Origin of the sequence: Herbaspirillum sp. YR522, from assembly GCF_000282575.1 — a bacterium.
GTDB lineage: Bacteria > Pseudomonadota > Gammaproteobacteria > Burkholderiales > Burkholderiaceae_D > Herbaspirillum.
Map to the genome: position 1 here is coordinate 1 of NZ_AKJA01000104.1, position 56,176 is coordinate 56,176.

56 protein-coding genes and 1 tRNA gene (1 of these 57 cut by a window edge) are annotated in these 56,176 nt (G+C 63.1%); 29 read left to right on the forward strand and 28 right to left on the reverse strand.

Annotated features, from left to right (window positions below):
• Positions 1 to 605 precede the first annotated feature (605 nt).
• The 8 genes from PMI40_RS13510 to PMI40_RS13545 all read right to left on the reverse strand — a co-directional run bounded on the left by PMI40_RS13510 (position 606) and on the right by PMI40_RS13545 (position 9,688).
• Positions 606 to 1,745 (reverse strand): ribonucleotide-diphosphate reductase subunit beta, encoded by a 1,140-nt coding sequence (locus PMI40_RS13510; RefSeq protein ID WP_008116302.1) that lies wholly within the window; start codon positions 1,743 to 1,745, stop codon positions 606 to 608.
• Between the two features lie 154 nt (positions 1,746 to 1,899).
• Positions 1,900 to 4,890 carry a ribonucleoside-diphosphate reductase subunit alpha gene (locus PMI40_RS13515; protein WP_008116304.1) on the reverse strand — a complete coding sequence of 997 codons (2,991 nt, stop codon included), beginning with the start codon at positions 4,888 to 4,890 and terminating at the stop codon, positions 1,900 to 1,902.
• A 369-nt stretch (positions 4,891 to 5,259) separates the two neighbouring features.
• Positions 5,260 to 5,886, reverse strand: coding sequence for a 1,6-anhydro-N-acetylmuramyl-L-alanine amidase AmpD (gene ampD / locus PMI40_RS13520; RefSeq protein ID WP_008116306.1), 627 nt, complete (start codon positions 5,884 to 5,886; stop codon positions 5,260 to 5,262).
• 2 nt (positions 5,887 to 5,888) lie between these two features.
• Positions 5,889 to 6,185 (reverse strand): PP0621 family protein, encoded by a 297-nt coding sequence (locus tag PMI40_RS13525; RefSeq protein WP_008116308.1) that lies wholly within the window; start codon positions 6,183 to 6,185, stop codon positions 5,889 to 5,891.
• Positions 6,182 to 6,994 (reverse strand): inner membrane protein YpjD, encoded by an 813-nt coding sequence (locus PMI40_RS13530; protein WP_008116310.1) that lies wholly within the window; start codon positions 6,992 to 6,994, stop codon positions 6,182 to 6,184. Before PMI40_RS13530 ends, PMI40_RS13525 begins: the two co-directional genes overlap by 4 nt.
• A gap of 91 nt (positions 6,995 to 7,085) precedes the next feature.
• Positions 7,086 to 7,895 (reverse strand): ABC transporter ATP-binding protein, encoded by an 810-nt coding sequence (locus PMI40_RS13535; protein WP_008116312.1) that lies wholly within the window; start codon positions 7,893 to 7,895, stop codon positions 7,086 to 7,088.
• Between the two features lies 1 nt (position 7,896).
• Entirely contained in the window at positions 7,897 to 8,718 is an 822-nt protein-coding gene (locus PMI40_RS13540; RefSeq protein WP_008116314.1) for an ABC transporter permease, read from the reverse strand.
• A 10-nt stretch (positions 8,719 to 8,728) separates the two neighbouring features.
• The gene (locus tag PMI40_RS13545; RefSeq protein ID WP_008116317.1) at positions 8,729 to 9,688 is read right to left on the reverse strand and encodes an ABC transporter substrate-binding protein; all 960 of its coding nucleotides are present in this window, start codon (positions 9,686 to 9,688) and stop codon (positions 8,729 to 8,731) included.
• A 273-nt stretch (positions 9,689 to 9,961) separates the two neighbouring features.
• Here PMI40_RS13545 and ffh point away from each other — a divergent pair, with 273 nt between their 5' ends.
• From ffh to PMI40_RS13565, 3 genes are all read left to right on the forward strand, one after another.
• Complete coding sequence (gene ffh, locus PMI40_RS13550) at positions 9,962 to 11,329, forward strand: signal recognition particle protein (RefSeq protein WP_008116319.1); 1,368 nt, start codon at positions 9,962 to 9,964, stop codon at positions 11,327 to 11,329.
• Between the two features lie 252 nt (positions 11,330 to 11,581).
• Positions 11,582 to 12,055 carry an SWIB/MDM2 domain-containing protein gene (locus tag PMI40_RS23280; RefSeq protein ID WP_008116321.1) on the forward strand — a complete coding sequence of 158 codons (474 nt, stop codon included), beginning with the start codon at positions 11,582 to 11,584 and terminating at the stop codon, positions 12,053 to 12,055.
• Positions 12,056 to 12,281: 226 nt separating this feature from the next.
• On the forward strand, positions 12,282 to 12,701 hold the full coding sequence (locus tag PMI40_RS13565; protein WP_008116323.1) for a hypothetical protein: 420 nt from the start codon (positions 12,282 to 12,284) through the stop codon (positions 12,699 to 12,701).
• Between the two features lie 81 nt (positions 12,702 to 12,782).
• Here PMI40_RS13565 and PMI40_RS13570 read toward each other — a convergent pair whose 3' ends face one another.
• Positions 12,783 to 14,510, reverse strand: a complete 1,728-nt coding sequence (locus tag PMI40_RS13570) for a proline--tRNA ligase (RefSeq protein WP_008116324.1) — start codon at positions 14,508 to 14,510, stop codon at positions 12,783 to 12,785.
• Between the two features lie 227 nt (positions 14,511 to 14,737).
• Here PMI40_RS13570 and PMI40_RS13575 point away from each other — a divergent pair, with 227 nt between their 5' ends.
• Positions 14,738 to 15,310: an RNA pyrophosphohydrolase gene (locus PMI40_RS13575; RefSeq protein WP_008116326.1), complete on the forward strand. Its 573-nt coding sequence runs from the start codon at positions 14,738 to 14,740 to the stop codon at positions 15,308 to 15,310.
• Positions 15,311 to 15,315: 5 nt separating this feature from the next.
• Complete coding sequence (locus tag PMI40_RS13580; protein WP_008116328.1) at positions 15,316 to 15,882, forward strand: CNP1-like family protein; 567 nt, start codon at positions 15,316 to 15,318, stop codon at positions 15,880 to 15,882.
• A gap of 11 nt (positions 15,883 to 15,893) precedes the next feature.
• Here the strand turns inward: PMI40_RS13580 and PMI40_RS13585 are convergent, their stop codons facing one another.
• The 8 genes from PMI40_RS13585 to rplU all read right to left on the reverse strand — a co-directional run bounded on the left by PMI40_RS13585 (position 15,894) and on the right by rplU (position 22,867).
• Positions 15,894 to 16,604, reverse strand: coding sequence for a glutamine amidotransferase (locus tag PMI40_RS13585; protein ID WP_008116329.1), 711 nt, complete (start codon positions 16,602 to 16,604; stop codon positions 15,894 to 15,896).
• A 29-nt stretch (positions 16,605 to 16,633) separates the two neighbouring features.
• Positions 16,634 to 17,689 (reverse strand): 2Fe-2S iron-sulfur cluster-binding protein, encoded by a 1,056-nt coding sequence (locus PMI40_RS13590; RefSeq protein ID WP_008116331.1) that lies wholly within the window; start codon positions 17,687 to 17,689, stop codon positions 16,634 to 16,636.
• Positions 17,686 to 18,648, reverse strand: coding sequence for a diiron oxygenase (locus PMI40_RS13595; RefSeq protein WP_008116334.1), 963 nt, complete (start codon positions 18,646 to 18,648; stop codon positions 17,686 to 17,688). Before PMI40_RS13595 ends, PMI40_RS13590 begins: the two co-directional genes overlap by 4 nt.
• Positions 18,649 to 18,694: 46 nt before the next feature.
• On the reverse strand, positions 18,695 to 19,492 hold the full coding sequence (locus PMI40_RS13600) for a YggS family pyridoxal phosphate-dependent enzyme (protein WP_008116335.1): 798 nt from the start codon (positions 19,490 to 19,492) through the stop codon (positions 18,695 to 18,697).
• 251 nt (positions 19,493 to 19,743) lie between these two features.
• Entirely contained in the window at positions 19,744 to 20,862 is a 1,119-nt protein-coding gene (gene proB, locus PMI40_RS13605) for a glutamate 5-kinase (RefSeq protein WP_008116337.1), read from the reverse strand.
• Between the two features lie 84 nt (positions 20,863 to 20,946).
• Entirely contained in the window at positions 20,947 to 22,056 is a 1,110-nt protein-coding gene (gene obgE, locus PMI40_RS13610) for an Obg family GTPase CgtA (RefSeq protein WP_008116339.1), read from the reverse strand.
• A 196-nt stretch (positions 22,057 to 22,252) separates the two neighbouring features.
• A complete protein-coding gene (rpmA, locus tag PMI40_RS13615) occupies positions 22,253 to 22,510 on the reverse strand; it encodes a 50S ribosomal protein L27 (protein ID WP_008116342.1) in 258 nt (85 codons plus the stop codon).
• Positions 22,511 to 22,555: 45 nt separating this feature from the next.
• Positions 22,556 to 22,867 (reverse strand): 50S ribosomal protein L21, encoded by a 312-nt coding sequence (gene rplU, locus PMI40_RS13620; protein WP_008116344.1) that lies wholly within the window; start codon positions 22,865 to 22,867, stop codon positions 22,556 to 22,558.
• A gap of 311 nt (positions 22,868 to 23,178) precedes the next feature.
• On the opposite strand from rplU, the gene ispB reads away from it, so the two are divergent.
• From ispB to PMI40_RS23970, 6 genes are all read left to right on the forward strand, one after another.
• Complete coding sequence (ispB, locus tag PMI40_RS13625) at positions 23,179 to 24,129, forward strand: octaprenyl diphosphate synthase (protein WP_008116346.1); 951 nt, start codon at positions 23,179 to 23,181, stop codon at positions 24,127 to 24,129.
• Positions 24,130 to 24,144: 15 nt separating this feature from the next.
• Positions 24,145 to 24,221, forward strand: a tRNA-Pro gene (locus tag PMI40_RS13630).
• Positions 24,222 to 24,779: 558 nt separating this feature from the next.
• Positions 24,780 to 25,082 (forward strand): hypothetical protein, encoded by a 303-nt coding sequence (locus PMI40_RS22965; protein ID WP_008116350.1) that lies wholly within the window; start codon positions 24,780 to 24,782, stop codon positions 25,080 to 25,082.
• A gap of 368 nt (positions 25,083 to 25,450) precedes the next feature.
• Positions 25,451 to 25,828, forward strand: coding sequence for a hypothetical protein (locus PMI40_RS22970; RefSeq protein ID WP_051001816.1), 378 nt, complete (start codon positions 25,451 to 25,453; stop codon positions 25,826 to 25,828).
• A gap of 201 nt (positions 25,829 to 26,029) precedes the next feature.
• A complete protein-coding gene (locus PMI40_RS23965; RefSeq protein ID WP_157221543.1) occupies positions 26,030 to 26,533 on the forward strand; it encodes a hypothetical protein in 504 nt (167 codons plus the stop codon).
• Positions 26,534 to 26,782: 249 nt separating this feature from the next.
• Positions 26,783 to 27,613, forward strand: coding sequence for a hypothetical protein (locus PMI40_RS23970; protein WP_008116351.1), 831 nt, complete (start codon positions 26,783 to 26,785; stop codon positions 27,611 to 27,613).
• A 436-nt stretch (positions 27,614 to 28,049) separates the two neighbouring features.
• On the opposite strand, the gene PMI40_RS23285 is transcribed toward PMI40_RS23970, so the two are convergent.
• On the reverse strand, positions 28,050 to 28,610 hold the full coding sequence (locus tag PMI40_RS23285) for a site-specific integrase (RefSeq protein WP_008116355.1): 561 nt from the start codon (positions 28,608 to 28,610) through the stop codon (positions 28,050 to 28,052).
• Between the two features lie 189 nt (positions 28,611 to 28,799).
• Here PMI40_RS23285 and PMI40_RS23290 point away from each other — a divergent pair, with 189 nt between their 5' ends.
• The 9 genes from PMI40_RS23290 (at position 28,800) to PMI40_RS13675 (ending at position 38,571) form a co-directional block, all read left to right on the forward strand.
• Positions 28,800 to 29,825 carry a YaaC family protein gene (locus tag PMI40_RS23290; protein ID WP_008116357.1) on the forward strand — a complete coding sequence of 342 codons (1,026 nt, stop codon included), beginning with the start codon at positions 28,800 to 28,802 and terminating at the stop codon, positions 29,823 to 29,825.
• A gap of 422 nt (positions 29,826 to 30,247) precedes the next feature.
• On the forward strand, positions 30,248 to 31,660 hold the full coding sequence (locus PMI40_RS13640) for an NEL-type E3 ubiquitin ligase domain-containing protein (RefSeq protein WP_040502052.1): 1,413 nt from the start codon (positions 30,248 to 30,250) through the stop codon (positions 31,658 to 31,660).
• A 506-nt stretch (positions 31,661 to 32,166) separates the two neighbouring features.
• Positions 32,167 to 33,375, forward strand: coding sequence for an acyl-CoA dehydrogenase family protein (locus tag PMI40_RS13645; protein WP_008116359.1), 1,209 nt, complete (start codon positions 32,167 to 32,169; stop codon positions 33,373 to 33,375).
• A gap of 142 nt (positions 33,376 to 33,517) precedes the next feature.
• A complete protein-coding gene (locus tag PMI40_RS13650; protein ID WP_040502053.1) occupies positions 33,518 to 34,474 on the forward strand; it encodes an ABC transporter substrate-binding protein in 957 nt (318 codons plus the stop codon).
• Positions 34,475 to 34,477: 3 nt separating this feature from the next.
• Complete coding sequence (locus PMI40_RS13655; RefSeq protein ID WP_008116362.1) at positions 34,478 to 35,275, forward strand: ABC transporter ATP-binding protein; 798 nt, start codon at positions 34,478 to 34,480, stop codon at positions 35,273 to 35,275.
• On the forward strand, positions 35,272 to 36,090 hold the full coding sequence (locus PMI40_RS13660; protein WP_008116363.1) for an ABC transporter permease: 819 nt from the start codon (positions 35,272 to 35,274) through the stop codon (positions 36,088 to 36,090). The genes PMI40_RS13655 and PMI40_RS13660 overlap by 4 nt, the downstream gene beginning before the upstream one ends.
• A 127-nt stretch (positions 36,091 to 36,217) precedes the next feature.
• Entirely contained in the window at positions 36,218 to 36,784 is a 567-nt protein-coding gene (locus tag PMI40_RS13665) for a nuclear transport factor 2 family protein (protein ID WP_008116364.1), read from the forward strand.
• Between the two features lie 5 nt (positions 36,785 to 36,789).
• The gene (locus PMI40_RS13670) at positions 36,790 to 37,719 is read left to right on the forward strand and encodes an NADP-dependent oxidoreductase (protein ID WP_008116365.1); all 930 of its coding nucleotides are present in this window, start codon (positions 36,790 to 36,792) and stop codon (positions 37,717 to 37,719) included.
• Between the two features lie 33 nt (positions 37,720 to 37,752).
• Positions 37,753 to 38,571 carry an alpha/beta fold hydrolase gene (locus tag PMI40_RS13675; RefSeq protein WP_008116368.1) on the forward strand — a complete coding sequence of 273 codons (819 nt, stop codon included), beginning with the start codon at positions 37,753 to 37,755 and terminating at the stop codon, positions 38,569 to 38,571.
• A 59-nt stretch (positions 38,572 to 38,630) separates the two neighbouring features.
• On the opposite strand, the gene PMI40_RS13680 is transcribed toward PMI40_RS13675, so the two are convergent.
• From PMI40_RS13680 to PMI40_RS13710, 7 genes are read right to left on the reverse strand one after another with little or no spacing between them, the layout of a single operon-like run.
• Positions 38,631 to 39,683 (reverse strand): ABC transporter substrate-binding protein, encoded by a 1,053-nt coding sequence (locus PMI40_RS13680; protein ID WP_008116370.1) that lies wholly within the window; start codon positions 39,681 to 39,683, stop codon positions 38,631 to 38,633.
• On the reverse strand, positions 39,680 to 40,849 hold the full coding sequence (locus tag PMI40_RS13685) for an FAD-binding oxidoreductase (RefSeq protein ID WP_008116372.1): 1,170 nt from the start codon (positions 40,847 to 40,849) through the stop codon (positions 39,680 to 39,682). Before PMI40_RS13685 ends, PMI40_RS13680 begins: the two co-directional genes overlap by 4 nt.
• A complete protein-coding gene (locus tag PMI40_RS13690) occupies positions 40,846 to 42,264 on the reverse strand; it encodes an NAD(P)/FAD-dependent oxidoreductase (protein ID WP_008116374.1) in 1,419 nt (472 codons plus the stop codon). The genes PMI40_RS13685 and PMI40_RS13690 overlap by 4 nt, the downstream gene beginning before the upstream one ends.
• A complete protein-coding gene (locus PMI40_RS13695) occupies positions 42,261 to 42,551 on the reverse strand; it encodes a (2Fe-2S)-binding protein (RefSeq protein ID WP_008116375.1) in 291 nt (96 codons plus the stop codon). Before PMI40_RS13695 ends, PMI40_RS13690 begins: the two co-directional genes overlap by 4 nt.
• Positions 42,548 to 43,342 carry an ABC transporter permease gene (locus PMI40_RS13700; protein ID WP_008116376.1) on the reverse strand — a complete coding sequence of 265 codons (795 nt, stop codon included), beginning with the start codon at positions 43,340 to 43,342 and terminating at the stop codon, positions 42,548 to 42,550. Before PMI40_RS13700 ends, PMI40_RS13695 begins: the two co-directional genes overlap by 4 nt.
• Before the next feature lie 4 nt (positions 43,343 to 43,346).
• On the reverse strand, positions 43,347 to 44,171 hold the full coding sequence (locus PMI40_RS13705; protein WP_008116377.1) for an ABC transporter permease: 825 nt from the start codon (positions 44,169 to 44,171) through the stop codon (positions 43,347 to 43,349).
• 32 nt (positions 44,172 to 44,203) lie between these two features.
• Entirely contained in the window at positions 44,204 to 45,292 is a 1,089-nt protein-coding gene (locus tag PMI40_RS13710; protein WP_008116378.1) for an ABC transporter ATP-binding protein, read from the reverse strand.
• 167 nt (positions 45,293 to 45,459) lie between these two features.
• Between PMI40_RS13710 and PMI40_RS13715 the strand changes: the two genes are divergently transcribed.
• The 9 genes from PMI40_RS13715 (at position 45,460) to yacG (ending at position 53,798) form a co-directional block, all read left to right on the forward strand.
• On the forward strand, positions 45,460 to 46,317 hold the full coding sequence (locus tag PMI40_RS13715; protein WP_008116379.1) for an IclR family transcriptional regulator: 858 nt from the start codon (positions 45,460 to 45,462) through the stop codon (positions 46,315 to 46,317).
• A complete protein-coding gene (locus PMI40_RS13720) occupies positions 46,314 to 47,267 on the forward strand; it encodes a glyoxylate/hydroxypyruvate reductase A (RefSeq protein WP_008116381.1) in 954 nt (317 codons plus the stop codon). Before PMI40_RS13715 ends, PMI40_RS13720 begins: the two co-directional genes overlap by 4 nt.
• A gap of 137 nt (positions 47,268 to 47,404) precedes the next feature.
• Positions 47,405 to 48,667, forward strand: coding sequence for an HlyC/CorC family transporter (locus PMI40_RS13725; protein WP_008116382.1), 1,263 nt, complete (start codon positions 47,405 to 47,407; stop codon positions 48,665 to 48,667).
• 105 nt (positions 48,668 to 48,772) lie between these two features.
• Positions 48,773 to 49,972 (forward strand): GspE/PulE family protein, encoded by a 1,200-nt coding sequence (locus PMI40_RS13730; RefSeq protein ID WP_008116383.1) that lies wholly within the window; start codon positions 48,773 to 48,775, stop codon positions 49,970 to 49,972.
• Positions 49,959 to 51,230: a type II secretion system F family protein gene (locus PMI40_RS13735; protein ID WP_008116385.1), complete on the forward strand. Its 1,272-nt coding sequence runs from the start codon at positions 49,959 to 49,961 to the stop codon at positions 51,228 to 51,230. The genes PMI40_RS13730 and PMI40_RS13735 overlap by 14 nt, the downstream gene beginning before the upstream one ends.
• Before the next feature lie 16 nt (positions 51,231 to 51,246).
• Positions 51,247 to 52,122 carry an A24 family peptidase gene (locus tag PMI40_RS13740; protein WP_008116387.1) on the forward strand — a complete coding sequence of 292 codons (876 nt, stop codon included), beginning with the start codon at positions 51,247 to 51,249 and terminating at the stop codon, positions 52,120 to 52,122.
• Positions 52,119 to 52,751, forward strand: a complete 633-nt coding sequence (gene coaE, locus PMI40_RS13745; RefSeq protein ID WP_008116389.1) for a dephospho-CoA kinase — start codon at positions 52,119 to 52,121, stop codon at positions 52,749 to 52,751. Before PMI40_RS13740 ends, coaE begins: the two co-directional genes overlap by 4 nt.
• Before the next feature lie 95 nt (positions 52,752 to 52,846).
• Positions 52,847 to 53,602, forward strand: a complete 756-nt coding sequence (gene zapD / locus PMI40_RS13750) for a cell division protein ZapD (RefSeq protein ID WP_008116391.1) — start codon at positions 52,847 to 52,849, stop codon at positions 53,600 to 53,602.
• Between the two features lie 10 nt (positions 53,603 to 53,612).
• Positions 53,613 to 53,798, forward strand: coding sequence for a DNA gyrase inhibitor YacG (yacG, locus tag PMI40_RS13755; RefSeq protein ID WP_008116392.1), 186 nt, complete (start codon positions 53,613 to 53,615; stop codon positions 53,796 to 53,798).
• Positions 53,799 to 53,881: 83 nt separating this feature from the next.
• Here the strand turns inward: yacG and mutT are convergent, their stop codons facing one another.
• The 3 genes in view from mutT to argJ are tightly spaced (at most 5 nt apart) and all read right to left on the reverse strand, a layout consistent with a single transcriptional unit that may run on beyond the window.
• A complete protein-coding gene (mutT, locus tag PMI40_RS13760; protein WP_008116394.1) occupies positions 53,882 to 54,301 on the reverse strand; it encodes an 8-oxo-dGTP diphosphatase MutT in 420 nt (139 codons plus the stop codon).
• Entirely contained in the window at positions 54,301 to 55,176 is an 876-nt protein-coding gene (locus PMI40_RS13765) for an ATP-binding protein (RefSeq protein WP_008116396.1), read from the reverse strand. The genes mutT and PMI40_RS13765 overlap by 1 nt, the downstream gene beginning before the upstream one ends.
• Positions 55,177 to 55,181: 5 nt before the next feature.
• Positions 55,182 to 56,176 carry the 3' portion of a bifunctional glutamate N-acetyltransferase/amino-acid acetyltransferase ArgJ gene (gene argJ, locus PMI40_RS13770; RefSeq protein ID WP_008116397.1) on the reverse strand. Its footprint extends 241 nt past the window's final position, so only the last 995 of its 1,236 coding nucleotides appear in the window; its start codon lies off the right edge, out of view; the stop codon is at positions 55,182 to 55,184.

Sequence of the window (56,176 nt, forward strand, 5' to 3'; positions counted from 1 at the left end):
CCGGCTTCTTGGCGGCGACCGCCTTCTTCGGAGCGGCGGCCTTGGCGGCTACCGGCTTCTTGGCAGCCGGCTTCTTGGCTGCTGGCTTCTTTGCTGCTGTTGCCATTTTGTTTCTCCTTCTTCACGTGATGGAAAAAATCAAGCTTGATATAAGAAACCCTCCCGCGCCATCGCGATGACCCAGGCGGATTATTCATCGGCACAAGCATTGCCTTTCGCTTGCGCTAATGAATTCGGCACCAGCTGAACTGCAGCATCCCCTTACCTATGCTGCGCTTCAGCTATCTGGCTTGCCATCCCCGGGCGAATCCGCATATCGGGCGGTCCGTCGACACGAAGGGAGGCGTTAGGCCAAAAAAAACGCCAGCGTTCTCAGACGCCAGCGTCGGAATAGCATTCCTGAAAAACCTTTGGGTTTTTCAAAGGAAAAGCCGCCCGACCCGACACAATGGGGGTGAGCGGCAATAACAGAGAAGAACGATTCGGTCTCTGACTGTTCATTAAATTGGCGATCGCCTTTCAGTTTCGTTAGTCGGGCATCTTGCAAGCTACCCGACTACCGTTGTGCAACGTGTCTCGCTAAAGGGCACTGAGGAGACTGCACTTCATTCCCAACTCAACGCGCCCCCGGTCTGGTATTCGATGACTCGTGTCTCGAAGAAGTTGCGCTCCTTCTTCAGATCGATCATCTCGCTCATCCACGGGAACGGATTTTCTTCTTGTGCGAACAATGGGTCCAATCCGATTTGCTGTGCGCGACGATTAGCAATGAACCGGAGATAACCCTTGAACATCGGCGCATTCAACCCGAGCACGCCTCGCGGCATTGTATCCTCTGCGTAACGATATTCCAACTCTACCGCGCTTAAAAACAACGATTTGATTTCGTCGCGGAACTCGGGTGTCCACAGATGCGGATTTTCCATCTTCACGGTGTTGATCAGATCGATGCCGAAGTTGCAGTGCATCGACTCGTCGCGCAGGATGTACTGGTACTGCTCGGCCGCGCCCATCATCTTGTTCTGGCGACCCAGCGCCAGGATCTGGGTGAAGCCCACATAGAAGAACAGGCCTTCCATGATGCAGGCGAAAACGATCAGCGACTTCAACAGCTTCTGGTCGTTCTCGGTGGTGCCGGTCGTGAAGGCAGGATCGGTCAGCGTGTTGATGAACGGGATCAGGAACTCATCCTTGTCGCGAATCGATTTGACTTCGTGATAGGCGTTGAAGATCTCGCCCTCGTCCAGGCCCAGCGACTCGACGATGTACTGGTAGGCGTGGGTGTGGATCGCTTCTTCGAAGGCCTGGCGCAGCAGGTACTGGCGGCATTCGGGCGCGGTGATGTGGCGATAGGTGCCCAGCACGATGTTGTTGGCGGCCAGCGAATCGGCGGTGACGAAGAAGCCCAGGTTACGCTTGACCAGGCGACGCTCGTCCTCGGTCAGGCCATTGGGGCTCTTCCATAACTCGATGTCGCGCTGCATGTTGATTTCCTGCGGCATCCAGTGGTTGGCGCAGCCGGCCAGGTACTTGTCCCAGGCCCACTTGTACTTGAACGGCACCAGCTGGTTGACGTCGGTATGACCGTTGATGATGCGCTTGTCGGCAGCGTTGACGCGCATGGTGGTGTCGACCGCTGCGTCGTGCGCCATCAGTGCCGGGTTCAGCGCTGCGTCGGCCAGGTTCGGTTGCGGGTGGCGCGGCGCTGCGACCTTCGCGCCTGCTTCGTCGTCCCAAGAAAGCATGTCTGTTCCTCTTTACTGTGTATTCAATGATGCCGGTCTGGCGGCCAGGCCGCGCACGGGCATCTTCAAGGTGACAACGGCGCATCCGGTGAAGTTCACCGCAATGCGCCGGCTGTGATGACTGCCCGGGGATTTTCCCCGGGCGTTATCTATATTACTGGCAGGCTTCGCACTCTTCGAAACCGTCGTCGCCGGGGCGCATGGTGCACACCGGGCCGTCGGCGTCGATGGTCGCGCCCGGATTGGGCATGACATAGGCGCTGCCGGCAGCCGCGGCCGAGGCGATCGGCGCCGCCGGCACCGCAGGAGCCGCCGCCGACATGCCGCCGCCGACGCCGCCGTCCACACCCACCGCATTGAGGGCACCGGCCCGCGAAGTGGACTTCTCGGTATGGGTAGCGCCGATGGTGCGCAGGTAGTAGGTGGTCTTGAGGCCACGCAACCATGCCAGCTTGTAGGTCTCATCCAGGCGCTTGCCCGATGCACCGGCCATGTAGATGTTGAGCGACTGCGCCTGGTCGATCCATTTCTGGCGACGCGAGGCGGCTTCCACCAGCCACGACGGGTCCACTTCGAAGGCGGTGGCGTAGATGTCGCGCAGGTCTTGCGGCACGCGATCGATCTTGGCCAGGCTGCCGTCGAAATACTTGAGGTCGGCAACCATCACTTCGTCCCACAGGCCGCGTGCCTTCAGGTCGCGCACCAGGTACTCGTTGATCTCGGTGAACTCGCCCGACAGGTTCGACTTCACGTACAGGTTCTGGTAGGTCGGTTCGATGCAGGCCGACACGCCGATGATATTGGAGATGGTCGCGGTCGGGGCGATCGCCACGCAATTCGAGTTGCGCATGCCATGCTCTGCAATGCGCGCACGCAGGGCGGTCCAGTCCATGGTTTCGGAGCTGTCGGTCTCGAGGTAACCGCCGCGCTCCTGGGCCAGCAGCTTGAGCGAGTCCTGAGGCAGGATGCCACGGTCCCACAGCGAGCCGCGATACGAGGTGTAGCGGCCGCGCTCTTCGGCCAGTTCGGTCGAAGCCCAGTAGGCGTAGTAGCAGACGGCTTCCATCGAACGATCGGCAAACTCGACCGCATCCTTGGACGCGTAAGGCACGCGCTTGACGTGCAGGCAGTCCTGGAAGCCCATGATGCCCATGCCCACCGGACGGTGACGCAGGTTCGAGTCACGCGCCTTCTTGACGGCGTAGTAGTTGATGTCGATCACATTGTCGAGCATGCGCATGGCGGTGCGTACGGTCTTCTGCAGCTTGACGTGGTCGAGCTCGCCATTGACCAGGTGCGCCGGCAGGTTGACCGAACCCAGGTTGCACACGGCGATCTCGGATTCGTTGGTGTTGAGGGTGATCTCGGTGCACAGGTTGGAGCTGTGGACCACGCCCACGTGTTGCTGCGGCGAACGGATGTTGCATGGATCCTTGAAGGTGATCCATGGGTGGCCGGTCTCGAACAGCATCGACAGCATCTTGCGCCACAGGTCGTTGGCCTGGACCTTCTTGAAGACCTTGATCTCGCCACGGGCAGCACGTGCCTCGTAGCCGGTGTAGGCCTCTTCGAAGGCGCGACCGAACTTGTCGTGCAGGTCGGGGGTGTCGGACGGCGAGAACAGGGTCCACTCGCCCTTTTCCATCACGCGCTTCATGAACAGGTCGGGAATCCAGTTGGCGGTGTTCATGTCGTGGGTACGACGACGGTCGTCACCGGTATTCTTGCGCAGCTCGAGGAATTCCTCGATGTCCATGTGCCAGGTTTCCAGGTAGGCGCAGACCGCGCCCTTGCGCTTGCCGCCCTGGTTGACCGCCACGGCGGTATCGTTGACCACCTTCAGGAACGGCACCACGCCTTGCGACTTGCCGTTGGTACCCTTGATGTGGGCGCCCAGTGCGCGCACCGGGGTCCAGTCGTTGCCCAGGCCGCCGGCGAACTTGGCCAGCAGGGCGTTTTCCTTGATGGCGTCGTAGATGCCTTCGAGGTCGTCCGAGACGGTAGTCAGGTAGCACGACGACAATTGCGAACGCAGGGTGCCGGAATTGAACAGGGTCGGGGTCGAGCTCATGAAGTCGAACGACGACAGCAGGTCGTAGAACTCGATGGCGCGTTCTTCGCGGTTGACTTCATTGAGCGACAGGCCCATTGCCACGCGCATGTAGAACGCCTGCGGCATTTCGATGCGGGTGCCCTGGATATGCAGGAAGTAGCGGTCATACAGGGTCTGCAGGCCGATGTAGCCGAATTGCAGGTCGCGCTCGGGCTTGATGGCGGCAGCCAGCTTGGCCAGGTCGAACTGGGCCAGCTTGGTGTCGAGCAGCTCGGCGTCGATCCCCTTCTTGATGTACTTGCCGAAGTACTCGAGGTACTCGGCCGGCGCATCGGCTTGCGCCACTTCGTGGCCGAACACTTCCTTGCGGATGGTGTGCATCAACAGGCGCGAGGTCACCTGGCTGTAGGCAGGATCCTTTTCCATCAGCGCGCGGGCAGCCAGGATGGCGGACTTGTACAGCTCTTCGACGGGCACGCCGTCGTACAGGTTCTTGACCGTCTCGGCCAGGATGGCCTCGGCGTCGACGTGCTTTTCCAGGCCGACGCAGGCCGCTGCGATCAGCGCGCGCACTTCGGCGATGTCGAGCGGACGGCTGCGGCCGCCATCGACCACATTCAGCTGGGGTGCGGCGGCATCGGACTTGGCCGCGGCGGCACCTTGCTGCTGGGCACGTTCTTCCATGCGCTTGGCACGGTACAGCACATAGGCGCGTGCGACATCATGCTCGCCCGAACGCATCAGGGCCAGCTCGACCTGGTCCTGGATATCCTCGATATGGAAAGTGCCACCGGTGGGCTGGCGACGCACCAGCGCCGACACCACGCTGGAGGTCAATTGCTCGACCATCTCGCGCACACGCGCCGAAGCGGCGCCTTGACCGCCATTGACGGCCAGGAAGGCCTTGGTCACGGCGATGGAAATCTTGGAGGGCTCGAAACCGACCACCGCGCCATTACGGCGGATGATGCGGTATTCACCGAGTCCGGCAGCCTTGACCGAACCGGCCTGGGATGCGTCGGACGCATCCTGGGATGGGGCAACACCAAATGCTGCAGGGGATTTGGCGGAAATTTCTTGAGTTGAGCGCACTTAGCCTCCTTGAACTTAAAGTCGGACAGCCGAACGGACTGTCCCGAGATTGCTAGATCTAAATCCCGACTTGCCTGGGATTGGCGAATGATCATGCGGTCACCGATGACTGCCCCTTGCGCGGACATTCATGTTGACGCAAACCTGCTTGAAACCGATGAGAACACTGGAAGAAAGGGGACAGCGAGACGTTGTAGGACTTGGTTGCTGCCTCACGAACCTTTCACCTTCTGAAGCACTGCCTTGTGGACCTTCGTGGATGAGGGCCGGACCAAATTCAACTTCCAGAAAAACACTACATCTAGTACCAAAAGAACTATTGGGACTAATTCTAGTATCGTGCCCGGGCGTATGCAACTGCTATTTCTGCTATTTTTCTGGCCTGCCCGCTTGACATTCGACGAGCCCCGCAGCAAAGCGCAATTGCGCCGGGTTAATCATTTCACCAGTGGCGGCACGATATTGCCGCCAGTCGAAAAAGGGGCCCGGGTCGGTCTTGCGACCGGGCGCGATATGCTCGTGGCCGGTCACGCAGCGCAAGGCGTAGCGCCTCTGCAGTGCTGCCGTCAGGCGCGCCAGGACCGGGTACTGGGCCGGCGCGAACGGCTCGAAGTCGCTGCCTTCGAGCTCGATGCCGATCGAAAAGTCGTTGCAGCGCTGGCGCCCTTCGAACTCGGATACGCCGGCATGCCAAGCACGTCGATGGGCGGGCACGAATTGCACCACCTCGCCGTCGCGCCGGATCAGGAAATGCGCCGAGACCCGCAATGGACGCAACTGGTCGAAATAAGGGTGGGCCTCGTAGTCGAGCCGGTTACAGAACAGGTCGGCAATATAGGGCCCGCCGAATTCACACGGCGGCAGGCTGATATTGTGGATCACCAGCAGCTCGGGCAGGCCGCCATCGGGGCGGTCATCGCAATTGGGCGAAGGTTCGCGCCGCGCCGCGCTGTACCAGCCTTCGTCGTCGATCACCGGGACGGCAGGTGCGGTCATGCTCAGAACGACGCCAGGCGACGGTGTTCCTCGGAGCAATACAGCGCGCCGGAGGCGTGCGTGACTGCCTCGGACACCGGGAAATGGATACCGCAATGCGCGCATTGCACCATGGTCTCGGCGCCGCCGTCGGCGGAACGGCGAAAGCGCCTGGCCTTGGGCTGCGGCGCGGCGCCATCGCCCATCGGCTCGGCGCTGGCGCCACCACCTTGCTCGCCACCGCGCAGCATCGACTTCTTGGCGCGTTGGAACCACACTACCACGGCCAGCAACACTACCAGCCAGATCAGATATTTCATGTCAGTACCCGATGCAGCACGACTTCGAGTACGAAACGGCTGCCCACATAGGCCAATAAAAGAATTGCGAATCCTGCCAGCGTAAACGACAACGCGGTGCGGCCACGCCAACCTTGCCATCGCCTGCCCGCCAGCAACAGGCCGAACAGCATCCACGACAGCAGGGTAAACACGGTCTTGTGGTCCCAGCGGAAAGGCATGCCGAACAACTGCTCCGAAAAGCCGACGCCCGACAGCACCGTCAGCGTCAACAGCACGAAGCCGAAACCGATCAGCCGAAACAGCAGCTTTTCCATCGTCAACAGCGCCGGCAGGCGATCCAGCGCCGCGCCGAACCAGCTGGCGCCGGCCGCCGGCCCGGGCCGCGTATGCAGGCGCGACTCCTGCAGCACCATCAGCACCGCGTGGAAGGCGGCAATGGTCAGCGTGCTGTAGGCCAGGATGGAGATGCCGATATGCGCCAGGAACCACTCGGACTTGCCTGCCAGTGGCACCATGTTGCCCGGGAACATGCTGGGCAACAGCACCGACACCGCCGCCACCGGCAACACCAGCACCCGCATGCTGTCGAGCGAGAAATTGCGGTTTTCCAACCAGTAGGCCGCCACCGAGATCCACAGCGTAGCCGACAGCATGACGGCAAAACCGACCCGCATCGCTTCGGCGGCGAACATGTCGGTCAGCAGCGCGGCGCCATGCAGGACCCAGCCAATCACGATGCCCAGGGACACCGTGTTGCGCCGTTCCGAAGGCAGGAAGGTGCAACCGATATAGAGCAGCGCGGCCAGGATGAAAAAATAGGTTTGCATCGGCTAAGTTTACACCAAGTCGGCTCGCTGCCCGCTGCCAGGCAACGGCCCTTCTATATATAGAGGGGCCGTTGCCGGCGGCCATGCATCTTCAGTCGACGGCGGCGGCCTTCATCTCGGCATGGTGGTGGCGCTGCTGCTCTTCCATCACCAGTTGCCCCAGCTCGCGCTTCAAGGCATTGAACTCGGGCGCGGCCGGATCGCGCAGGCGCGGCAGGTCGACCACGATATCGCGCTTGATGGTGCCGGGACGGTAGGTCATGACCACGATACGGTCGGCCAGGTAGATGGCTTCCTCGATACTGTGGGTAACGAACACGATGGTCTTGCTGAACTCGTCCCAGATCCGCAGCAGCTCATCCTGCAGGTTGCGGCGGGTGAGCGCATCGAGGGCGCCGAACGGCTCGTCCATGAGCATGATCGGCGAGTCCAGCGCCAGTACCCGGGCGATCGCCACCCGCTGGCGCATGCCGCCGGACAGGTCCTTGGGGAAACGACGGCGAAAATCGATCAGCCCCAGCTTGTCGAGCAGCTGCGTGACCCGGGTGTTGACCTGGTCGCGCGCAAGGCCCTTGATCTCGAGCCCGAAGGCCACGTTCTGCTCGACCGTCATCCAGGGAAACAAGGCGTACTCCTGGAACACCATGCCGCGATCGGGGCCCGGGTCGCTGACCTCACGGCCATCAGCCATGATGCTGCCGGCCGACGGCGGGGCGAAACCGGCGATGGCATTGAGCAAGGTCGACTTGCCGCAGCCGGACGGCCCCAGCAGGCAGACGAACTGGCCGTCGGGGATCTCCAGGTTGATGTCCTTGAGCGCCACCACCTCGCGCTCGTCGGTCTGGAACACCTTGTGCACGCCCGAGACCACGATGCGGGGCGACGATTGATTGGGTTTCATCTCAGTTCTCCAGCCCGCGATGCCAGCGCAGCATGTAATTGTTCAGGCGGCTCATGCCGATATCGATCGCCAGGCCCAGCAGGCCGATGGTGATCATGCCGGCGATGATCTTGTCGGACCAGAAATACTCGCGTGCCTCCATGATCCGGAAACCCAGGCCATTGCTCACGGCGATCATCTCGGCCACGATCACCACGATGAAGGCGGTACCGATGCCGATGCGTACCCCCGAGAGGATGTACGGCACCGATGCCGGCAACATCACCCGCAGGAACAGGGTGCGCTGGTTGGCACCCAGGTTGCGCGCGGCCCGCAGGTAGATGCTGTCGACCTGGCGCACCCCGGCGATGGTGTTCATCAGCACCGGGAAGAACGCCCCCAGCGAGATCAGGAACAGCGCCGGCGGATTGCCCAGCCCGAACCAGAGGATCGCCAGCGGGATATAGGCGATCGGCGGGATCGGCCGCACCACCTGCACCGTCAGGTTCATCAAGCCATAGATGCGCTGGCTGGACCCCATCAGCAAACCCAGCGGCAAGGCCAGGCCGGCGCCGATCAAAAAGCCCACCACCACCCGGTACAGGCTGCCGATGGCGTCCATCACCAGCTCGCCCGAGAACAGCCAGGCCAGCCAGCTGCCGCCGCCGGCATCGTACGGCTTGGCCGGTGCGGCATATTCGAACCACTTGTGCAGCACCGCCCAGGGCGAAGGCAACACCAGCGGGTTAATCCAGCCGGCCCGCGATGCCCCCTCCCACAAGGCCAGCACGATCACCGGCACCAGCAAACCCTGCAGCACTCCCCCATTGTTCTGCTTTGCCATGACATCGCCCTTATTTGAGTTTCATGCTTTTCTTGGCTTCGTCGAGCAGGTCGGTCTTGACCCAGTCCTTGGCCAGCGGCGGCTTGGCCATCTTGCCGGTGCCGTACTTGGCCATGGTGTCGGTGGTCACCTGGATGTGCTCGGCGGTGATGTCATAGGCGTAAGGCGAATTGCCGATGGCGTCGTAGAAGTCTTCCTTGGTGATCTGGTTCTTGAAGATCACTTCACGCACGTATTTCTCGGCCACTTCCTTGTTGTCGATGAAGGTCTTGGTGGCCTCGAGGAAGCAGCGCATGAACTTCTCGGCCAGCGGGCGCTTCTCCTTGTAGAATTTCTCGGTCATCACCATGGTGCGCACCGGCTCGCCGATCGGGGTGTCGTAGGGCTTCATCACCTCTACCCCGAAGCCCTTGTTGATGGCTTGCGAGGATTGCGGCTCGCTCTGCATCATGGCGTCGATGTTCTTGCCCAGCAGCGCCTGGTTCAGGTCGGCAAAGGCCAGGTAGACGATGGTGACATCCTTGGGCGTGAGGCCATTCTGGCCCAGTTCGGCGTCGAGCAGCACTTCGTGGATGCCGCCGCGGGTCACGCCTACCTTCTTGCCCTTGAGGTCCTTGACCGACTTGATGCCCGAGTCCTTGCCCGACACCAGCCGCGCGCCGCCCTTGGCAAAGCCGGCCACCACGTAGATCGGCGCCCCGTTGGCGCGGCCCGAGATGGCTGCCTCGGAGGCGGTGGTGCCGACATCGAGTTCGCCGGCCAGGATGCCCTGCATCACGTCGGGGCCCTTGGCGAACACCTTCTCGTCGACCTTGATGCCGCACTTCGGGGCGATTTCCTTGATGTACGACACGGCGCCGTAGTGGGCGAACTTCAGGTTGCCCAGCCGGATCACGTCATCGGCAGCGTAGCTGGTGGCCGACAAGCCGGCGCCTGCCAGCAGCGCCAGGGCGATCAGTTTCTTTTGCATTTCCATTCTCCTGTGTGTTTATGTTCTGGACCGCTGCGCTGCGGCTGTCTCTGGTACTTTTCTGGTGCCCCTGGTGGGGCTTGCGCATGGAAAAAACATCCTCTGTATACACAATGTGCCAGCGCAGGACAAGCTGTGTGTTACCCGTAAGTCGCCGCGACCACTGCCGGCAGGCCGCTGTAGAGAGGGTTCATCGGGTAAAATGCCGGATTGCCCGAACAATCTCGACCGCGTCGAACGCACGCCGTCGGCACCACTTCCAAGATCACAGCCATGCTAGACAATCTGACCCAACGCCTCGCCAAAGTCGTCAAAACCATGCGCGGCGAGGCGCGCCTGACCGAGGCCAACACCGCCGAGATGCTGCGCGAAGTGCGCCTGGCGCTGCTGGAGGCCGACGTCGCCCTGCCGGCCGTGCGCGAATTCATCGCCAAGGTCAAGGAAAAGGCCCTGGGCGAGGACGTGATCGGCTCGCTCACGCCCGGCCAGGCCCTGGTCGGGGTGGTGCAACGCGAACTGGCCAGCCTGATGGGCGCCGACCTCGGTCCCGAGGCCTCGCAGCTCAATTTCGCCACCCAGCCGCCGGCGATCATCCTGATGGCGGGCCTGCAGGGCGCCGGCAAGACCACCACCGTCGGCAAGCTGGCCAAGTACCTGCGCGAAAACACCAAGAAGAAGGTGCTGACCGTCTCGGCCGACGTCTACCGTCCGGCCGCCATCGGCCAGTTGCAGACGGTCACGGCCCAGGCCGGCGCCGACTTCTTCCCCAGCCAGCCCACCGACAAGCCGGTCGACATCGCCCTGGCCGCGCTGGACTACGCCAAGAAGCACCACCACGGAGTGCTGATCGTCGATACCGCCGGCCGCCTGGGCATCGACCAGGCGATGATGGACGAGATCCGTGCCGTGCACAGCGCCATCAAGCCGATCGAAACGCTGTTCGTGGTCGACGCCATGCTGGGCCAGGACGCCATCAACACCGCCCGCGCCTTCAGCGACGCCCTGCCCCTGACCGGCATCGTACTGACCAAGCTCGACGGCGACTCGCGGGGTGGTGCGGCACTGTCGGTGCGCCATATCACCGGCAAGCCGATCAAGTTCGCTGGCGTGGCCGAGAAGCTCGACGGCCTGGAAGCCTTCGACCCGTCGCGCATGGCCAATCGCATCCTGGGCATGGGCGACATCCTGGCGCTGGTGGAAGAGGCGCGCAAGGGCGTCGACGTGGCGGCGGCCCAGGACCTGGCGCACAAGATCAAGGGCGGCGGCAAGTTCGACCTCAATGACTTCAAGGCGCAACTGTCGCAGATGAAGAAGATGGGTGGCCTGACCGGCCTGCTCGACAAGCTGCCGGCGCAGATGCAGGCAGCGGCCGGCAATGCCAACATGGATCAGGCCGAAAAGCAGGTGCGCCGCATGGAAGGGATGATCAACTCGATGACCCCGGCCGAGCGCGCCAAGCCGGAACTGATCAAGGCCGCCCGCAAGCGCCGCATCGCCACCGGCGCCGGTGTGCAGGTGCAGGAAGTCAACCGCATGCTGGCGCAGTTCGAGCAGATGCAATCGATGATGAAGAAGCTCAAGGGCGGCGGCATGATGAAGATGATGCGCAACATGAAGGGCATGTTGCCCGGCATGCGCTGAAAAAGGCCATCGTCATTCCCTCGCCAAGGGCTCCATCCGGAGCCCTTTTTTGTGCGCCGGGAGAGCCCCTCCGATCCGGCTCGATCCCTTTACCGGCGCGGCTTGACGCCGAATCGACCAGGCTCGTTGTTTCGCCGCAGTTTTACACGGAAAAGCACCAGAAAATACTTGCGTGGCCACGCAAACCGCACCACTATTAGCGATGCGTAACTGACGCATCCAACCTTATTCCTTTGTCGAGGAGTCTTTCAGATGGCCACAGCAAAAAAACCAGCAGCCGCAGTAAAGAAGCCAGCAGCAAAACCCGCACCAGCCGCCAAGAAACCCGCCGCCAAGGCAGCCCCAAAGGCCGCCGCAAAGCCAGCCGCCAAGCCGGCTGCCAAGGCAGCTCCGAAAGCCGCGGCCAAACCCGCCGCAAAGCCGGCAGCGAAGCCGGCCGCCGCCAAGAAGCCGGTTGCCAAGAAGGCTGCCACCCGCACTCCCAACGCCGCCTTCATGAAGCCGCTGACGCCGTCGGCCGCACTGGGCGAAGTGGTTGGCGCCAAGCCCCTGCCGCGTACTGAAGTGACCAAGAAGGTCTGGGAATACATCAAGAAGCACAACCTGCAGAACCCCGAGAACAAGCGCAACATCGACGCCGACGACAAGCTCAAGGCAATCTTCGGTGGCAAGAAGCAGGTCACCATGTTCGAGATGACCAAGCTGATCTCGGCCCACCTGAGCTGATTGGCAACATCAACATCCGTTTGCGGGTGTCCTGCAAACAAAAACGCCCGCAACCGATGCGGGCGTTTTTGTTTCCACCAGGCCTAGGCGCTTTCCGGCAGCGCCCACTCATGTTGTCCGACCCGGCATCGGGCGCTTGGCCGATAGCGTCGGCCATGTTGCATGGTTAGCATCTGTGCTCATCATCCGCCATGCCTGTCACCAACAAGAAGAGAAAGGAATGACCATGCACAACCCATCCCCACTGCTGCCCGTTCATCATCGCCTGGCCCGCTCGACCTGTGCCCTCGTCATCGGCCTGGCCGCCCTGTCGGCGGCGTCCCATGTCATGGCTGCCGGTCCCAAGACCGGTGGCGACGACGCCACCTACAAGAAGGAGCGCGCCGCCTGCATGGACGGCAGTTCCAACCAGGACCGTGCCACCTGCCTGCGCGAGGCCGGTGCTGCCCGCTATGAAGCCGGTCGCGGCCAGTTGACCGATCCCGGCGAAGCGCAACTGAAGCAGAATGCCCAGCGCCGCTGCGAAGGCCTGCCTCAGGCGCAGCGCTCGGACTGCGAGGCGCGCATGAACGGTAGCGGCGTGTCCGAAGGCACGGCACGCGACGGCGGTATCTATCGCGAGACCCGCACCATTACCACCAACTGATGATCGCAGTGCAATGAAAAAGGCGGAGTCGCTGTTGCGGCTCCGCCTTTTTTTGTTGATCACGGGCGACCGCCCTGCCGATCACGCTGCCAGCTTGCCCTGGATGAACGCCAGCGCCTCGGCCAGTGGCACCTGGGTGGCGGCGGCATCGCGCCGGCCCTGGTATTCGATGTTGCCATCCTTGAGCCCACGGTCGCCGATGACCACCCGATGCGGCACGCCGATGAGTTCCCAGTCGGCGAACATGGCGCCCGGGCGCTCGCCACGGTCATCCAGCACCACGTCCACGCCAGCGTCGGACAGTTGCGCGTAGAGCTTGTCGATCTCGGTCTTGACCGCGTCGCTGCGATCGTAGCCCATCGGGCACAGCACCACCTGGAACGGTGCGATGGAAGTCGGCCAGATGATGCCGCGCTCGTCGAAGTTCTGCTCGATGGCCGCACCCAGGATGCGGGTGACGCCGATGCCGTAGCAACCCATCACCAGCGGTTGCGGCTTGCCCGCTTCATCCAGGTAGGTGGCCTTCATCGCCTCGGAATAGGTGGTACCCAGCTGGAACACATGGCCCACCTCGATGCCGCGCTGGATCGACAACACCCCGCGACCGTCGGGCGAGGCATCGCCCTCGACCACATTACGGATGTCGGCCACCAGCGGCTCGGGCAGGTCACGGCCCCAGTTCACACCGGTGTAGTGGAAGTCGCGCTCGTTGGCGCCGCACACGAAGTCGGCCATGTTGGCCACGGTGCGGTCGGCCACCAGCTTGACGGGTTTCCGGGTGCCGATCGGCCCCAGGTAGCCCGGCGGCGTGCCGAACCATTCGACGATCTCGGCTTCGTTGGCAAAGCGGTAGCCGGCCAGGCCGGGCAACTTGCTGGCCTTGACCTCGTTGAGTTCGTGGTCGCCGCGCAGCAGCAGCAGCCAGATTTCCTTCTTGGCCGGCTCTTCGTGATCCACTGCCAGCACGATGGACTTGACCGTGCGCGCCAGTGGCAAACCCAGCAACTCGGCCACCGCCTCGCACTTGGACTTGCCGGGCGTGGCGGTCTTCTTCAGCTCTTCGGTCGCGCCGGCACGGGCGGCGTCGACCGGCAATGCCTCGGCCGCTTCCATGTTGGCCGCGTAGTCGGATGTGGGGCAGTACACCAGCGCGTCCTCGCCGGTGGCGGCGATCACGTGGAACTCGTGCGAGCCGGAACCGCCGATGGCGCCGTTGTCGGCGGCCACGGCCCGGAACTGCAGGCCGAAGCGCGTGAAGATACGCACATAGGCGTCGTACATGGCCTGGTAGGACTTCTTCAGGCCGTCGACGTCGCGGTCGAACGAATAGGCGTCCTTCATCGTGAACTCGCGCCCGCGCATGAGCCCGAAGCGCGGGCGACGCTCGTCGCGGAACTTGGTCTGGATATGATAGAAATTGACCGGCAACTGCTTGTAGCTGCGCAGTTCGGTGCGCGCCACCTCGGTGACCACTTCCTCGGAGGTCGGCTGGATGGCGAAGTCGCGGCCGTGGCGGTCCTTCACGCGCATCAGTTCGGCGCCCATCTTGTTCCAGCGACCGGTTTCCTGCCACAGCTCGGCCGGCTGCACCACCGGCATGAGCAGCTCGACGGCGCCGGCGCGGTTCATCTCTTCGCGCACGATCGCCTCGACCTTGCGGATCACGCGCAACCCCATCGGCATGTAGGTATAGATACCGGCGCCCAGACGCTTGATCATGCCAGCCCGCATCATCAGTTTGTGACTGACGATTTCAGCGTCGGAAGGAGCTTCTTTCAGGGTGGAAATAAAAAAACGTGAGGCGCGCATGACGGTCGGTTCTTTTTAAAAAGAGGAGAGTTATAATCGATGTAATTTTAAAGGATTAGCTGGCTGATGCGCCCACTCTTTGCAGAATCGCCCCTTGTTTCCACGCTTCACGCATATCCGGGGAGTTGCTCCTGACGTAGCGTTTGCGTGGCGTTTTCGCGTGCGCGAGGTGCTGTCCGAGTCAGCCTGAGAGGGTCGTCCAGCCGCAGAAAGTTTTGAGGTACACCATGCTGGATCGAGAAGGCTTTCGCCCGAACGTCGGCATCATTCTGCTTAACGGCCAGAACGAAGTCTGGTGGGGCAAACGCGTGCGCGAGCATTCCTGGCAGTTTCCGCAGGGCGGCATCAAGCATGGCGAGACGCCCGAACAGGCGATGTTTCGCGAGCTCGAAGAAGAAATCGGCCTGCGTGCCGAACATGTCAAGATCATCGGCCGCACGCGCGACTGGCTACGCTATGAGGTGCCCGATCACTTCATCAAGCGCGAGGTACGGGGGCATTATCGCGGCCAGAAACAGATCTGGTTCCTGCTGCGCATGGTCGGCCGCGATTGCGACGTCAACCTGCGTGGCACGGCCCATCCCGAATTCGATGCCTGGCGCTGGCACGACTATTGGGTGCCGCTCGACGTGGTGATCGAATTCAAGCGCGAAGTCTACCAGCAGGCCCTGCAGGAGCTGTCGCGCTTCCTGGCCCGTCCGGCGCACGGCCAGCGGCGCGCCGATGCCACTGGCCAGCCATCCCCGAAGCCTAATCCAACCGCGCTGCCGCCCGTCGTCGGCGCGTCCGAAAGCAAGTGAGATCCATGCCATCGTTCCAGATGAACCCTTCCCGTGCCGGCCTCGTGCGTCGCGCCGCGCTGCTGTTTTCGCTGACGCTGGCGTGCGCCGGCGCGCTGGCGCAGACCGACTTCGATGAAGAGTTCGACGACCAGGAAAAGCCCTGGCAAGAAATCGCCCTGCAACTGCCACCTACCCCGCAAGAGCAGAACCTGGCCGAGTTCTACCTGAGCCCCACCGCCACCATGAAGGCTTTCGTCGACCTGAAGTCGGTCACGGTCGGCACCGACAACGTGGTGCGCTATACCGTGGTGACCAAGACCGACGGCGGCGCCACCAATGTCGTGTACGAAGGCATGCGCTGCGAGACCTGGGAAAAGAAAAGCTACGCCTTCGGCCGTGCCGATGGCCAGTGGTCGCGATCGCGGCGCGACCAATGGCAGCCGATCAGGGATGTCGGCGCCAATCGCATCGACGCGGCGCTGTTGCGCGACTACCTGTGCGAAGGCAAGCTGGTGGCCGACAACGGCAACGTGCGCTCGATCATCGAACGACTCAAGAACCAGCGCTACATCGATCCGGTACGCCGCTGAACCGCGGCGGTTCAAGCCGCCGCGGCATCATCCAGCTGGCGCAACCATGCCGTCAGCACCTTGCGCGCCGCACTGCCCAGGCGCTCGCCCCACCTTGCCGCATCCTGGCGCAGCACGCGCGGGTCGATCCCGGCCTGCGCCAGCTCGCTGGCGTGACCCACCAGCCATCGCTCCAGCTTGTCCACCTCCGCCTCCAGGTGAAACTGCAGTCCCAGCACATTCGGCCCGAGCGCGAAAGCCTGGTTGGGGCACGCCGGCGTGCCTGCCAGTCGCGATGCCCCTGGCGCGATATCGAACTGGTCGCCATGCCAGTGCAGCACCGGCGTCTCGCCCAGTGCCGACAGCACCGATGCCCGCCCCGCCGGCGTCAGCGCCAGCGGCGAAAAGCCGATCTCCTTGGCTTGCATCGGGTAGACCCGGGCACCCAGTGCACTGGCGATCAGTTGCGCCCCCAGGCAAATACCCAGCAGCGGGCGCCCTGCCGCCAGGCGCTGGCCAATGACGGCCATCTCGCGCGCCAGGAAGGGATAGGTCTCCTGGTCGGCCACCCCGATGGGGCCGCCCAGCACGATCAGCAGGTCCGCCTGCTGCAGGGCGGTGCCGGAGATGTCGTCCGTGGCCGGATCGACATAGTGCAACGCATAGCCGTGTTCGGCCAGGACGGTGTCGAAGCTGCCGACATCTTCGAAATGGATATGGCGCAACGCGATCGCTGTCTTCATCGTGAGTCCTTGGAAAGCGGGATGGAAAATCAAGGTGGCGGGTTCAAATGGAGTTCGATCTCGCCGGCGAGCGGAAACGTGCAGCATGACAACACCTGACCGTCGCGCCGGTCCTTGCCGGTCAGGCAGAAGTCGGGCTCGAAGCGACATTGTCCACCCGAGATCCGGATGCGACAACTGCCGCACACGCCCGAGCGGCACTGGTTGCGCACCGGTATGCCGGCCGATTCGAGCATCTCGAGGAGGCTGGGGCCAGGCGCCATCTCGAGCACCGTATCGCGCCCGGCGATGCGCAGGCGTACGGCGCACCGGTCGTCGCCGCTCGGTGACACGGGCGCCACTGGCACCGCAGGCGGCGTGAACGCTTCGACCAGCAGCGCCAGGCCGGGCCAGCGCCGGGCGAGCTGCTCGCGCATTGCGTGGGCGAAGGCGTGGCTGCCGCAGATCACCGCCGCCTGCGGTTGCCCCAGCACGGCGAGCGACTCCTGGTCCGGCCGCCCGGACAGGAAATGCCCGCCCTCACGTACCGCCTGGCGCGTGACGAACGCGCGCAACGTGAACCAGTCGCACGTCAGGTCCAGCGCCAGCAGCTCATGCAGGAACGCAATATCGGCTACCCGCGGCACGCACAGCAACAACACCACCCGGGGCACCGGCAAGCCTTGCCGCGCCCGCGTGGCCAGCTCCCGCACCAGCGCAATGGGTACCGTGATGCCGACCCCGCCGGCGACCATGGCCAGGCGCCGGTAACCGGCCACCGCGTCGACCGTAAGGTCGCCCGCCGCATACTGGAGCGCGACGCTGGCGCCTTCCCTGAACAGGCGGTGCAGGGTATCGGACACCCCGTGCCGCCCGGACCGCTTGACCGCGATCTCGAACAGGTCCGGCCCATCCTTGCGGGTCACCGAGTACAGGCGCGACTGCAGCAGCCCGTCGGCGTCGGGACAACGGATGGCCACATGGCGCGCGGGCCGCACCGACGCCATGAGCGCTGCGGGCGCATCGCGCATGCGCAGCGTGAATACCTTGATATCGCCCGCCTCCTGCCGCACCCCTTCGCACCGCGCCAAGGCCGGCGCGCTCATGACCGAACCTGCCAGGCGGGCGCCGCGGCACGACCCGATGGCACCTCGCTGCCAAGGTCGGCCAGGCCGATGCGTTCGATCAGGTGCCGTACCGACTCGGTGTAGACGGTCACCTCGTCGCCGGTGCCGAGGTCTTCGAGGATCTCGCGCCCGTGCGGAAACTGCAGCATCGAGAATACCTTGGCCCATGCCCCCGCTTCGTGGTCGGCGAACATGGCCACCGTCTTCAGGATGACCGAGCTGAATACCACGCGCTCCTGCCGGCTCATGCCCTCGACCAGCGCCGCCGCGGCACCGCTGAAGACACTCGAATGGCTCCACTCGTCGGCGGCGTGGGTGCGGGTAACCGCGTGGCAGATCGGCTGGATGGCATCATCCTCGGCCATGGTCTTGAGGTAGTCCGTGATCAGCGTCTCGCTGGCGCAGGCGATGGCAAAACGCGTCAGGCGGCGTTGCCACTGCGCATTGCAGCCATCCAGCAATTGCGCACGCCAGCGCACCAGGTTGAAATCGGCAAAGTCGAGCGCGGCGATGCCGCGCCGGTCGTAGATGTAGTTGCAGGCCATGATCGACATGCGGGTGTGCAAGGCCTCGTCCAGCAAGGCCTGCGACATCACATCCTGCAGCAGCGCGCCGTGGCAACCGGGAGGTGGGGTCTTGATCAGGTCTTCGCAGGCCGGCGTGACCACATCGCATTCGATGTGGATGGTCTTCAGGTTGTAGATCGCCCACGCGTATGACAGGCAGCGGCTGCGCAATGCGGCGGGCGCCTCGGTCCAGGCCGGATGGTGCCTGAACGGCAGCAAGGAAGAACTGAAATCGTCACGCGCCGGGTCGAATGCCAGCCCGTGGTAATCGACCAGTTCCTGGTTGACTGCGGCGCGACTGCGCCAGAGCTGCGAAAGCTTCTTGAGCATGACGGCGACATCGTCCTCGCCGGCTGGGACCGGATATTGCATCTCGACTCTCCTTGCGGTGGGTGGGCGTTACGGTTACGGCAAATCGTCATCCGTGGCTGGCCGGGGCCGGCCAGAAGTGGCTGTCGGGTAGCGCGCGTGCGCCATAGATGGCCTGTCCGACCCGCACCACGGTGGCACCCTCTTCGATGGCCAGTTCCATGTCGCCGGACATCCCCATCGACAGCTGCGTCATCTGGGCGCCGCCGGCCAGTTCCTGGCACAGCTGCTCACGCAACTGGCGCAGCAGCACGAAGCACTGCCGCACCCGTGCGCGGTCGGGCGAGAACACCGCCAGGGTCATCAAGCCACGCACACGCAGCGCCGGATAGACCGCCAGCTCGCGCACGAAGCGAATCACTTCGGCGGGCGGCAGGCCATACTTGCTGGCTTCGCCGGACGTGTTGACCTGGACGAACACATCGAGGCCACGGCCCAGCAACTGCAGGCGGCGCTCCAGCACCTCGGCCAGGCGCAGGCTGTCGAGTGCCTGGAACTCGTGGGCCAGGCGCGCCACCAGGTGGGCCTTGTTGGTCTGCAGGTGACCGATGACCGACCAGCGCAGGTCGGGCAGATCCGACAGCGCCTGCCACTTGCGATAGGCTTCCTGCACCTTGTTCTCGCCCAATTCGCGGCAGCCGGCCTGGCAGGACAGTCGCACCCGCGCACAGTCGACCGTCTTGCTGACCGGCAGCAGGCGTACCGTGGCCGGGTCACGCCCGCTGCGCACGCAGGCCTGCTCGATGCGCTGCCGCACGCGCGCCAGGTTGCGCCGGAAATCGTCCACCGTCAGTGCCTGGGGATAAGTCGAAGGGCAAGCGCCCGGGTGCGCCGGAAAATCCGTCATCGTTGAAGAGTCCTCGTCCGCGTCCGCCCGTGTCCCACATGGTCAACTGGCCGACGTCACTTTGTGTTGCCAAAAGGTAAACCAAATGCTGCAGGAGCAAATACGAAATAACTGGAAATTAATGGCGAAAAAAATGCGCGGCGCCCGCGTGGACGACACCCATGCGATGCCCGGAGGGAAGGCAGGATCGGAATCGATCGGCTGCGTCCACGCCGCCGGCAGGCTGCCAGCGACATGGACGAGAAAGGGAATTACAGCAGGACCAGGTTGTCGCGGTGCACCAGCTCGGGCTCTTCGACGAAGCCCAGGATGGCTGCGATCTCGGAAGAAGGATGACGAATGATGCGGCGCGCATCGGGGCTGGCATAGTTGCTCATGCCGCGCGCGATGGCACGGCCGGCTTCGTCGACGCAGGTGATGACGTCGCCCCGGCCGAACTCGCCGCTGACCGCCACCACGCCGATGGGCAACAGCGACTTGCCTTCGGCGGTAAGCTTCTGCACCGCGCCGGCGTCGAGCACCACGCGTCCGGCGGTCTTGAGATGGTCCGCCATCCATTGCTTGCGCGCGGTCAGTTGCGCGGTCTCGGCATTGAGCTGGGTGCCGATCGCCTCGCCCGCCGCCAGCCGCGTCAGGACCTGCTCTTCACGGCCCCAGGCGATCACCGTGTTGGCGCCCGAGGTGGCGGCGCGCTTGGCCGCCAGGATCTTGGTCAGCATGCCGCCGCGACCGATACCGGTGCCGGTACCGCCGGCGATCAGCTCCAGCGCCGGGTCGCCGGCGCGCGCCTCTGAAATCAGCGTGGCCTGCGGGTCCTTGCGCGGATCGGCGGTAAACAGGCCGGGCTGGTCGGTCAGGATGATCAACGCATCGGCTTCGATCAGGTTGGCCACCAGGGCGCCCAGGGTATCGTTGTCGCCGAACTTGATCTCGTCGGTGACCACGGTATCGTTCTCGTTGATGACCGGCACCACGCCCAGCTGCAACAGCGCGAACAGGGTGGAACGTGCATTGAGATAGCGTTCGCGGTCGGCCAGGTCGGCGTGCGTCAGCAACACCTGGGCGGTATGCAGGGCGTGCGCGCGAAAGCTGGTTTCGTAGATCTGGGCCAAGCCCATCTGCCCCACCGCGGCGCAGGCCTGCAGGTGATGGATACCGGTCGGGCGCTTGTCGAAGCCGAGCCGCTGCATGCCTTCGGCCACCGCCCCCGAACTGACCAATACCACTTCCTTGCCAAGCTGGCGCAGCTGCGCGATCTGCTCGGCCCAGCGGGCGATGGCATTGGCATCGAGCCCACGGCCGTCGTTGGTGACCAGCGACGACCCTACCTTGATGATCAGCCGCTTGGCGTTCTGGATGACCGATTGCATATTCTTCCGAAAGGCAAATTCTAAAAGCAGGATGATAGCCGCAACGCCGTCGCGCCGCCCGCCGACCGTATCAGTGGACCACGCTCAATCGATGATCTTGAAGCGTGGATCGTCCGGGTCGATGCTCGAGATGCCGCGCGCTTCCTCGGTCATCTGCGTTTCTTCGGAACGATGCTGCTCGGCGCGCTTGACGGCCAGATAGTTGTAGATCTCGGTGATCAGGTCTTCGCAGCCGTCGCGGTTCAGCGCCGAGATCTCGAACACCGGGCCCTTCCAGCCGAAGCGCTTGACGAAATCCTTGACGCGCTTGGCGCGTTCGGCCTCGGGCACCACGTCGAGCTTGTTGAGGACCAGCCAGCGTGGCTTGTCGAACAACGACTGGTCGTACTTCTTGAGTTCCTTGACGATCGCCTTGGCTTCCTTGACCGGATCGACCTCGTCGTTGAACGGCGCCAGGTCGACGATGTGCAACAGCAGGCCGGTGCGCTGCAGGTGCCGCAGGAACTGCACGCCCAGGCCGGCACCGTCGGCGGCACCCTCGATGAGGCCCGGGATGTCGGCGATCACGAAGCTCTTCTCGTGGCTCACGCGCACCACGCCCAGGTTGGGATGCAGGGTGGTGAACGGGTAGTCGGCAATCTTCGGACGGGCGTTGGACACTGCCGTGATGAAGGTCGACTTGCCGGCATTGGGCATGCCCAGCAGGCCCACGTCGGCCAGCACCTTCAGTTCCAGGCGCAGGTCGCGGCGTTCGCCTTCCTTGCCCTCGGTCTTCTGGCGCGGTGCGCGATTGGTCGAGGTCTTGAAGTGGATATTGCCCCAGCCGCCCTCGCCGCCCTTGGCCAGCAACACCACCTGGTCATGATCGGTCAGGTCGGCGATATGTTCGCCGGTATTGATGTCGACGATCAGCGTGCCCACCGGCATGCGCAGGAAGATGTCGTCGGCGCCCTTGCCGTAGCAGTCCGAACCGCGACCGTTTTCGCCACGGCCGGCGCGATGCATCTTGGCATAGCGATAGTCGATCAGCGTATTGACGTTACGGTCGGCGATGGCCCAGATACTGCCGCCCTTGCCGCCATCACCCCCGTCGGGGCCACCGAACGGACGGAATTTCTCGCGGCAGAAGCTGGCCACGCCATTGCCGCCATCGCCCGCGATGACTTCGATTTTTGCTTCGTCGATAAATTTCATGGTCTCTGCAACCCTTGGGAGCCGCGAACAAAACGTCGACAAGGGAAGTCATTCCCATCGCCGGTACCTCGGTCGACGCCGCGATCGGCGCTTTGTTAACGGCTCTTCAAAAACGTTTCTTCAAAAAACTAAAAAGGCTCTACCAGAGGCAGAGCCTTTTTCATACCTGCTCCGGCAAGCCGGTGAGCCGATACGCTTAAGCCGTCACGACGGTAGCGTATTGGCGCTGTTGCAGGCCCTTGACAACGAACTTCACCTTGCCGTCCTTCAGGGCGTACAGGGTGTGGTCCTTGCCCAGGCCGACGTTTTCGCCAGCGTGAACGCGGGTGCCGCGTTGACGCACGATGATGCCGCCAGCATTGATGACTTGACCACCGTAGACCTTGACGCCGAGTCGCTTCGACTCTGAATCACGGCCGTTGCGCGTAGTGCCGCCGCCTTTTTTGTGTGCCATTTAAGACTCCTTGATAACTTTGAATTGAACCGGTCGCAACGCTGATTAGGCGTTGATCGAGACGATTTGCAGTTCGGTGTAGTTTTGACGATGGCCTTGACGCTTCTGGTAATGCTTACGACGACGCATCTTGAAGATCCGGACCTTGTCGTGGCGACCTTGAGCTACCACCGTAGCCAGCACCGTTGCACCTGCGACCAGTGGCGCACCGAATTGCACGGTTTCGCCGGCGCCCACTGCGAGCACCTGATCCAAAGTGATTTCGGAGCCAATGTCTGCCGGTATCTGTTCTACTTTGAGTTTTTCGCCAGCAGCAACTTTGTATTGTTTGCCGCCGGTTTTTATGACCGCGTACATGTGAACCTCATCGAATAATGTAAAAAGAACGATTTTCCCCCTGCACCAATCAGCCGGAAACAGGAAAACCCCAAATTATACATAGACTTAGCGACCCGGTCAAAGCCGGCAATGGGGCGCGCCGCCGCCGCGCAACACAGTTTCCGGCCGGTAAATTGCCAGTCGGGCAAGCCAAATGACAGTTTGTCATCGATCCGCTACCGCCATGCACCACGCCGGCACCCGATGTCATCGTATAATCCGGGCAATAACCATTTTTTATGGGTTTCGCCTTGTCAGCCGTCGTACAAACCTCTTCGCAACAAACCATCATGCACCCGATCGTCTCCGACATGGAGGCCGTCAACGCCGTCATCCGCCGGCAGTTGCATTCCGAGGTGCCCCTGGTGAACCAGGTAGCCGAATACATCATCGCCGCCGGTGGCAAGCGCCTGCGTCCGGTGCTGGTGTTGCTGGTGGCCAATGCCTTCGGCTATCGCGGCGAGCAGCATCATTCGCTGGCGGCGGTAATCGAGTTCATCCACACCGCGACCTTGCTGCATGACGACGTGGTCGACGAGTCATCGTTGCGCCGTGGCAAGCAGACCGCCAACGCCCTGTTCGGCAATGCCGCCTCGGTGCTGGTGGGCGACTTCCTGTATTCGCGTGCGTTCCAGATGATGGTGGCGGTGGGCAATCCGCGTGTCATGGAAATCGTCGCCGATGCCACCAACGTCATCGCCGAGGGTGAAGTGCTGCAGTTGCTCAACATGCACAATCCCGATGTCGACGAGGCCGGCTACCTGCAGGTGATCCGCTCCAAGACCGCCAAGCTGTTCGAGGCCGCCAGCCAGATCGGCGCCCTGATCGCCGGCGCCGACGAAGCCGGCATCGAGGCCGCGGGCGAATATGGCCGTTCGATCGGCACCGCCTTCCAGCTGATCGACGACGTGCTCGACTATTCGGGCAACAGCGCCGAGATCGGCAAGAACGTGGGCGACGACCTGCGCGAAGGCAAGCCGACGCTGCCCTTGATCTGGCTGATGCAGCACGGCTCGCCCCAGGAGCGCGAACTGGTGCGCACCTGTATCGAAAACGGCGATGAACAGCATTTCGACCAGGTGCTGGAAGCCATCACGCACTCCGGCGCACTGGCCTATACCCGGCAGCAGGCAGAGACCGCCGCACGTCGCGCGGCCGACGCCATTGCCGGGCTTGCCGATAGCCAATTCAAAAAATCTTTGTTAGAATTATGCGCTTTCGCGGTAGATCGAAATCACTAACGAGATCTCACTCGACGGGGTGTAGCTTAGCCTGGTAGAGCGCTACGTTCGGGACGTAGAGGCCGGAGGTTCGAATCCTCTCACCCCGACCATTAAACCCAGCAGCCATGCGGGTTTCCATAAGATGGTCTGTTTCCCAGTACTACAGTGTTCGCTGTAGTACATCTGTTAGGTTAGGCTTGTGGATTTCCTTTGATTTCCACGACCATACTTACCGCCCCCCAAAAAAAATCGAAACACAATTCACGTGGCCGCATTGGCGCACGTAGACTACGGGTCTGGTGCTTGCTTGTAAGCTGAACTTATAAAAACAATAAAAATGACCAGTATTACAATCGCAGTCTAAGCTGCGTCCAGCAATTCGATCCCAGCGTCGGCCAAGGCGCGCGCACCGTACCAATCCCCGACTCACCCCTCAGCGTACCTGGCTATCCCGACAAACTCAAAATTTACCCGATGCCCGCGAGTAAGTTCTGGCAGATCCGCCTGTACGATGAACAGGCAAAGAAGACCATCAAGCGCAGCTCTAAGTCTGAACATAAAGCCGAAGCCTTTAAGGCCGCGAAGAAACTATATGAAGAGGTCGTTTATGGGCACCTGAACGGGACGAGCACTTCATCCAAGAGCCGGTTCGATATCTGCGCCAATCTATGATGGAACTGCAACAATCGCGCGTGGTTCGCAAAGACATCACTCCGGCAGCCCATCAAAACGACCAGTATTTCCTCGATGCGACTATCTTCCCCCGCTTCCGCACCATGGACGTAGCAGATGTGACATTCGATGAACTTGAAAAATTCTTGGCGAAACTCGGCGAAACTTTGTCGGGATCCTCGATCCTGCGGCATCTGGGTCTGGTACGTAAGGTCCTGGAATATGCGCACAATCGGCACTTGTTGAAAACAATGCCGTTATTTCCCAAGGCGCAAAAACAGGATCAACCTCGTGGCTGATTCCGACCATCCGAATACGACGCACTCTTAGCCCGGGCAAAGCAACTCGTTGGTCAGGTCGTAGAATTGCAACCCGCCGCCGACGAAGTGCAAGAGAAAAAACAGGAGATTAGACGCGTAACGATCACCAGCGACTTGCCCAACATGATCGCATTCATGGTTAACGGCTTCATCCGCCCTACCGACTTAAAGAACATGTGCCACAAACACATCGAGATCATCCGTGGCGATCACACGTTTTTGCGGTTGACGCTGCCTGAAAGCATGACAAACCAATCGTTACCCTCGAAAAGGCCGTCGCCATTTACGAAGGAATCCAGACTGAGAACGCAAAAAGCGAACTTGCCGAACCAGACAACTACGTGTTCATGCCGACTTATACCAATCGGGAAACAGCACTTCGCAAGCTCCAACAACAGTTCAACTATCTGCTACAAGATCTGAGATTCAAGAAAGGCACACTCGAAGAAGACCGCACGATTTACAGCCTTCGCCACACCTGCATCATGTTCCGATTACTCGACGGGGATAACATTGACCTACTGACTCTCGCGCGAAACGCTCGCACTTCTGTCGAAATGATCGAACGCTTCTACGCCAGCCAGTTGTCGGGAGAAATGAACATCGGCGCACTGCAATCGAATCGCACGAAAAAGACATTCAGGCTTGCGCAAGATGTTGATCCCAAAAAGCGCCTGACGCTCCAAAACGGGCATATCGCACTAGCTGCAACATACAACACGTAACGACAAAAAACGACGTATGGCGGGCCTTCCAAAGCCCGCCCTTTTTATTAGACGGCGGCCCCGATACCATGCACAATGGCTGCATCAACACAGAACAAGCTGTGCCGCAACACAAAATAAGAGCAACAAAAAATGAACAACAAGAATCTTCAACGCGGACATTAGCATCTGCTTAATCGCTACGCCACCTTCGCGTCACACATGCTGACGCTGACCATGAAGGAAAACATCTCAGTCCAAGCCGTACGCTCTGCGGTAAACCGCTTCATTACAAAGCTGAACTGGGAAATGCACGGACATCGTGGGCGCCAAGCGCGGACGAAGTCCAAATGTCGGATTATTGCAATCCCTTCCATCGAAGGTCAAAACGGAAACAAACGCATTCATGTGCATCTGATTCTAGGAAATATCCCGACCGAGCGTAGCGAACATTTGGGGAGAACCATTCAGGGCATTTTGAATACGACGACTGGTAGCATGCCTCGTGTTGACTTGACCCCACTGCATGAGACCGATGGCGCATCGCTCTATCTGGCAATGGAAGTCGGATATGTCAACAATGATGCGATTGCTTGGGATTGGGCCAGCATTCCGAGTGCCCTGTATACGCCTCCCAAGAGGCAAACCGTAGCTGAGGCTCGTCGCGTTCTGCCCCTCAAAGCAACACGTAATACCCGCAACACCAAGTCCTCCCTCCGAAGCTGAGCATAATGCCAAGTCGGACGGGGGCAAGACAATCAGATCTTCTCCCCGAGACGCCGCCCACGGTAGCCTCAGTGGTAGATCCTTGTCCAAAAAATCCGCACACAAGTACAACAACTCTTATTGGCCCAAAAAGACAACAAAATAAAATGTCTACATATTCGCTAACGTAGACATTTCCAAAAAACAACCGTTGAAACCGCTAAAATCATATGGCACAATTCTGCCAATCGTCTACAGATGAGGCCCAACATGGAAAACGAAACCAGTCCGCAAACTCCACCAGCTAACGCGCCCGAAGAGCGTGGTCGCTCTACGGTTGAGTTTCCATACTTCGATCTCGACGGTTCATCGGATGTGGCACAAGCCGTGTACCAATTGGGATTTACATCCTGCGATCCGGCCTCTCTCGCGACCAAGCTGAATATGGCGCCCGATGGGGGCGGCTTTCGCATGCGCCTTATTGCGGCGAAAACATTTGGCTTATTGAATTATGGACGCGCAACAGGAGGGTCGATTGAACTGACGGAGCTTGGACAAGCAGTTGCCTCGCCGGAAACCGAGCGGCGTGGACGTTTGGATGCTTTTATGTCCATTCCCCTTTATAAGTCGCTATTCGAACGGCTTAAAGGGCAGATACTGCCTCCCGGACCAGCTCTGGACCGCTTAATGGAGCAGATGGGTGTTGCCCCGAAACAAAAAGACAAGGCTCGGCAAGTCTTCCTGCGTTCCGCGAAACAAGCAGGGTTGTTCGAACTTGCTAATGATCGCATGACGTTACCACCAAGCGTAACCTCTGCTTCGGCTAACACCCCTTCTGGCACATCTACGTCTGCTCAGCCCGCCACACAAACATCTGAGAACGGCACGAAAGCGCAGACTTCCAACTTGCATCCGTTCATACAAGGCTTGATCGAGAAGCTGCCGCCTGCGGATTCGGAATGGGATCTCATTTCTCGCGCCAAATGGCTGACAACTGCCGCGAATATCTTCGACCTTATGTATAAAGGTGGAAATGATCTTGGCATCAAGGTGACTTTAGAAGGCACTACGCTTTCGGTCATCGCAGGAGACCTAACGTGATGAGATAATGTGTCCTCAACAGCATCGGCTGCCCTGTTGAGGACAAAAAAGAAAGGCCCCTACAGTGCGTATTCTTGGCGGAAGGACACTGTAAGGGCCATGGCAAGCCAACCTAACGGCTGGCTCCTCAACTCACTTACCGCCGTAATGACGGCAGGAAGGAGGTGATATGGATGAAACAACAAAGCTTCAACTTTCCGATCCCTGAGGGTTTCACGGTGGTTTTCCGGCCCTGGATTACCCTCAAAAATGGCAAACGGCTGTACGCGTCGCAAGTCGGAAAGCGTGCTTTCCCCTTAATCGTTCCCATAAAATAAGGAACGATTGACATAGCCAGCCGTTGTAACGGTTTAGCATTCTAAACCCTTTCGTAACCTACCGCTACCCAAGGAAGCGGTAGGGTTCGCCACAACGGACAGAAGAGCAGCAGCGCCCCTTACACCAGTTCTACTGCAACTGTTTGCAAGGCGTCATTTACATTGATATAAGCTTGCGTGGTCCCGATATTTCGATGCCCCGCTAAAGCCATCAAAACTCGTACACCTTTGTTCGCTAACGTAGTGATGAAGGTACGCCTTCCAGAATGACCAGTTGCGCCGTCGATCCCTACCTTCTTGTAAAGATGATGGAAGTATTGGCAAAGTGTGTTCGCAGTGAAGCCAGCACGCTTTTGCGTATAGAACAAAGGCCTATCAAAACGGGGACTCTTTAAAGTGGCAGTGTAGACAGCGAGTTCTCCGCGCAACCGCTCCGCGACAAAAACTGTTCGGGCATGCCGCCCCTTTGTCTGCTCTGGAAGCAACCGCAGCTCAGATTTGATAGAACCGTCCGCCGCGACAACATCTCCAATACGCAATGCTGCAACTTCTCCGACGCGCATTCCAGATAAGTGTGTAAGCAGTAACATTGCCCGATTACGCGAAGCATGCTTGTGCAGCGAAATGTAGAGAAGGACTTTCTTCAGCTCCTTTTCCGTAAGCGTTTTTGCTTGCGACATAGATCTTCTGTAATCAAAGAAACATGTGTCAGACGATGTATTCTTTTCTTAAGAAGATCAACAAATAACATGATCGTGCGGAGACTCAGAAGAATCAAGTACTTACATGCAAAGCAAAGATTGCTGCTATTTTCTTTGCTTCATAGTTTCCAACGGTCGAAAAAATAAAAAGCACATTTGGGGGATTTCATGACCGCACATAAGCTTCACATTGCAGGGAAAGCAGTTCATTTACATGGATGTCTTATAGCCTCAAATTTTCGGACGCAACGAGTTCTTTGCTCTGATCCTTGGGATTTTGTCGCGCTTTGGCTAAAGCGACATCATAAAAAGGACGCCCTTTTTTATTGGGACCAGTCGCGCCATTTTTATAACGCCTCTGTCACACTCCCCGCATTGTCAGCCCCATTAACTTCCTACTATTGCTTCCTCAACGCAACCAAAGCATTGCTATCGTCTACAGGACAAACATTCACCGAAAATCACGGCGTAGGAGGGCGTTCAAATCCTGGCCCAAAATCTCTCTCTCACGAAATCATAGACTTTCAGGGTGGTGGGATCTTACCTGCTCTTTGCAAGTATCTTGTTGAACCAGACAATGCTGGAAAGAACTTCACATTAAAAGATCTGTTGTGGCAAATGCCCTTCGTTCACCGAGCCTATTGTTTGACCTACCAGGGAACAACAGAGTTGTTCATTCCGCTCACATCTCATTCTTTTATGCGTCGAGATGGCTCGAAGGAAGCTTGGTTTCAAGCAGAAGTTGACCGTCGATACATAAATGCTCATACACAAAAGGTTATACAGCCAGGTTTTGAAATATTTGAAACGGAGGAGAAATATCTGATTCGGCGCAAAAGACGCTTCCGATGGTCTGGCAGAGATGTCGAGAATAGCATCGGAGAATTTAAGCGATACCACAAAACGATTCGGCGGCGAGTCATGCCAATTTTCTCATCTGAAAACCGTTGGTACTTGAAGAAGTCGGTCGCAGGACACGATACATTAGCAAACTCTCAACTCGTTCTCATGTACGCAGTAATGCACCGTCTTAGTGAGTTAAGCCGGTATGACCCAATTGCATTAGCCGGCCATTTCAATGTTAACCATAATTGGTTGCTAACCGAATTTGTTCGGGCTGCACCGAACCAATTCATCTATGGAATGGCTTCAGAGATTACAGGATCGGAATTCATCAGACCTGATGCGTTCTGAATTTGTCGTTTAGATCTATGCCGACAGATTCTATAGTTGGCTGACTTCTATTAAAGCGCTCTAGTCACTTTATTTTGTAGCTGCGAGGTGACCTGAGACGTTTCTTGTAGCCACTTTTGAAGTGAGTTCTTTATGCTATTGGGCTTCAACCAAAAAGTGGAGTGCGTCGTCAAACATGATGACGCAGGTTAACAGTCTGGCTCCACGTTTACAACTGCCAAAGAAAAATGCCGTTCAGTCTTAACTGAACGGCATTACAGCAGATGCTGGGCTTTTTCATTTCCCCGCGCCGCTGCCAGCGGCCAGCCAGCCCCACCCGATGGAACCGCCCCCGCCAGCCTTCTCACTCAAGAGAAACTATAAGGAGCACTCCCATGCCCGGGTCACTTTCTCGGTCTTCCTCGTTGTCCCGACCGGAACCCATGCCCGGCGAATCCCTTGGCGACTTGCATGCGCAGGGCGCGCAGGTGCCGCGCCTGCCCGGCGGCGCCCACGACGATGAACCGTCCGGGCACACGCTGCAACGGCGAGGCTCTGCCATGCAGTATCTGTGGCGTACCGGACAGAATTCGGCGACCCAGATCCAGCGACTGCTCACCGGCACCACGGCGCGGGCCGCCCATCTGCTGCCCGATTTCGTCCCTTCGCTATTGCAGCGCGCGGTGCTGCAGAACATCCCGCTGGTGTCCGCCCTGCTGCTGGCCCTGGCGCGCAGCCAGAGGCTGATACCGGCCGCCCCCTCGATGATGGAGGCCGAAGTGCTACGCCAACTGACATCGATCCAATTGGCATTGGTGCTGCGGCTGGGCTACCTGCTGGCTCCGCGCCGGTTGCCGAGCCTGGCGGCGACGCCCGCGCCACCGCTCGACGAGGTGGTGCAACGTTGGTTTCCCGAGAAACAGGAACGATGGGCCGCATTTGCCGGCGAGGAAGGCGCGGCCGACTATGCCCGCTACCTGCATGTCATGACCGGCAAGCTCGACCTGATCATCCAGTCGGGACCAGTCGATGCCCGCGCCGAAAAAGCCGAGCTTTATCGCAACCTGCTGCGCGATGTGCTGGACCCGATCGAAGTCGACGACGGGTTGCGTGCCAAATGCTTCAAGGAAGCCGAAATGCGCATGGGCAACTGTATCGACAATCAACTCACCGGATTGCACGAACAGGAAAACATCATCGCCGACTGGGCGTTGAAAAAACGTGAGCTGGCGCCGCAACAGCTGTATCACGAACTGATTCCGCTCACGCGCAAGAACAAGCTCAATGAAGAGATCTTCAACCTGGCAACCAGCAAGCGCAACCAGGATGAATGCCTGGAATACATGTTGAGCGCGCTGCGCACCGAGGCGATCGGCAATATCATCCCGACACGCAACTATGGCGCGATCCACGCAGGCCGGTTCCAGGTCACGCCAGCCGAGGCGCAGACCATCGCCGAGAGCATCCTGGCAAGGGAAAGGGAAATCGGTATCGAAGGCGATCTGTTGATGTCCGATGCGTGGAAGTCTTCGTTACGCAAGCATTACCCGGAAGAGTACCTGCCCACCAGGATGTCGGCCCAGGTGAACGCCGAATGCGACCGGATCGATGCAGAGATGGAGCAGAAAAGCGAACTGCTGGCCAAGTCGATGTTTCCCGAGGTCGACCACGCAGCACCGGCAGGCGCTGAGCCAGGCGAAGCGAGCAGTGTCGACAAAGAGCGCAAGGAGCAAGAGCAACTCGCGTTGGGCAAGGAAATAAACAGCCTGTTCTTCAAGCGGGCCAGCATCGAGAGCCAGTTCTGGCACGGCGTGGACCGCACACTGACGAATTCCATCTTGCAGTCCCGGCAATGATTCGACGCGGTGGGTGTCGTGCTGTTCAGTCAAGCCAGGAACCGTTGAATTATCTTCTCCCCCATTCGAGCCAAGTAGTCCGCAGGACCATATCGATACCAGCGCTCGGCCGTCCATGCTCTTGCCTGCCCTTCGATACGCTGCTGCGCAGCTACTCAGGGCGAACGGATCTAAGCATCAGCCGCACACATGAAAATACCATTCATTTTTTCACTGAACGGCGTTAACGCGGCGATGGGCATTTCCGGCCGTTTTCCCGGCGCTGCAGCACAGCAGAAACAGCTCATCCATTTTCTGCCAGACCAGCTCGAAACAGTGCCACCAGCTGCACCGATTGCGTGCTGCAAAGCGCCAAAAAGGCGCGCCGGGCCTGGGTTTTACGCGAGCTTGCCCTGTTCGCGAGCGCATTAATCAGATTCATTCATTGTATGACTATCATGCATTTGACTAATAGTTAGCCCGCCGCGAAACTGGATTCATCGACATCAGCCAACCGCGAGACCGTCATGAATCAAGCCCTGCTCGACCCCGCACTTTCGCCCGCCGCCGCCAGCCCCGACAGTGCATCCGCTGCGGCCTCGGCCTGGAGCGCCGAGATGGACGCGGTGATCCGCGAAGTCACCGCGCGGCGCGACGAATTCGATCGGCTCACCTATGTGCCACGCGATGCCGTGGCCGTCATGAAGAAGGCCGGCATCTTCCGCGCCAGCACCCCCCGGCGCTTCGGCGGCGATGCGTTGCCACCGGCCGAATTCCTGCAGATGGTCGAGCGCATCTCCGGCGCCGACGGCTCGGCCGGATGGGTCGCCGCCTTCGGCTCGGCCAATACCTATCTCGCGCCGCTGCCCCTGGCCACGCAAGCGCAGATCTATGCCGATGGCCCCGACCAGGTATTTGCCGGCGGCCTCTATCCGCTGCAGACCGCACAGCCCGTCGATGGCGGCTGGATGATCTCCGGCCACTGGCACTTTGCCAGTGGCTGCAAGGGTGCCGACTGGATCGGCGTGGGCATCAAGAACGATGCCGCCGCGGTCGCCGGCACACCACCGCCGCCGGCCATGATGGCGGTGATGCCAGCGGCCGAGGTCGAGATCGTCGACAACTGGAACGTCGTCGGCATGCAAGGCACCGGCAGCCACGATACCCGCCTCAAGGACAAGTTCGTCGCCAGCGACTGGACCTGCCCGCGCGGCGCGGCCGGCGTCATCGACGAACCGCTCTATCGCTACCCGTCGCTGGCCTACCAGGCCCAGGTGCATGCGGCCGTCAATATCGGGCTGGCGCGCGCGGCGCTCGATATCGTCACCGAGATGTCGGGCGGCGCCAAGATCATGCCGGGCGCACCGCGCCTGATCGACCGTCCCTATTACCGCATCAAGCTGGGCATGGGCGAGGCCAAGTGGCGCAGCGCCCGCCTGTTCTTCTACGATGCCTGCCACCAGGCCTGGGACCAGGTCCTGGCCGGCAACCCCGTCTCGGAGCGGCTCGACACCATGCTCAAGCTGTCGGCTACCCACGCTGCCCGGACCTCGATGGAAGTGGTCAACGAAGCGTACCAGGCAGCCGGCATGGCCGCCATCCATCGTACCCACCGCATGCAGCGCATCGTGCGCGACGCCATGGTGGTGACCCAGCATGCCGCCCTGTCGGAGATGAACTACGAGACGGCAGGCGCGATATTTGCAAAAGAAATGCCATCGCTGGCGCCTGCATGACATCGAATGCAGCGGGCGCCAACCGGGAGGCGCCCGCTCCCCGCCGCCGGTTATCGGCGTGCGGGAACCTGCTGTACGGCTCCGGGGCCGCCGTCGCCATCTCCACTGGCATCCATCTCACTCGATTATGAGGATAAAGCACGTGACCCACTCCATCGTCTCTCGCCGTCGTCGACACCTTTTGCTGGGCGGCGCCTCGATGCTCGCCGCAGGCGCCCTGCCGGCATTGCCAGCACTGGCGCAAGGCGCACCCGTCACCATCGGCGTGGGCGCCGACCCGGTATTCACCGCCTTCTTCGTGGCGGCCAACGAGAAGCTGTTCGCCAAGCACGGCGCCAATGTCCAGGTCCAGTCCTATACCGATGGCGGCGAAGCCCTCAACGCGCTGGTGGCCAACCAGGTCAACCTGGCCTGTGCCGGCGAGCCGACCCACATCGTGCGCCTGTCGCGCGCCGAACTGCGTCCGCTGGCCGTCACCTACCAATCCAAGACCTACCTCAAGCTGGTGGCCCGCAAGGCGATCACCAAGGCTGACCAGATCAAGAAGTTTGGCATCGTCGCCGGTTCGGTGTCCGAATACGTCACCGGCCTGACCCTGAAGAAACTCAACATCGATGCAAGCAAGGTCGAGATGGTGCGCTCCGGTCCGCCGGAACTGCCCGCCCTCTTGGCGCGCGGCGACATCGACGGTTACTTCGTCTGGGAGCCGTGGCCGACACTGGGCGTGCAACAAGGCGGCCACATCCTGATGACCTGTGGCGACGTCGGCTATACCAGCACCCTGTGGCTGTCGGCCACCGCCGGCTGGCTGGGCGCCAACAAGGAAGTGGCCGGCAACATCCTCAAGGCGCTGGCCGAAGCCGCCGAGATCACCCGCAAGGACCCACCGCGCGCGGCGCAGTCGGTGCAGGCGATCACCCGCATCCCGGTACCGCAGACACTGAACTCGCTCAAGGACATGGAGCCGGTCATCCGCGACTTCACCGACGAGGACCTCAAGACCGCCAACGCGATCGGTGAGTTCCTGCTGTCCAAGCAAGCCATCAAGGCCCCGGTCGACATGAGCCGGGTGCTGCAGCGCGGTTTCTACAAGGGGTAAGGCATGGCACGCGGTTCGTCTGTTTCCATCAAACGGGTTGGCCTGACCATCGGCGCCAACGAAATCATGGCCGGGATCGATCTCGATATCCGGGCCGGCGAGTTTGTCTGCCTGCTCGGCCCCAGTGGCTGCGGCAAGTCGACCTTGTTGAACGCCATCGCGGGTTTCCAGGACGTGGCCGGCGAGATCCTGATCGACGGCAAGCCCGTGAAGGGTCCCGGACTGGACCGCGGTGTGGTGTTCCAATCCTCGGAGGCCTTGTTCCCCTGGCTGACGGTGCGCGAGAACGTCGAGTACGGCCTCAAGCTGCGCCGCGTGGCGGCCGCCGAACGGCGCGCCGCCGCCGAGCGCTACGTCACGCTGGTCGGGCTCAAGCACGCCATCGACAAGTTCCCGGGCGAACTCTCGGGTGGCATGCGCCAGCGCGCGCAGATCGCCCGGGTGCTGGTCAACGAGCCCTCGGTGGTACTGATGGACGAACCCTTCGGCGCGCTCGACGCCCAGACCCGCGAGGTGCTGCAAAGCGAACTCGACCGCATCTGGAAGAGCACCGGCTGCACCATCGTCTTCGTGACCCATGACATCTGGGAAGCGATCCTGCTGTCGGACCGCGTGGTCACCATGACCGCCGGCCCGCGTGCCCATATCAAGGCCATCGAGAAGATCGAGTTGCCGCATCCGCGCGACCCCGCCGATCCGGCCTGCATGGCGCTGTATGCGCGCATTCGCGACGATATCGGTGCCGAAGTCACGCGCGTACTGCGCGCCCAAGGTTTGATTGAAGAGGAGTTGGTGAAATGACGCAGCTTACCCAGACCGCAACGCCGCCGGCACAAGCGGCCCCCGTCAAGGCAGCTCGCCCCAGTCGTACCAAGGCGCTGCGCCCGTTCTTCATTTCGGTGGTGGCCATCGTCGGTGGCCTGGTGCTGTGGCAACTGGTGGCCATGACCACCTCGCCACTGTTCCTGCCGTCGGTCTCGATGACATGGGCTGCGGCGCTGGAGTTGATCAGCGACGGCACCCTGCAGCAATCGATCCTGGCCTCGTCCGGGCGCATCCTGGCCGGTTGGGGCGCGGGCGTGGTGATCGGGGTGCCGCTGGGCATCTTCATGGGTCGCTTCGAGACGGTGCGCCAGTTGCTCGATCCGTACATCGAGTTCTTCCGCTTCATCCCGCCGATCGCCTTCGTCACCCTGGCCGTGATCTGGCTCGGCCCGGGCGAGCTGTCGAAGATTGCACTGATCTTCTACACCACGGTATTCATCGTCACCTTGAACACCATCGCCGGGGTACAGGCAGTCAACCCGTTGCGCCTGCGCGCGGCCGCGTCGCTGGGCGCGGGCCAGTTGCAGATCCTGACCACCGTGATCCTGCCCTCGACGGTACCGTTCATGGTTACCGGCGCGCGCATCGCGATGGGCAACTCGTTCCTCACCGTGGTGTCGGCCGAGATCGTGTCGGCCCGCGAAGGCCTGGGTGCGCTGATCTGGACCGCGCGCAACTTCAGCCGTACCGAATGGGTGTTCGTGGGCATCATCGCCCTGGGCCTGCTGGGCTACCTGTTCGACCGCGTCCTGCGCGTGGCCACCAAAAAGCTGCTGGCACGCTACCTCTGAGTTCCATCCCTCCCCGCTCGTCCTGGCGCCAGCCAGGACCCGGTGGCGTGGCCGCGAGCATCGTCGAGGCCGTACGCCACTGGGTCCAGGCCTTGCCGGGACGACCGCTCTCGCTCCAAGGATCCCCATGACCGACCTCACCCAGGAAGTACTGCAACTCAAGCGCCGCCTCGATGTACTGGAGGCCGAAGCCGACATCCGCCGCATCCAGGCACGCTACATGTTCCTGTGCGACACCCCCTGCCCGGAACCGGTGGCCGATGACGCCGAGCGCATCGAGAAGATCCTCGAGCTCTATAGCGAGGATGCGATCTGGGAAGGCGTGGGATCGTACTACGAAGGGCAGTTCGGCCAGGCCGTGGGCAAGCAGGCGATCCGCAAGCACTTCCAGGCCTTCTGGGGCCAGAAGAAGGATCCGGAACTGCTGCTCAACGTGCATTACCTGACCTCCGAGCAGATCCACGTCAATGCCGCCTGCGACCATGCCGATGGCCAATGGGTGCATTGCCAGCCATGGATCTTCGGCGACGGTTCGTCGCTGCTGCGCTCGAGCCGCCTCAACAACCTGTTCAAGAAGGTCGACGGGGTCTGGAAGATCGCCCGTACCCGCACCGAGAACGTGTTCGTGGCGCCGCTGACCACCGGCTGGGTCAGCAACGTACCGACCTATTCGGTGCTGATGAAAGAAGACTGAAGAGCATGCAGGCGGTCCGCTTTCACCGCTATGGCGCGCCCGGGGTGATGGCGCTGGAGCCCCTTGCGGCCGTTCCCCTGCCGCCCGGCCATGTGCGCGTGCGCATGCAGGCCGCCGGCGTGGCGCCGGTCGACACCAAGCTGCGCGCCGGCCTGCTGCAACAGCATATCGCGCTCGAACTGCCCAAGGTGCCGGGGCGCGACGGCACCGGCGTGGTCGAGGCCCTGGGCGCCGGGGTCGACGACCTGGCCGTCGGCGATGCCGTCTGCGTCATCGCCGGCATGCAGGACCAGGGCAGCTATGCCCAGGGCATGGTGCTGCCGCGCCAGCGGGTCGTGGCCCGGCCGCAACGGCTGTCGGTACACGAGGCGGCAATTCTGTTGCAGCCCGGTGCCAGCGCCTGGATCCCGGTGGTGCAGACTGCCGCCGTCGCTGCAGGAATGAAGGTGCTGGTGCATGCCGGCTCCGGCGCCGTGGGCAGCCTGATGGTGCAACTGGCGGCCCACCTGGGCGCCGAGGTCTGGGCCACTTGCAGCCAGGCCAACACCGACTATGTCGCCGCGCTGGGCGCGGCGCATGTGCTGGCCTACGATACGCAGGATTTTTCCGGGCTGCGCGGTTTCGACGTGGTATTCGACCTGGTGGGGGGTGCTACCCACGACAAGTCCTACGCCCTGCTCAAGCGTGGCGGCCATCTGGTCTGGCTGGTTGCCGCGCCGATCCGGGACCGTGGCCAGGAATTCGATGTGCGGGTGCAGCGCGCCATGATCACCGACGCGCCCGAAGCGCTGCGGCAGGTCGCGTCGCTGGCGCAACTGGGGGTGCTGACGCCGACCGTGGGCCAGGTGTATCGGCTGGCGCGCGCCGCCGACGCCCACGCCCTGCTCGAATCGGGCCGGGCGCCACGCGGGCGCATCGTGCTCGAGATCTCCTGAAACGGTTTTTCCCTTTTCTCTGCAAGGCTGTCCATGACCAATTCGCTGCCCGCCATCCGCCGCCGCTTCGTCCACACCAGCGCCGGGCCCATCCATATCGCCACCGCCGGCGCAGGCCTGCCGATCCTGCTGTTGCACCAGACGCCGCGCTCCTGGGACGAATTTCGCGACGTGCTGCCGCTGCTGGGCCAGCGATACCAGGCCATCGCCATGGATACCGCCGGCTTCGGCGACTCATGCAAGTTGCCGCTGGCCGAACACAGCATCGAGCGCTGGTCGCAGATCGCCTTCGAGGTGCTCGATGCCCTGGACCTGCCGCGCGCAGTCGTCTGCGGCCACCATACCGGGGCCGTCACGGCGCTCGAGATGGCGGCCTCGCAGCCGCAGCGGGTAACGGCACTGGTGCTGTCGTCCTGTCCCATGAACGATGCCCAGCGTCGCGCCGCCCATGCCGGCAAGCGCACCATCGACGAGGTCGAGCCACGCGCCGACGGCACCCACCTGGGCGAGCTATGGAGCCGGCGCCAACCGTTCTACCCGGACGGCGACATCGACCTGATGCAGCGCTTCATGGTCGATGCCATCAAGGCTGGCGAAATGGCCGCCCACGGCCACGTGGTGGTGCGCAACTACGTGATGGAGCAGCGCATCGGCAAGGTCACCGCGCCCACGCTGGTGCTCAAGGCAGGCAGCGACCCGCACTCGGCGCCTTACGCCGAACGGGTCGCCGCCGCCATCGCCGGCAGCACGCTGGCGACCATCGAGCACGGCATGGTGCCCATGCCCGATCAGTTGCCGCAGGCCTTCTCCGGGCTGGTCATGGGTTTCCTCGATAATCGCGCCCCAAGCTGAAAAAAAAGGGCGCCCTCCGAGAGGGCGCCCAAGCACTACCAGAGATGGCTTGCGGGCGATCAGCGCTCCACGGTACGGTTCCAGCGGGTGTTCCAGACGGCACGGTTCTTGTTGATCTCGTCCCAGTCGACGGTGCGCGAATTCTTGACGATCTCGTTCATGCGGGCCTGCTCGGCGGCCGCCGCGCCGCTGACCTGCACCTTGGTGTTGGTGGGGTTGTAGGTACCGGCCTCGAGCGCCTTGGCCTGCGCCTGCGGGCTCAGCAGGTAAGCCGCCAGTTCCTGTGCCAGTTGCGGTTCGCTGTTGTTGGCGATCACGCACTGGGCCACCATCAACACCACTGCACCTTCCTTGGGCTGGACGTATTCGACCGGGATGCCACGGCTCTTGAGGATGGTCGACTGGGTCGGGGTATAGGGAAACAAGGCGGCCTCGCCGGTCTGCGCCATCTCCGAGATCTTGGCCGAGTTGGAGATGTACTCCACGACGTTGGGACCGATGGTGCTCGGCCAGGCCTTGAAGGCCGGGTCGACATTGGCATCGGTGCCGCCCTTGAGCTTGTTGAACGCCAGGAAGGCGTGCAAGCCGAAGGTCGACGACGACAGCGACTGGAACACCACCTTGCCCTTCAACTTGGGATCGGCCAGGTCCAGCCACGAGGTGGGCGGCGCCCAGCCCTTTTCGGCGTAGACCTTGGTGTTGTAGGCCAGGCCGGTGACGCTGATGGTCACGCCGGTGGCCATGTCGTCCTTGATGTGCGCCACCGGCAACAGGTTGGCCAGGTTCGGATTGGGCTTCTGCTTCTCGCACAGGCCCATGCCGATGGCGCGGTACATGACGCCGTCGTCGAGGAACATCACATGCATCTGCGGCCGGTCCTTGGCTGCCTGCGCCTTGGCCAGGATATCCGCCGAGCCGCCCGGCACCACCACCACCTTGACGTTGTTCTTCTGCTCGAAGGGACCGAACACCGACTGGGTGTAGGTCTTTTCCATGTTGCCGCCGTTCATGCCGATGTACAGGGTCTTGGTCTGGGCCTGGGCCTGGAGTGTGCCGGCAGCCAGGCCTGCCACGGCCAGCGCGATACAGGTGAAGCGAGTGCGGGAGATCATGAGACTTTCCTTTCTGGAATGAAGCGTGATGGTGCTTGAGGGGTCGCGGATGGGGAAAAACGTGAAATCGAGAACGCCTGCAGGTCGACGCTGCTGCGACCGTGCAGCACCAGTTCGGCCAGTGCCTCGCCGGCCGCCGGTCCGATCTGGAAGCCGGCGCCACAAAAGCCGAAGCCGTGCAGCAGGCCATCTTGGCGGGTACTGGGTCCAAGCACCGGCTGGCGGTCGGGCAGGTAGCCCTCGACCCCGCTCCAGGTGCGGATGATCTGCACGTGGCGCAGCGCCGGCAGCAATGCCACCGCCTGCGGCAGCAGCGCCAGGATCGAATCATGCGAGGCGCGGGCGCGCGCGTCGTCGATCACATAGCCGCGTCCGCCGCCGAGCACCAGGTTGCCGCGCGCCACCTGGCGGCAGTAGATGGCACCGCCCTCCACGCCCAGGCTCCAGGGCAGGAACTGCTTGATCGGTTCGGTCACGGCCATGCTGGGATGGCCGCTGGTCATCGGCGCGTACTCGCCGAAGGCCTCGGCCAGGCGTCCGGCCCAGGCCCCCGCGCAGTTGAGCAGCACCGGTGCGCGCAGCTGCAGGGTCGCGTCCAGGTGCCGGGCATGGGCCACGAAGGCGCTGCCGTCATGCCCCACCTCCAGCACTTCGCAACGCTCGACGACTTGCGCCCCGGCACGGGCGGCCGCGCGCGCAAAGGCCGGCGACACCAGGCGCGGATTGGCCTGGCCATCGTCGACACACAACGAGCCACCCAGCGCGGCGCCGCCCAGCCATGGGCACTGCTGGCGCAAGCGCTGGCCGCTGATCAATTCGATCTCCAGCCCGTAGGGCCTGGCCAGTTCGGCGTAGGCCTCCAGCGCCTGCATCTCGGCCTGGCTGCGTGCCAGCTTGAAATGGCCGGTGCGCACATATTCGCCATCGATACCGATGAGTTGCGGCAGGCGCTGCCAGATCTGGTGCGCGCGCTGCGCCAGCGGCAGCTGTACCGGCGCGCGTCCCTGGCGGCGCACACCGCCGTAGTTGATGCCGCTGGAGCGCGAGCCGCACAGGTCGCGCTCGACCAGCGCCACCGCGCGGCCGGCGCTGGCCAGCGTCAATGCCGCCGAGGCACCGACGATGCCGCCGCCGACGATCAACACATCGCAGTCGAGCCTGTTCATGACCGCTCCCCGGCCTCAGGCGCCACCTGCATTCCCAACGGGATCGGCTTGAGCGGTGCCTGCCCGCGCAGGCGGCCGACCTCGGCCAGCGGCACGCCGCTGGCCTGGGCCAGGATCTCGGCGGCGGCCACGCCGCACATGCGGCCCTGGCAGCGGCCCATGCCGACCCGGGTGAGCGCCTTGAGGCGATTCATCTCGGCCGCGCCACAATCGCGCACGGCGCCGCGCAGCTCGCCAGCGGTGACGTTTTCGCAGCGGCACACCACCAGCGCATCCGGCGCGCTGGCGGCCCAGCGCAGCGGGAACGGGAAAGCCCGTTCCAGTCCGGCGCGGAATCTTCCGATGCGCTCCAGTTGCGCCTCGATGGCGGCCGCGCGCGCGTGGTCGACCGTTATCCCGCGCTGCTGCGCCAACGCCAGCGCGGCCCGCTCACCGGCCAGCTCGGCGGCGTCCGCGCCCATGATGCCGGCGCCATCGCCGGCCAGGTACACCCCCGCCACGCTGGTGCGTCCGGCGCCGTCACGCAACGGCAGGTGCGCCCGCTGCACCGCGTCGAAGCCGAACCGGCAACCCAGCAGGTCGGCCAGCTGCGTTTCGCTACGCAAGGCATGGCCGAAGCCGACCGCGTCGCACTCGATGTGCTGCTGCGGCCCCGGCGCACCTGGCCCATCGCCTTGCATGTCCTGCTGTTGCCAGACCAGTGCCTGCACCCGGTCCTGGCCGTCGATCCGCACCACCTGCGCCCGACTGTGCAACGGCACGCCGCGACTGGCAAGCCAGGCCATGTAGTACAGGCCCTTGGCCAGCACCGCGGGCTGGCCGAGCATGGCCGGCACCGCCCGCACACGGTCGGCCAGGCTGCTGCTGTCGAGCACCGCGGCCACGCAGGCGCCGGCCTGCACGTATTGGTAGGCCACCAGGTACAGCAACGGCCCGGTCCCGGCCAGCACCACCCGGCGCCCGATGGCACACCCCTGGGATTTCAGCGCCACCTGGCTGCCGCCCAGCGAATACACGCCGGGCAAGGTCCAGCCTGGAACAGGCAGGATCCGGTCGGTAGCGCCGGTGGCCACGACCAGGTCGTGCCAGGGCAGGCTGGTGGCGATCCGGGTGGCGTTGTCCAGCAGGTCAAGCAAACCCGGCTGGGCGTTCCAGACCAGCGTCTGCGGCCGGTAGTCGATGGCGTCACCCAGGCCGTCGAAGGCGGCGTGTACCGAGGCTGCGCGAGTGGCTTCGAAACCGTACAGCTGGCCGGGCGAGCGCTGGAAGCCGACCGGCGGGCGACGGTAGACCTGGCCGCCGGCGCGCATCGCTTCATCCACCACCACCGGACGCAGCCCGTATGCCACCAAGGTCTGCGCCGCGCGCACGCCGGCTGGACCGGCGCCGACGATCACGGGAGGCGGCAGGCTCATCGCGGCACTCCACTGAGCAATTGCATGCCGGCCTGTATCGGTGTCGAACAGGCACGCAGGCGTTGGCCGTCGGCGGTGGCGATCCAGCAATCCTGGCAGGCCCCCATCATGCAAAAGCCCGCGCGCGGCTGGCCGCTGAATTCATTGCGCCGCAACTGGCCGCTGCAGGCCAGCACCGCCGTGAGCACCGTATCGCCTTGCAGCGCGGTGACGACCTGTCCGTCCAGGCTGAACACGACCGGTGGACGATCGGTCTCGGCCACCCGGATCAATTGGGCGCGGTTCATGAGCGCCCCACCAATACTCGGTCCAGGCCGTAGACCCGGTCCAGCACGATCATGGCCGCCGCCGTCACCGCCACCATCAAGGCCGACACCGCCGCCATCATCGGATCGATCGATTCGGTGGCATACATGTACATGCGCACCGGCAGGGTCACCGTCGAGGGCGAGGTGACGAAGATCGACATGGTGACTTCGTCGAAGCTGTTGATAAAGGCCAGCAGCCAGCCGCCGGTAATGCCGGGCAGGATCATCGGCAGCGTGATGCGCAACAACACCGTGGTGCGCGAAGCGCCAAGCGACTGCGCCGCATGCTCGGCACTGCGGTCGAACCCGACCAGCGCCGACATCACCAGGCGCATGGTGTAGGGCATCACCACCAGCGCATGGGCGGCGATCAGCCAGCCGAAGCTGCCGGCACCGCCCACCAGCGTAAACAGACGCAGCAACGCCACGCCCAGCACCAGGTGCGGGATGATCAACGGCGACAGGAACAGGCCCTGCAGCACACCGGACCAGCGGTTGGGGCTGCGCACCAGCGCCATGGCCGCCGGCACCGCGATGGCGGTCGAGATGGTGGCCGCCGCCAGCGCCAGCCACAGGCTGTTCCAGAACGAGCCGACGAAGTCGGGATAATCGAACACCGCCTTGAACCAGCGCAGCGAAAAGTCCGGGCCATGGATGGTCAGGGTGTTCTCGGGCGTGAAGGCGATCACGCATACCACGGCGATGGGCGCGAGCATGAAGCCGATCACCAGCGCATTGAACAGCAGGGCAAGGGGTCCGTTCTTGTTCATGGTGTCAGCCCAGCGCTTTCTTGTAACGGCGTTCGATCATGCGGTTCCAGCCCAGCATCACCACCAGGTTGGCCGCCAGCAGCAGCAAGGCGATGGCAGCGCCCAGTGGCCAGTTCAGTTCATGCAGGTATTCGTCGTAAATCAGGGTCGCCATCATCTTCAGGCGCCGTCCTCCCAGCAAGCCGGGAATGGCGAAGGAACTGGCCGACAGCCCAAACACGATCAGGCTGCCCGAGAGCACGCCCGGCATGATCTGCGGCAGCACGATGCGACGCAACGCCGTGCTCGGCGACGCGCCCAGCGACAGGGCGGCATTGGCCACCGTGGGGTCGAGTTTCTGCAGCGAGGTCCAGACCGGGATCACCATGAACGGCAGCATTACGTGCACCAGCGCCACCACCACCGCGATCTCGGTGTAGAGCATCTTGAACGGCCCCACGCCGAAGACGGCCAAGGCGCCGTTGACCAGGCCTTCCGGCCCCAGCAGCATGCTCCAGCCAAAGGCCCGCACCACCACCGAGATCATCAGCGGCGCCAGTACCACCAGCAGCATGATCGAGCGCCAGGGGCGACGCATGCGATTGAGGATGAAGGCCTCGGGGGTGCCGACGACGATACAGATCAGCGTCACCAGGCCCGATATCCAGAAGGTGCGCCAGAATATCTCGTAGTAATAGGGGTCGCTCACCACCGCTTGGTAATGCGCCAGCGTGAAGCTGCCGGCCTGGGGACCGGTGTCGGCGTCGTACCCATTGAACGACAGGATCAGGGTCAGCAGCAGCGGCACCAGCAGCAGCACCGCGCACAGCAGGATCGCCGGCGCCGACATCAGCCAGGGCAGGCCTCGGGCAGCGGCGCGGCTCACGCTGTCACCCGTTCGCCGCCGGCGCGCACCGACGATACCAGCCGCAGGCTGTGGTCGTTCCAGGTCAGGCCGGTCTGCTGCCCTTCCTGCAGCGCCTGGGTGCCATCGTTGGCGGCCAGCACCGACAGCTCGCCCAGCGGCGTGGCAATGGTATACATCCACTGGCTGCCCAGGAAGAAACGCTGCATCACGTGGCCGTCGCAACGGCCGGTGCCGGACGCGACACAATGCAACTTCTCGGGACGCAAGCCCAGCACTACCCGGGCGCCGCCGCGCAGGCCGGCGTCGGCCGCTTCCAGCGTCAGCATCATGCCGCCCACGGCGATGTCGGCTCGCTCCCCGGCCACGCCCAGCACATTGCCGTCGAGCAGGTTGGCGCGCCCGACGAAGGTCGAGATGAAGCGGTTGGCCGGATGCTCGTAGACCGTCAAGGGCGGACCGACCTGGGTCACGCGGCCGGTCTCCATCACCACCACGCGGTCGCTGATGGACATCGCCTCGCTCTGGTCGTGCGTGACCATGATGGTGGTGGTGCCGACCTTGCGCTGGATATCGCGCAATTCGAACTGCATCTCCTCGCGCAGCTTGGCATCGAGATTGGACAAGGGCTCGTCGAGCAGCAGCACCGGCGGCTTGATGACCAGCGCCCGTGCCAGCGCCACCCGTTGCCGCTGGCCACCCGACAACTCGCGCGGATAACGCCGACCGTGTTGTTCCAGGTGCACCAGCGCCAGCGCCTGGGCCACCCGCTCGCGGCGTTCGGCCGCCGGGCACTTGCGCATCTCCAGGCCGAAGGCCACGTTCTGCTCGACCGTCATGTGCGGAAACAGCGCATAGGTCTGGAATACGATGCCCAAGCCGCGCGAACTGGGGCTGGCATCGGTGATGTCGCGCCCATCCAGTTCGATGCGCCCGCCGCTGACGCTTTCGAAGCCGGCGATCATTTGCAGCGTGGTGGTCTTGCCGCAGCCCGAAGGACCGAGCAGCGAAATGAATTCGCCCTGCTCGACGGTCAAGCTGAAGGACGACACCGCCTGGGTATCACCGTAGAACTTGCTGACATTGGTCAGTGTGAGAAAAGACATGGCAGGGCCCCGTTTTGCATGAATGAAATTTCCAGCTTGCTGCACATCCCATGCAATTTCCTTGCCACTTCTGATATCTTATTTCGCAGAGCAGTATTTTTTTAATAGTTATTCCGCTCATTGAAATAACTAGGCATCACCTTCGTTGACCGTTCCGACCACCAGACATGGCCCCTGAATCACCCGATCACGACACCCCGGCCGCGCCCGCTGCGGCGGCCATGAGTGGCACGCAACGCACCTTTGCGGTGTTGCGCGCCCTGGCCGACGCACCGCCGACGGGCATGCGCGTGACGCAGGCCGCCCGCGCCGTCGGCCTGACCCAGGGCACCACCCATCGGCTGCTGCAGGCATTGGTGGCCGAGGGCATGGTCGAGCAGGATGCCCACAGCAAGCTGTACCGGCTCGGCATGGACCTGTTTTCGCTGGCCGCGCGCGCCGGCAACGCCTGGGACCTGCGCAGCCTGTGCCGGCCGGCGCTGCTGCGCCTGTGCGGCAGCCTGGGCGACACGGTGTTCCTGCTGGTGCGCTCGCGCTTCGATGCGGTGTGCGTCGATCGTATCGACGGGCCGTTTCCGATCCGTGCCTTCACCGGCGACATCGGTGGGCGCGTGGCGCTGGGCGTGGGCCAGGGCGCGCTGGCGATCCTGGCCTTCCTGCCGCCGGCCGAGCGCGAGGAAGTGATCCGCTACAACGTACCGCGCCTGCGCGAGTTCGGCGTCTACGACGAAGTCTATCTACGCACCGAGATCGAGCGCGTGCGCGAAAGCGGCTATGCCGCGCGCCAGGCCGGCCTGCTCGATGGCATGGCCGGACTGGCGGTGCCGCTGTTCGATCGCAGCGGCGCCATCGTCGCCGCCCTCAGCGTGGGCACGCTCACCGCGCGCCTGTCGGCAGACCGCCTGCCGACCGTGGTGCAGATGCTCAAGCGCGAGGCCGAGGCCTTGTCGGCGCGCATCAATCCCTTCGACCCGGCACTGCGCCGGCCAATGCATTCGTCGCCCGCCATGGAGCCAAGCCAATGAACAGCACCACTCCGATCCTGCTGGTCAAGTCCGGCGGCCCGCAAGCCATCGGCCAATGGCGCGCCCACCTGGCCGAGTTCGCCGCGCCGGTAGAGGTACGCGAGTGGAACGATCCCGAGGTCGATCCGCAGGCGGTGCACTACGCGCTGGTATGGCAACCCGACCCCGCGCGCCTGGCCCGCTACCCGAACCTCAAGGCGATCCTCAGCAGCGCCGCCGGGGTCGACCATATCCTGGCCGATCCCCAGTTGCCGGCGTCAGTGCCGATCGTGCGCATGGTCACGCCCGAGACCCAGCAGCGCATGGCCGAGTTCACGCTGATGAGTAGCCTCATGCTGTTGAAGGACATGCCGCGCGTGATCGGCCAGCAGGCACGCTGCGAATGGACCGAATTCTCGACCCCGCGCACCGCGCGCGAGACGCGCGTGGGCATCATGGGCCTGGGCGCGCTGGGCATGGCCTGCGCCCGCCTGCATGCGCAAATGGGCTTCATCACCGCCGGCTGGGCGCGCTCGGCACGCCAGGAGCCGGGGGTGCAGTGCTTCGCCGGCGCCGCCGACCTGCCGGCCTTTCTGGCCCGCACCGACATCCTGATCTGCCTGCTGCCCGATACCGAGGACACGCGGCAGTTGGTCGACGCACGCCTGCTGGCGCAATTGCCGAGCGGCGCCGGGTTCATCAATGTCGGCCGCGGCAGCCACGTCAACCATGCCGACCTGCTGGCCGCGCTCGATCGCGGCCAGCTCGGCGCAGCCCTGCTCGACGTGTTCGACACCGAGCCGCTGCCGGCGGCAGCCCCCTTCTGGCGCCATCCGCGCATCATCGTCACCCCGCATGGGGCGGCCACGCCTTCGCGCCGCGAGCGCGCGCGCCAGGCGGCGCTGACGATCGCCGCGTTCGAAGCCGGCCAGCCGCTGGCGCACGTCTACGACCGGGTGCGCGGATATTGACGGCGGCGGCCAACTTGCACGAAGGCGGGCCATCGTCTAGACTTTGGCGCTCCCTGGCCTGGCGCTATAGTTGTCAAAAAGCAATATAGCGACTCGCCCGTTGCCTCTCCCGAGGCCCACTTACCTGACGGCGACCCTTGGAATCCGTACCCTTATGGGTGCTGCTGACTGCACTCTTCGTCCTGATCCTGCTCTCGGCGTTCTTTTCGATGACCGAGACAGCGCTGATGGCGGCCAACCGCCACCGCTTGCGTCATCTCGCCAAGCAAGGCAGCCGACGCGCCATCACCATCCTGTGGCTGCTGGACCGTACTGACCGCCTGCTGTCGCTGGTGCTGATCGCCAACACCGCCATCAATGCCTTGGCCACGGCGCTGGTGACGGCCATCGCCATCGCCGCATTCGGCAACCACCAGCGCGTCATCACCGCCGCCACCGCCTGCGTGGCGGGGCTGCTGATCATCTTTGCCGAGATCGTGCCCAAGGTGATCGGTGCCACCTATCCGGAACGCATCTCGCTGTTTACCGGACTGGTGCTCAAACCCCTGATGCGCCTGGCCAAGCCGCTGATCTGGTTCGTCAACATCTTCGTCTCGGGCGTGCTCAAGGTGCTGCGCGTGAAGGTCGGCGCGCGCGCCGCCGAGCAACGGATCTCACCCGAGGAACTGCGCTCCATCGTGCTCGAGGGCGGCAGTTTCATCCCGCAGAAGCACAAGAGCATCCTGCTCAACCTGTTCGACCTGAAGAATATCTCGGTGGAAGACGTCATGACGCCGCGCGCCCAGGTCGAGGCCCTGAACCTGGATACGCCGATCAGCGAGATCCTGCACCAGCTCGCCACCTGCTACCACAACAAGCTGCCGGTGTTCGAAGGCGAGATCAACCAGGTCGCCGGCATCCTGCATGTGCGCCGGGCCATCTCGCTGTTCAACCACGAGCACGATCTCACCCACGACGACATCCGCGCGCTGCTGGCCGCGCCTTACTATGTGCCGGTCGATACCGATGTCTTCACCCAGTTGGCCTACTTCCAGGAAAACCACGAGCGCCTGGGCATCGTGGTCGACGAATACGGCGAGGTGCAGGGGCTGGTCACGCTGGAGGACATCATCGAGGAAATGATCGGTGAATTCACCACTTCGTCGCCCGGCAGCTCGGAAGGTTTCGCCTGGGATGCCGACCGTACCTGCCTGCTCGAAGGCAGCACCACGCTGCGCGATATCAACAAGCGGCTGGGCCTGCAGTTTCCGCTGGACGGCCCCAAGACCCTCAATGGCATGCTGCTGGAATACCTGCAGGACATCCCCGAGGCCAACGTGGCCATGAAGATCGCCGGCTGCGTCATCGAGATCGTGCAGGTGCAGAACCAGTCGATCCGCATGGTCAAGCTGATCGGATAAATTCGAGTCGGGTCCGCAATTGCCGTGATGGCGTGCCGTCGCGCGCCGTACCCCCTGCCGATATGGGAGACTGCCCGGCGTCTTCCTTGTCGACAGGCCAATCCCTTGGACAGTCCCTCCCCGCCCCCCCGCGGCGACCATCGCGACGATGCCCCGGTCGTGCACCTGCTGCACAAGCTGCTGGCCGATGCCGTCGCCCTGGGCGCCTCCGACGTGCATATCGAGCCGTTCGAGCATGTCTGCCGCGTGCGCTTGCGCATCGATGGCGTGCTGCACGAAATGCCGCCGCCACCGCTGTCGCTCAAGACCAAGCTTTCGGCCCGCATCAAGATCCTGGCGCAACTCGACATTGCCGAGCGGCGTCTGCCGCAGGACGGCAAGATGCGGGTCACCCTCGACCACGGTCGGAGGGTCGACCTGCGCGTGTCGACCCTGCCCACCCAGTTCGGCGAGAAGGTGGTGCTGCGTGTGCTCGACGGCGCGCCCGCTGCGCTGGCCGTCGACCAGCTGGGCTATGAACCGGCGCAACAAAAAGCGCTGCTGCAGGCCATCCGCAAGCCGCATGGCCTGGTGCTGATGACCGGCCCCACCGGTTCCGGCAAGACCGTCTCGCTGTACGCCTGCCTGCAATTGCTGAACCGGCCCGGGGTCAATATCGCCACCGCCGAGGACCCGGTCGAGATCAACCTGCCAGGGGTCAACCAGGTCAGCATCAACGAGCGCGCCGGGCTCGACTTTGCCGCCGCGCTGCGTGCCTTCCTGCGCCAGGACCCCGACGTCCTGATGGTGGGCGAGATCCGTGACCTCGACACCGCCGACATTGCGGTGAAGGCATCGCAGACCGGCCACCTGGTGCTGTCGACCCTGCATACCAACGACGCGCCGGCCACGCTCACGCGCCTGCTCAACATGGGGATCCCGGCCTTCAACATCGCCTCGTCGGTCACCCTGATCGTGGCGCAACGGCTGGTGCGCAAGCTGTGCGACTGTCGCCAGCCATTGACGCTGGCGCCCGAGTTGCTGCACCGGGCCGGCTTCTGCGAGGCCGACACGGCGGCCGGGCCGACCCTGTTCAAGCCACGCGGTTGCAGCCAGTGCAACCAGAGCGGCTATCGGGGCCGTACCGGCCTGTACCAGGTCATGCCGATCAGCCCCGGCATCGAGCAACTGATCCTGGCCAACGCCAGCGCCCAGGACCTGGCCCGCCAGGCGCGCGGCGAAGGCATCATCGACCTGCGCCGCGCCGGGTTGCTCAAGGTATTGCGAGGCCAGACCAGCCTGAGGGAAGTCCTTGCCTGCACCTGAACCCACACCTGCCCCGTCGACCTCCTCGGCCGCACGCCAGCGGCCGTTCGAGTGGGAGGGACTCGATCGCCAAGGGCTGCCGCAACGCGGCACCATCCTGGCGCACGACGTGGCGCTGGCGCGCGCCGCACTGCGCCGCCAAGGCTTGCGCGTGGCGCGTATCGGCGCCGCCGGCACCCGCGGCGGCGCTGCGGCGACGACGCGCCGGGCCACCGGGCGCGCTCGCGGCCGGATCAGCGACAAGCAGGTGGCGGCCTTCTTGCGCCAGCTGGCCACCATGTTGCAGGCGGGCTTGCCGTTGCTGCAGGCGCTCGACATCGCCACCGACGACGGCAGGGGCGAGATGGCGCCGTTGCTGCAGGCAATACGCGCCGACGTCGCCGCCGGCGAAAGCCTGCATGCAGCCCTGGCGCGCCACCCGCGCCAGTTCGAACCGCTGGTATGCAACCTGGTGCGGGCAGCCGAACTGGCCGGCATGCTCGACAGCATGCTCGATCGTATCGCCCTGTATCGCGAGAAGTCGTTGGCGCTGCGCGGCAAGATCCGGGCCGCGCTGGCCTATCCGTGCGCAGTGCTGGCCGCGGCAATGGTGGTGACGGTGGTGATCATGCTGTGGGTGGTGCCCTCGTTCGAAGAGATGTTTCGCAATTTCGGCGCCGAGCTGCCGTGGCCGACCCGGGTGGTGGTGACCCTTTCGCGCGGCCTGGCACGCCATTGGCTGCCGCTGCTGGGCGCGCTGGTGCTGGCCGGCGTCGGCGCCAGGTTGCTGTTGCGACGCCCCGGCGTGCGCCAGGCCTGGCAACGCGCCAGCCTGTCGCTGCCGCTGGCCGGCGGCCTGCTGCGGCGGGCCGCCATCGCCCGCTGGAGCCGTACCTTCGGCACCCTCTTCGGCGCCGGTATCGTGGTGGTGGATGCGCTGGAGAGCGCCGCCGGCAGCGCCGGCAACATCGTCTTTGCCGAAGCCAGCCTCGCCATGCGCCGAGCCGTCGGCCACGGCACCACCCTGCATGCTGCCATGCGCGACAGTGGCGTGTTTCCGGAGATGACGGTTCAGATGGTGGCCGTGGGCGAGCAATCGGGTGCGCTCGATGCCATGCTGGCACGCGTGGCCGAGCTGGCCGAGCGCGAGGTCGACGATGCCGTCAATGCGCTCACCAGTCTGATGGAACCGATTATCATGGCGGTTTTGGGCATATTGATCGGCGGCCTGGTCGTGGCCATGTACCTGCCGATATTCAATATGGGGTCGGTGCTCTAGAGCGGGTCTAACAACAATGTCTTACTTCGATGCGGCCGGCGCCGCCGGCAACCCCGTCATCACGCTGCTGGCAGCGCTGCTGGGCCTGGCGGTGGGCAGCTTCCTCAATGTGGTGATCCACCGCTTGCCGCGCATGATGCTGCGCGAGAGCGCCAATTTCTTCGCCGCCGAGCGTGGCGAGGCACTCCCGCATGCCGATCGCTACAACCTGATGCTGCCGCGCTCGGCCTGCCCCCATTGCGGCACCGCCATCGCCGCCCGGCACAATGTGCCGGTGCTGGGATGGCTCTGGTTGCGCGGCCGTTGCCATGCCTGCGGCGCCGCCATCGGCCTGCGCTATCCGGCCGTCGAAGTGATCACGGCTACCCTGTTCGCGGTGGCGGCGTGGCGCTTCGGCGCCGCCCAGCAGGGGCTGGCGATCATGCTGTGCTGCGCCTTCCTGGTGGCGCTGGCGTTCATCGATGCAGACACCATGCTGCTGCCCGACGACTTGACCCTGCCGCTGATGTGGCTGGGCTTGCTGCTCAACCTCAACCATTACCTGGCACCGCTGCACGACGCCGTGGTGGGCGCGGCGGCCGGCTATGTCGCGCTGTGGCTCATCTACTGGGGCTTCAAGCTGGCCACCGGCAAGGAAGGCATGGGGTATGGCGACTTCAAGCTGATGGCAGCGCTGGGCGCATGGCTGGGCTGGCAGGCGCTGCCCTTTGTGCTGCTGTCGGCCTCGGCGCTGGGGGCCATCGTCGGTATCGCGCTGGTATTGCTGCGCCGCCAGGAACGCGACCAACCGATTCCGTTCGGCCCCTACCTGGCCGTGGCGGGCATCATGGCCCTGCTGTTCGGGGCCAACTGGCTTTCATTCGGTTTCTACGACTATCGGTATCTTCCATGACTTCCTCGACGCAGCGTTTCTCGGTCGGATTGACCGGCGGCATCGGCAGCGGCAAGACCACGGTCGCCAACCTGCTGGGTGAACTGGGCGCGGCGCTGGTCGATACCGACGCCATCGCCCACCAGCTGACGGCACCGGGCGGGCTAGCGATCGCGGCCATCGCACAGCAGTTCGGTGCCGAGTTCATCGACGCCCGGGGCGCCATGGACCGCGCCCGCATGCGCAACCATGTGTTCGGCAACCCGCTGGCACGTCACCGGCTCGAAGCCATCCTGCATCCGCTCATCGGTAGCGAGACCATCAGCGCCGCCGAGCGCGCCGACGGCCACTACCTGGTCTTCGTGGTGCCGCTGCTGGTCGAATCCGGCAACTGGGTCGGGCGTACCTCGCGCATCCTGGTGGTCGACTGCGACGAAGAAATCCAGGTCGCCCGGGTAATGGCGCGCAACGGCCTGGCCCGCCACGAGGTCGAGGCGATCATGGCGGCCCAGGCCAGTCGCGCGGCGCGCCTGGCGGTGGCCGACGACGTCGTCGAGAACAATGGCAGCGCCGCGCAATTGATACCGCACGTACAGGCATTGCATGCCAGCTATCTGGCATTGGCTCGGCAGGCCGCCATTCAATTGTAATTTTCCTCTGCATGGGTCAGAATCACACACAACGTCGCCGGTAGTGCGCGACATGCCGCCACCGTGTCCGGTTCAACCAATAAAGGGATCATGCTTTGATCGTCTACGAATACCCTTTCAATGAGCGTATTCGCACGCTGTTGCGACTGGAAGACCTGTACGAGAAGTTCGTCTTCTTCTTGCACCAGGAAAGCCCGCATCAGCATCACATCGCCCTTTCGACCATCTTCGAAATGCTGGAAGTGGCCGGACGTGCCGACCTCAAGTCGGACCTGCTGCAAGAACTCGAACGGCAAAAGCAGATCCTGCTGGCCTACCAGACCAACCCCAATGTCGAGCCCGAGATGCTCAATGCGATCCTGGCCGAGGTCGACCAGGCCAGCACCGCCCTGGCCGCAGCCCAGGGCAAGACCGGGCAGAACATCCGCGACAACGAATGGCTCATGAGCATCCGCGGGCGCACCATCATCCCCGGCGGGGCCTGCGAATTCGATTTGCCGGCCTACTATGCCTGGCAACAACATTCCTTCGAACGCCGCTTCACCGACATCTCGACCTGGTTCGCGCCGCTGGCGGCCTTGTTCGATGCCATCTCGATCGTTCTGCGCCTGCTGCGCGAATCGGGGCATGCGGTCAAGATCAATGCCGAAGGCGGTAGTTATCAACAGATGCTGCAAGGCAAGGTGTACCAGATGCTGCGTTTGTCACTCGACATCGAGCTGGGCGCGATCCCCGAGATCTCGGCCAACAAATACATGCTGTGGGTGCGCTTCACCCAGCAGGATGGTGAACCCAAGCCCCGTTCGTTCGACGGCGAAGTGCCGTTCGAACTGGCGCTGTGCGGTTTCTGAGGGGGCCATCATGACTGCTGTCGTCGACTGCCCTACCTGTGGCGCCAAGGTGCAATGGATCGAAAAGAACAAGTTCCGCCCGTTTTGCTCGGAACGCTGCAAACAGATCGACCTGGGGGCCTGGGCCGAGGAAAAATACGCCATTCCCGCAGTGAACCTGCCGCAGGCCGACGACGAGGATCAGCCGCTGCAATAGCAACGGCATGGCATCATCGACGCGCATGAAAAAAAGCCGCATCGCGCGGCTTTTTCGCTTGAATGGCACTCAATCGGGCTCGATCACATCCGATCCTCGCCGTAGCGCAGGCGATCCAGCCATTCGATCAACGGGATGGTCGCCGGCAGCAGCGGTTCGACCCCGACCGAGCCCTGCCAGGCAAAGGCCTGGCCTTCCAGGCCCTGCGGTTGGCCGCGCCATTGGCGGCTGATGAAGAAATGCAATCGCACATGGGCGTGCGGATAGACGTGCTCGACCCCGCACCAGGGCTCGCCGTCGATGACCTCCAGCCCCAGTTCTTCCTTCAGCTCGCGCTGCAAGGCCGCGAAGATCGTCTCGCCGGCTTCGACCTTGCCACCCGGGAACTCCCAATAGCCCGCATAGGGCTTGCCCGCCGGGCGCTGGCCCAGCAACACGTCGCCATTGGGCTGCATCAGGATGCCGACGGCGACGTCGATCGGCGCCTGCCTGAGTTCGCCCATCAGGGCTGCGCCCGGCCGGCGTAGTCGCGCGCGAACTGCCACGCCACGCGCCCCGAACGTGAGCTGCGCTGCAAGGCCCAGCGCAGGGCATCGCCACGCGCGGCCTCGACCTGGGCGTCGGTGCAACCGAAATGACGCAGCCAGTGCGCCACGATGTCGAGGAAGTCGTCCTGCTTGAACGGGTAGAAAGTGACCCACAGCCCGAAGCGCTCCGACAGCGAGATCTTTTCCTCGACGGTCTCGCCAGGATGCAGGTCGCCGTCTTCGGTATGGGTATAGGTGCTGTTGTCGGACAGGCGCTCGGGCATCAGGTGGCGGCGGTTGGACGTGGCATAGATCAGCACGTTGTCGGATTGCGCCGCGATGCTGCCATCGAGCGCCACCTTCAATGCCTTGTAGCCGCTTTCGCCTTCTTCGAAGGACAGGTCGTCGCAGAACACGATGAAGCGCTCGGGCCGGGCCGACACCAGTTCAACGATATCCTGCAGGTCATGCAGGTCGTCCTTGTCGACTTCGATCAGGCGCAGGCCGCGATCGGCATACTGGTTCAGGCAAGCCTTGATCAGCGACGACTTGCCGGTGCCGCGGGCGCCGGTCAGCAACACGTTGTTGGCCGGGCGCCCGTCGACGAACTGGCGCGTGTTCTGGTCGATCTGCTCCTTCTGCGGGCCGATGTTATGCAGGTCGGACAAGCCGATCTTCGAGATCTGCCCCACCGATTGCAGGTAGCCGGCGCGCTGGCCGGACGCACCGCGCCAGCGGAAGGCGACCCCGGCGTTCCAGTCCGGCTCGCGGCCGGCGGCATTGGGCAGGATGGCTTCGACCCGCGCCAGCAAGGCTTCGGCACGCAGCAGGAATTGATCTAACTGGTTCATGGCGTTCAGGACCTGTAGTCGGCGTTGATGGTGACGTAGTCGTGCGACAGGTCGCAGGTCCAGATGGAAGCGCGCGCCTCGCCACGCGCCAGCTTCACCCGCACCACGATCTCCGACTTCTGCATGACGCGCTGGCCATCCTCCTCGCGGTAGTCGGGGTTGCGTCCGCCATCCTTGGCGACCCACACATCGTCCAGGTACAGGTTGAGCCGCGACACGTCGAGGTCGTCCACGCCGGCATAGCCGATGGCGGCCAGGATCCGGCCCAGGTTCGGGTCGGACGCGAAGAAGGCGGTCTTGACCAGCGGCGAGTGGCCGATCGAGTAGGCGATCTGGCGGCATTCCTCGACGCTGCGGCCACCTTCCACGGCCACTTCGATGAACTTGGTGGCGCCTTCGCCATCGCGCACGATCTGGTGCGCCAGCTGTTGCGACAGCGCCGTGACGGCGGCCGCCAGTTGCCGGTATTCGGCGCTATCGGCGCTGCTGATGTCGAGTTCGCCGGCGCCGGTGGCCACCAGGATGAAGGAATCGTTGGTGGAGGTATCGCCGTCGATGGTGATGCAGTTGAACGATTGGTCCGCGGCGTCCTTGACCAGCTGGTTCAGCAGCGCCTGCGGCAGCTTGGCGTCGAACGCCAGGAAACCCAGCATGGTCGCCATGTTGGGCTTGATCATGCCGGCCCCCTTGCTGATACCGGTCATCACCACCTGCTTGCCGCCGATGGTCAGCGTGCGCGACGCCGCCTTGGGCTGGGTGTCGGTGGTCATGATGGCTTCGGCGGCATTGAACCAGTTGTCGGCCTTGAGGTTGGCGATGGCCTGGGGCAGCCCGGCGACGATGCGCTCGACCGGCAGCGGCTCGAGGATCACCCCGGTGGAGAACGGCAGGATCTGGGCCGCATCCACGCCCAGCAGGCCGGCCAGGGCGTCGCAGGTGGCATTGGCGCGGGCCAGGCCTTCTTCGCCGGTGCCGGCGTTGGCATTGCCGGTATTGATCA

Coding starts and splice junctions, on each gene's coding strand:
- PMI40_RS23290 (WP_008116357.1), top strand. CDS start 28,800: ATGACCGCACATAAGCTTCACATTGCAGGGAAAGCAGTTCATTTACAT.
- PMI40_RS13540 (WP_008116314.1), bottom strand. CDS start 8,718: ATGGCAAAGCAGAACAATGGGGGAGTGCTGCAGGGTTTGCTGGTGCCG.
- PMI40_RS13665 (WP_008116364.1), top strand. CDS start 36,218: ATGACCGACCTCACCCAGGAAGTACTGCAACTCAAGCGCCGCCTCGAT.
- PMI40_RS22965 (WP_008116350.1), top strand. CDS start 24,780: ATGATGGAACTGCAACAATCGCGCGTGGTTCGCAAAGACATCACTCCG.
- PMI40_RS13700 (WP_008116376.1), bottom strand. CDS start 43,342: ATGAACAAGAACGGACCCCTTGCCCTGCTGTTCAATGCGCTGGTGATC.
- PMI40_RS13640 (WP_040502052.1), top strand. CDS start 30,248: ATGCCCGGCGAATCCCTTGGCGACTTGCATGCGCAGGGCGCGCAGGTG.
- PMI40_RS23280 (WP_008116321.1), top strand. CDS start 11,582: ATGGCCACAGCAAAAAAACCAGCAGCCGCAGTAAAGAAGCCAGCAGCA.
- PMI40_RS23965 (WP_157221543.1), top strand. CDS start 26,030: ATGCTGACGCTGACCATGAAGGAAAACATCTCAGTCCAAGCCGTACGC.
- PMI40_RS13765 (WP_008116396.1), bottom strand. CDS start 55,176: ATGAACCAGTTAGATCAATTCCTGCTGCGTGCCGAAGCCTTGCTGGCG.
- PMI40_RS13600 (WP_008116335.1), bottom strand. CDS start 19,492: ATGACGGATTTTCCGGCGCACCCGGGCGCTTGCCCTTCGACTTATCCC.
- PMI40_RS13595 (WP_008116334.1), bottom strand. CDS start 18,648: ATGCAATATCCGGTCCCAGCCGGCGAGGACGATGTCGCCGTCATGCTC.
- rplU (WP_008116344.1), bottom strand. CDS start 22,867: ATGTACGCGGTCATAAAAACCGGCGGCAAACAATACAAAGTTGCTGCT.
- ffh (WP_008116319.1), top strand. CDS start 9,962: ATGCTAGACAATCTGACCCAACGCCTCGCCAAAGTCGTCAAAACCATG.
- PMI40_RS13525 (WP_008116308.1), bottom strand. CDS start 6,185: ATGAAATATCTGATCTGGCTGGTAGTGTTGCTGGCCGTGGTAGTGTGG.
- mutT (WP_008116394.1), bottom strand. CDS start 54,301: ATGGGCGAACTCAGGCAGGCGCCGATCGACGTCGCCGTCGGCATCCTG.
- PMI40_RS13545 (WP_008116317.1), bottom strand. CDS start 9,688: ATGCAAAAGAAACTGATCGCCCTGGCGCTGCTGGCAGGCGCCGGCTTG.
- PMI40_RS23970 (WP_008116351.1), top strand. CDS start 26,783: ATGGAAAACGAAACCAGTCCGCAAACTCCACCAGCTAACGCGCCCGAA.
- PMI40_RS13535 (WP_008116312.1), bottom strand. CDS start 7,895: ATGAAACCCAATCAATCGTCGCCCCGCATCGTGGTCTCGGGCGTGCAC.
- PMI40_RS13680 (WP_008116370.1), bottom strand. CDS start 39,683: ATGATCTCCCGCACTCGCTTCACCTGTATCGCGCTGGCCGTGGCAGGC.
- PMI40_RS13565 (WP_008116323.1), top strand. CDS start 12,282: ATGCACAACCCATCCCCACTGCTGCCCGTTCATCATCGCCTGGCCCGC.
- PMI40_RS13690 (WP_008116374.1), bottom strand. CDS start 42,264: ATGAGCCTGCCGCCTCCCGTGATCGTCGGCGCCGGTCCAGCCGGCGTG.
- PMI40_RS13720 (WP_008116381.1), top strand. CDS start 46,314: ATGAACAGCACCACTCCGATCCTGCTGGTCAAGTCCGGCGGCCCGCAA.
- ampD (WP_008116306.1), bottom strand. CDS start 5,886: ATGACCGCACCTGCCGTCCCGGTGATCGACGACGAAGGCTGGTACAGC.
- rpmA (WP_008116342.1), bottom strand. CDS start 22,510: ATGGCACACAAAAAAGGCGGCGGCACTACGCGCAACGGCCGTGATTCA.
- PMI40_RS13570 (WP_008116324.1), bottom strand. CDS start 14,510: ATGCGCGCCTCACGTTTTTTTATTTCCACCCTGAAAGAAGCTCCTTCC.
- ispB (WP_008116346.1), top strand. CDS start 23,179: ATGCACCCGATCGTCTCCGACATGGAGGCCGTCAACGCCGTCATCCGC.
- PMI40_RS13655 (WP_008116362.1), top strand. CDS start 34,478: ATGGCACGCGGTTCGTCTGTTTCCATCAAACGGGTTGGCCTGACCATC.
- PMI40_RS23285 (WP_008116355.1), bottom strand. CDS start 28,610: ATGTCGCAAGCAAAAACGCTTACGGAAAAGGAGCTGAAGAAAGTCCTT.
- PMI40_RS13585 (WP_008116329.1), bottom strand. CDS start 16,604: ATGAAGACAGCGATCGCGTTGCGCCATATCCATTTCGAAGATGTCGGC.
- PMI40_RS13715 (WP_008116379.1), top strand. CDS start 45,460: ATGGCCCCTGAATCACCCGATCACGACACCCCGGCCGCGCCCGCTGCG.
- obgE (WP_008116339.1), bottom strand. CDS start 22,056: ATGAAATTTATCGACGAAGCAAAAATCGAAGTCATCGCGGGCGATGGC.
- PMI40_RS13695 (WP_008116375.1), bottom strand. CDS start 42,551: ATGAACCGCGCCCAATTGATCCGGGTGGCCGAGACCGATCGTCCACCG.
- coaE (WP_008116389.1), top strand. CDS start 52,119: ATGACTTCCTCGACGCAGCGTTTCTCGGTCGGATTGACCGGCGGCATC.
- PMI40_RS13675 (WP_008116368.1), top strand. CDS start 37,753: ATGACCAATTCGCTGCCCGCCATCCGCCGCCGCTTCGTCCACACCAGC.
- PMI40_RS13645 (WP_008116359.1), top strand. CDS start 32,167: ATGAATCAAGCCCTGCTCGACCCCGCACTTTCGCCCGCCGCCGCCAGC.
- PMI40_RS22970 (WP_051001816.1), top strand. CDS start 25,451: ATGCCGACTTATACCAATCGGGAAACAGCACTTCGCAAGCTCCAACAA.
- PMI40_RS13590 (WP_008116331.1), bottom strand. CDS start 17,689: ATGAGCGCGCCGGCCTTGGCGCGGTGCGAAGGGGTGCGGCAGGAGGCG.
- PMI40_RS13670 (WP_008116365.1), top strand. CDS start 36,790: ATGCAGGCGGTCCGCTTTCACCGCTATGGCGCGCCCGGGGTGATGGCG.
- PMI40_RS13740 (WP_008116387.1), top strand. CDS start 51,247: ATGTCTTACTTCGATGCGGCCGGCGCCGCCGGCAACCCCGTCATCACG.
- PMI40_RS13510 (WP_008116302.1), bottom strand. CDS start 1,745: ATGCTTTCTTGGGACGACGAAGCAGGCGCGAAGGTCGCAGCGCCGCGC.
- PMI40_RS13575 (WP_008116326.1), top strand. CDS start 14,738: ATGCTGGATCGAGAAGGCTTTCGCCCGAACGTCGGCATCATTCTGCTT.
- proB (WP_008116337.1), bottom strand. CDS start 20,862: ATGCAATCGGTCATCCAGAACGCCAAGCGGCTGATCATCAAGGTAGGG.
- PMI40_RS13685 (WP_008116372.1), bottom strand. CDS start 40,849: ATGAACAGGCTCGACTGCGATGTGTTGATCGTCGGCGGCGGCATCGTC.
- PMI40_RS13705 (WP_008116377.1), bottom strand. CDS start 44,171: ATGTCGGCGCCGGCGATCCTGCTGTGCGCGGTGCTGCTGCTGGTGCCG.
- PMI40_RS13580 (WP_008116328.1), top strand. CDS start 15,316: ATGCCATCGTTCCAGATGAACCCTTCCCGTGCCGGCCTCGTGCGTCGC.
- yacG (WP_008116392.1), top strand. CDS start 53,613: ATGACTGCTGTCGTCGACTGCCCTACCTGTGGCGCCAAGGTGCAATGG.
- PMI40_RS13530 (WP_008116310.1), bottom strand. CDS start 6,994: ATGCAAACCTATTTTTTCATCCTGGCCGCGCTGCTCTATATCGGTTGC.
- PMI40_RS13710 (WP_008116378.1), bottom strand. CDS start 45,292: ATGTCTTTTCTCACACTGACCAATGTCAGCAAGTTCTACGGTGATACC.
- PMI40_RS13660 (WP_008116363.1), top strand. CDS start 35,272: ATGACGCAGCTTACCCAGACCGCAACGCCGCCGGCACAAGCGGCCCCC.